The 54,783-nt window shown below is 73.4% G+C and carries 53 protein-coding genes and 1 other RNA gene (1 of these 54 only partly in view); 28 read left to right on the forward strand and 26 right to left on the reverse strand.

Translation table 11 applies throughout. The annotated features are described in order from the left end of the window. The first annotated feature begins 170 nt into the window (after nt 1-170). Genes ACZ66Z_RS23395 through ACZ66Z_RS23405 form a run of 3 tightly spaced genes read left to right on the forward strand, consistent with a single transcriptional unit; the run spans nt 171 to nt 3,093 of the window. On the forward strand, nt 171-1,025 hold the full coding sequence (locus ACZ66Z_RS23395) for a MaoC/PaaZ C-terminal domain-containing protein (RefSeq protein WP_469936902.1): 855 nt from the start codon (nt 171-173) through the stop codon (nt 1,023-1,025). Between the two features lie 36 nt (nt 1,026-1,061). Continuing rightward, entirely contained in the window at nt 1,062-2,138 is a 1,077-nt protein-coding gene (locus ACZ66Z_RS23400; RefSeq protein WP_469936904.1) for a Zn-dependent alcohol dehydrogenase, read from the forward strand. Between the two features lie 13 nt (nt 2,139-2,151). Then, nucleotides 2,152-3,093, forward strand: coding sequence for a 3-oxoacyl-ACP reductase (locus tag ACZ66Z_RS23405; RefSeq protein WP_469936906.1), 942 nt, complete (start codon nt 2,152-2,154; stop codon nt 3,091-3,093). A gap of 80 nt (nt 3,094-3,173) precedes the next feature. Here ACZ66Z_RS23405 and ACZ66Z_RS23410 read toward each other — a convergent pair whose 3' ends face one another. Beyond that, a complete protein-coding gene (locus ACZ66Z_RS23410; protein ID WP_469936908.1) occupies nt 3,174-3,308 on the reverse strand; it encodes a hypothetical protein in 135 nt (44 codons plus the stop codon). 47 nt (nt 3,309-3,355) lie between these two features. Continuing rightward, nucleotides 3,356-4,495 (reverse strand): hypothetical protein, encoded by a 1,140-nt coding sequence (locus ACZ66Z_RS23415; protein WP_469936910.1) that lies wholly within the window; start codon nt 4,493-4,495, stop codon nt 3,356-3,358. Nucleotides 4,496-4,726: 231 nt separating this feature from the next. On the opposite strand from ACZ66Z_RS23415, the gene ACZ66Z_RS23420 reads away from it, so the two are divergent. From ACZ66Z_RS23420 to ACZ66Z_RS23435, 4 genes are read left to right on the forward strand one after another with little or no spacing between them, the layout of a single operon-like run. After that, nucleotides 4,727-5,761 (forward strand): ABC transporter substrate-binding protein, encoded by a 1,035-nt coding sequence (locus ACZ66Z_RS23420; RefSeq protein ID WP_469936912.1) that lies wholly within the window; start codon nt 4,727-4,729, stop codon nt 5,759-5,761. Nucleotides 5,762-5,819: 58 nt separating this feature from the next. Then, on the forward strand, nt 5,820-6,638 hold the full coding sequence (locus ACZ66Z_RS23425; RefSeq protein WP_469936914.1) for a Nif3-like dinuclear metal center hexameric protein: 819 nt from the start codon (nt 5,820-5,822) through the stop codon (nt 6,636-6,638). Further along, nucleotides 6,635-7,378: a zinc ribbon domain-containing protein gene (locus ACZ66Z_RS23430; protein ID WP_469937009.1), complete on the forward strand. Its 744-nt coding sequence runs from the start codon at nt 6,635-6,637 to the stop codon at nt 7,376-7,378. Before ACZ66Z_RS23425 ends, ACZ66Z_RS23430 begins: the two co-directional genes overlap by 4 nt. Beyond that, entirely contained in the window at nt 7,378-8,958 is a 1,581-nt protein-coding gene (locus ACZ66Z_RS23435; protein ID WP_469936916.1) for a bifunctional RNase H/acid phosphatase, read from the forward strand. Before ACZ66Z_RS23430 ends, ACZ66Z_RS23435 begins: the two co-directional genes overlap by 1 nt. 70 nt (nt 8,959-9,028) lie before the next feature. Here the strand turns inward: ACZ66Z_RS23435 and eda are convergent, their stop codons facing one another. Then, nucleotides 9,029-9,676, reverse strand: coding sequence for a bifunctional 4-hydroxy-2-oxoglutarate aldolase/2-dehydro-3-deoxy-phosphogluconate aldolase (gene eda / locus ACZ66Z_RS23440; RefSeq protein WP_469936918.1), 648 nt, complete (start codon nt 9,674-9,676; stop codon nt 9,029-9,031). Between the two features lie 63 nt (nt 9,677-9,739). Next, entirely contained in the window at nt 9,740-10,507 is a 768-nt protein-coding gene (gene yaaA / locus ACZ66Z_RS23445) for a peroxide stress protein YaaA (RefSeq protein WP_469936920.1), read from the reverse strand. 159 nt (nt 10,508-10,666) lie between these two features. Between yaaA and ACZ66Z_RS23450 the strand changes: the two genes are divergently transcribed. Then, nucleotides 10,667-12,109: an RNB domain-containing ribonuclease gene (locus tag ACZ66Z_RS23450; protein WP_469936922.1), complete on the forward strand. Its 1,443-nt coding sequence runs from the start codon at nt 10,667-10,669 to the stop codon at nt 12,107-12,109. Here the strand turns inward: ACZ66Z_RS23450 and ACZ66Z_RS23455 are convergent. Then, complete coding sequence (locus ACZ66Z_RS23455) at nt 12,054-12,977, reverse strand: hypothetical protein (protein ID WP_469936924.1); 924 nt, start codon at nt 12,975-12,977, stop codon at nt 12,054-12,056. The genes ACZ66Z_RS23450 and ACZ66Z_RS23455 overlap by 56 nt on opposite strands. A 137-nt stretch (nt 12,978-13,114) precedes the next feature. Between ACZ66Z_RS23455 and rnpB the strand changes: the two genes are divergently transcribed. The 5 genes from rnpB (at nt 13,115) to ACZ66Z_RS23480 (ending at nt 16,505) form a co-directional block, all read left to right on the forward strand. Then, an RNA gene (gene rnpB, locus ACZ66Z_RS23460) (RNase P RNA component class A) lies at nt 13,115-13,513 on the forward strand. 120 nt (nt 13,514-13,633) lie between these two features. Next, a complete protein-coding gene (locus ACZ66Z_RS23465; protein ID WP_469936926.1) occupies nt 13,634-14,407 on the forward strand; it encodes a glycosyltransferase family 2 protein in 774 nt (257 codons plus the stop codon). A gap of 101 nt (nt 14,408-14,508) precedes the next feature. Continuing rightward, nucleotides 14,509-14,970 (forward strand): VOC family protein, encoded by a 462-nt coding sequence (locus tag ACZ66Z_RS23470; RefSeq protein WP_469936928.1) that lies wholly within the window; start codon nt 14,509-14,511, stop codon nt 14,968-14,970. 85 nt (nt 14,971-15,055) lie between these two features. Next, on the forward strand, nt 15,056-16,102 hold the full coding sequence (locus ACZ66Z_RS23475) for an excalibur calcium-binding domain-containing protein (RefSeq protein WP_469936930.1): 1,047 nt from the start codon (nt 15,056-15,058) through the stop codon (nt 16,100-16,102). A 79-nt stretch (nt 16,103-16,181) separates the two neighbouring features. After that, the gene (locus ACZ66Z_RS23480; RefSeq protein ID WP_469936932.1) at nt 16,182-16,505 is read left to right on the forward strand and encodes a nuclear transport factor 2-like protein; all 324 of its coding nucleotides are present in this window, start codon (nt 16,182-16,184) and stop codon (nt 16,503-16,505) included. Between the two features lie 52 nt (nt 16,506-16,557). Here ACZ66Z_RS23480 and ACZ66Z_RS23485 read toward each other — a convergent pair whose 3' ends face one another. Then, entirely contained in the window at nt 16,558-17,334 is a 777-nt protein-coding gene (locus ACZ66Z_RS23485; RefSeq protein ID WP_469936934.1) for an SDR family oxidoreductase, read from the reverse strand. Between the two features lie 102 nt (nt 17,335-17,436). On the opposite strand from ACZ66Z_RS23485, the gene ACZ66Z_RS23490 reads away from it, so the two are divergent. Continuing rightward, nucleotides 17,437-19,065, forward strand: a complete 1,629-nt coding sequence (locus ACZ66Z_RS23490) for an alkaline phosphatase D family protein (protein ID WP_469936936.1) — start codon at nt 17,437-17,439, stop codon at nt 19,063-19,065. Here the strand turns inward: ACZ66Z_RS23490 and ACZ66Z_RS23495 are convergent. Continuing rightward, nucleotides 19,052-20,059, reverse strand: coding sequence for a Gfo/Idh/MocA family protein (locus ACZ66Z_RS23495; protein WP_469936938.1), 1,008 nt, complete (start codon nt 20,057-20,059; stop codon nt 19,052-19,054). The two genes, ACZ66Z_RS23490 and ACZ66Z_RS23495, sit on opposite strands and share 14 nt — an antisense overlap. A 74-nt stretch (nt 20,060-20,133) precedes the next feature. Between ACZ66Z_RS23495 and ACZ66Z_RS23500 the strand changes: the two genes are divergently transcribed. Continuing rightward, nucleotides 20,134-21,420: a Bcr/CflA family multidrug efflux MFS transporter gene (locus tag ACZ66Z_RS23500; RefSeq protein ID WP_469937011.1), complete on the forward strand. Its 1,287-nt coding sequence runs from the start codon at nt 20,134-20,136 to the stop codon at nt 21,418-21,420. A gap of 9 nt (nt 21,421-21,429) precedes the next feature. Further along, complete coding sequence (locus tag ACZ66Z_RS23505) at nt 21,430-22,413, forward strand: small ribosomal subunit Rsm22 family protein (protein ID WP_469936940.1); 984 nt, start codon at nt 21,430-21,432, stop codon at nt 22,411-22,413. A 9-nt stretch (nt 22,414-22,422) separates the two neighbouring features. Here ACZ66Z_RS23505 and ddaH read toward each other — a convergent pair whose 3' ends face one another. Then, the gene (gene ddaH, locus ACZ66Z_RS23510) at nt 22,423-23,253 is read right to left on the reverse strand and encodes a dimethylargininase (RefSeq protein WP_469936942.1); all 831 of its coding nucleotides are present in this window, start codon (nt 23,251-23,253) and stop codon (nt 22,423-22,425) included. Nucleotides 23,254-23,406: 153 nt separating this feature from the next. On the opposite strand from ddaH, the gene ACZ66Z_RS23515 reads away from it, so the two are divergent. Together ACZ66Z_RS23515 and ACZ66Z_RS23520 are read left to right on the forward strand one after the other, a co-directional pair. Continuing rightward, a complete protein-coding gene (locus ACZ66Z_RS23515) occupies nt 23,407-24,039 on the forward strand; it encodes a TetR/AcrR family transcriptional regulator (RefSeq protein WP_469936944.1) in 633 nt (210 codons plus the stop codon). A 126-nt stretch (nt 24,040-24,165) separates the two neighbouring features. Continuing rightward, the gene (locus ACZ66Z_RS23520) at nt 24,166-24,945 is read left to right on the forward strand and encodes a bifunctional DNA primase/polymerase (RefSeq protein WP_469936946.1); all 780 of its coding nucleotides are present in this window, start codon (nt 24,166-24,168) and stop codon (nt 24,943-24,945) included. 111 nt (nt 24,946-25,056) lie between these two features. On the opposite strand, the gene ACZ66Z_RS23525 is transcribed toward ACZ66Z_RS23520, so the two are convergent. Genes ACZ66Z_RS23525 through efeO form a run of 4 tightly spaced genes read right to left on the reverse strand, consistent with a single transcriptional unit; the run spans nt 25,057 to nt 29,369 of the window. Next, nucleotides 25,057-26,082, reverse strand: a complete 1,026-nt coding sequence (locus ACZ66Z_RS23525) for an SCO2278 family lipoprotein (protein ID WP_469936948.1) — start codon at nt 26,080-26,082, stop codon at nt 25,057-25,059. Further along, on the reverse strand, nt 26,051-26,920 hold the full coding sequence (efeU, locus tag ACZ66Z_RS23530; protein ID WP_469936950.1) for an iron uptake transporter permease EfeU: 870 nt from the start codon (nt 26,918-26,920) through the stop codon (nt 26,051-26,053). The genes ACZ66Z_RS23525 and efeU overlap by 32 nt, the downstream gene beginning before the upstream one ends. Nucleotides 26,921-26,938: 18 nt before the next feature. Then, nucleotides 26,939-28,201, reverse strand: a complete 1,263-nt coding sequence (gene efeB, locus ACZ66Z_RS23535) for an iron uptake transporter deferrochelatase/peroxidase subunit (protein ID WP_469936952.1) — start codon at nt 28,199-28,201, stop codon at nt 26,939-26,941. A 13-nt stretch (nt 28,202-28,214) separates the two neighbouring features. After that, nucleotides 28,215-29,369, reverse strand: coding sequence for an iron uptake system protein EfeO (gene efeO / locus ACZ66Z_RS23540; RefSeq protein WP_469936953.1), 1,155 nt, complete (start codon nt 29,367-29,369; stop codon nt 28,215-28,217). A 266-nt stretch (nt 29,370-29,635) separates the two neighbouring features. Between efeO and ACZ66Z_RS23545 the strand changes: the two genes are divergently transcribed. Next, nucleotides 29,636-30,304 (forward strand): PhzF family phenazine biosynthesis protein, encoded by a 669-nt coding sequence (locus ACZ66Z_RS23545; RefSeq protein ID WP_469936954.1) that lies wholly within the window; start codon nt 29,636-29,638, stop codon nt 30,302-30,304. 65 nt (nt 30,305-30,369) lie between these two features. Here the strand turns inward: ACZ66Z_RS23545 and ACZ66Z_RS23550 are convergent, their stop codons facing one another. Then, nucleotides 30,370-31,020 carry a biliverdin-producing heme oxygenase gene (locus tag ACZ66Z_RS23550; RefSeq protein WP_469936955.1) on the reverse strand — a complete coding sequence of 217 codons (651 nt, stop codon included), beginning with the start codon at nt 31,018-31,020 and terminating at the stop codon, nt 30,370-30,372. 111 nt (nt 31,021-31,131) lie between these two features. Then, nucleotides 31,132-31,989, reverse strand: a complete 858-nt coding sequence (map, locus tag ACZ66Z_RS23555) for a type I methionyl aminopeptidase (RefSeq protein WP_469936957.1) — start codon at nt 31,987-31,989, stop codon at nt 31,132-31,134. Between the two features lie 61 nt (nt 31,990-32,050). Here map and ACZ66Z_RS23560 point away from each other — a divergent pair, with 61 nt between their 5' ends. Then, nucleotides 32,051-32,284 carry a hypothetical protein gene (locus ACZ66Z_RS23560; protein WP_469936959.1) on the forward strand — a complete coding sequence of 78 codons (234 nt, stop codon included), beginning with the start codon at nt 32,051-32,053 and terminating at the stop codon, nt 32,282-32,284. 30 nt (nt 32,285-32,314) lie between these two features. Here the strand turns inward: ACZ66Z_RS23560 and ACZ66Z_RS23565 are convergent, their stop codons facing one another. Both ACZ66Z_RS23565 and ACZ66Z_RS23570 read right to left on the reverse strand, forming a co-directional pair. Beyond that, a complete protein-coding gene (locus ACZ66Z_RS23565) occupies nt 32,315-33,619 on the reverse strand; it encodes an MFS transporter (RefSeq protein WP_469936961.1) in 1,305 nt (434 codons plus the stop codon). 134 nt (nt 33,620-33,753) lie between these two features. Further along, a complete protein-coding gene (locus ACZ66Z_RS23570; protein WP_469936963.1) occupies nt 33,754-34,359 on the reverse strand; it encodes a hypothetical protein in 606 nt (201 codons plus the stop codon). A 106-nt stretch (nt 34,360-34,465) separates the two neighbouring features. Here ACZ66Z_RS23570 and npdG point away from each other — a divergent pair, with 106 nt between their 5' ends. After that, nucleotides 34,466-35,164 (forward strand): NADPH-dependent F420 reductase, encoded by a 699-nt coding sequence (gene npdG / locus ACZ66Z_RS23575; protein ID WP_469936965.1) that lies wholly within the window; start codon nt 34,466-34,468, stop codon nt 35,162-35,164. Nucleotides 35,165-35,244: 80 nt separating this feature from the next. Beyond that, nucleotides 35,245-35,430, forward strand: a complete 186-nt coding sequence (locus ACZ66Z_RS23580; protein WP_469936967.1) for a hypothetical protein — start codon at nt 35,245-35,247, stop codon at nt 35,428-35,430. Between the two features lie 7 nt (nt 35,431-35,437). Here ACZ66Z_RS23580 and ACZ66Z_RS23585 read toward each other — a convergent pair whose 3' ends face one another. Next, a complete protein-coding gene (locus tag ACZ66Z_RS23585) occupies nt 35,438-36,232 on the reverse strand; it encodes a site-2 protease family protein (protein WP_469936969.1) in 795 nt (264 codons plus the stop codon). A 484-nt stretch (nt 36,233-36,716) separates the two neighbouring features. Between ACZ66Z_RS23585 and ACZ66Z_RS23590 the strand changes: the two genes are divergently transcribed. Continuing rightward, nucleotides 36,717-40,061 carry an AfsR/SARP family transcriptional regulator gene (locus ACZ66Z_RS23590; RefSeq protein ID WP_469936971.1) on the forward strand — a complete coding sequence of 1,115 codons (3,345 nt, stop codon included), beginning with the start codon at nt 36,717-36,719 and terminating at the stop codon, nt 40,059-40,061. A gap of 15 nt (nt 40,062-40,076) precedes the next feature. Here ACZ66Z_RS23590 and ACZ66Z_RS23595 read toward each other — a convergent pair whose 3' ends face one another. The 3 genes from ACZ66Z_RS23595 to panB form a co-directional block, all read right to left on the reverse strand. Then, complete coding sequence (locus ACZ66Z_RS23595; RefSeq protein WP_469936973.1) at nt 40,077-40,937, reverse strand: ABC transporter permease; 861 nt, start codon at nt 40,935-40,937, stop codon at nt 40,077-40,079. Then, nucleotides 40,934-41,944, reverse strand: a complete 1,011-nt coding sequence (locus ACZ66Z_RS23600; RefSeq protein WP_469936975.1) for an ATP-binding cassette domain-containing protein — start codon at nt 41,942-41,944, stop codon at nt 40,934-40,936. The genes ACZ66Z_RS23595 and ACZ66Z_RS23600 overlap by 4 nt, the downstream gene beginning before the upstream one ends. A gap of 99 nt (nt 41,945-42,043) precedes the next feature. Beyond that, nucleotides 42,044-42,907: a 3-methyl-2-oxobutanoate hydroxymethyltransferase gene (panB, locus tag ACZ66Z_RS23605; RefSeq protein WP_469936977.1), complete on the reverse strand. Its 864-nt coding sequence runs from the start codon at nt 42,905-42,907 to the stop codon at nt 42,044-42,046. A gap of 189 nt (nt 42,908-43,096) precedes the next feature. Between panB and ACZ66Z_RS23610 the strand changes: the two genes are divergently transcribed. The 4 genes from ACZ66Z_RS23610 (at nt 43,097) to ACZ66Z_RS23625 (ending at nt 48,001) form a co-directional block, all read left to right on the forward strand. Next, nucleotides 43,097-44,716, forward strand: a complete 1,620-nt coding sequence (locus tag ACZ66Z_RS23610) for an MFS transporter (protein WP_469936979.1) — start codon at nt 43,097-43,099, stop codon at nt 44,714-44,716. Between the two features lie 115 nt (nt 44,717-44,831). Beyond that, nucleotides 44,832-45,479: a TetR/AcrR family transcriptional regulator gene (locus ACZ66Z_RS23615; RefSeq protein ID WP_469936981.1), complete on the forward strand. Its 648-nt coding sequence runs from the start codon at nt 44,832-44,834 to the stop codon at nt 45,477-45,479. Between the two features lie 174 nt (nt 45,480-45,653). Further along, on the forward strand, nt 45,654-46,676 hold the full coding sequence (locus ACZ66Z_RS23620) for an endonuclease/exonuclease/phosphatase family protein (protein WP_469936983.1): 1,023 nt from the start codon (nt 45,654-45,656) through the stop codon (nt 46,674-46,676). A 92-nt stretch (nt 46,677-46,768) separates the two neighbouring features. Continuing rightward, entirely contained in the window at nt 46,769-48,001 is a 1,233-nt protein-coding gene (locus ACZ66Z_RS23625; RefSeq protein ID WP_469936985.1) for an MFS transporter, read from the forward strand. Here the strand turns inward: ACZ66Z_RS23625 and ACZ66Z_RS23630 are convergent. The 5 genes from ACZ66Z_RS23630 to ACZ66Z_RS23650 all read right to left on the reverse strand — a co-directional run bounded on the left by ACZ66Z_RS23630 (nt 47,967) and on the right by ACZ66Z_RS23650 (nt 52,158). Then, nucleotides 47,967-49,727 (reverse strand): NAD+ synthase, encoded by a 1,761-nt coding sequence (locus tag ACZ66Z_RS23630; RefSeq protein WP_469936987.1) that lies wholly within the window; start codon nt 49,725-49,727, stop codon nt 47,967-47,969. The two genes, ACZ66Z_RS23625 and ACZ66Z_RS23630, sit on opposite strands and share 35 nt — an antisense overlap. 152 nt (nt 49,728-49,879) lie before the next feature. After that, complete coding sequence (locus tag ACZ66Z_RS23635) at nt 49,880-50,299, reverse strand: CBS domain-containing protein (RefSeq protein WP_469936989.1); 420 nt, start codon at nt 50,297-50,299, stop codon at nt 49,880-49,882. A gap of 125 nt (nt 50,300-50,424) precedes the next feature. Beyond that, the gene (locus ACZ66Z_RS23640; protein WP_469936991.1) at nt 50,425-51,054 is read right to left on the reverse strand and encodes a DUF305 domain-containing protein; all 630 of its coding nucleotides are present in this window, start codon (nt 51,052-51,054) and stop codon (nt 50,425-50,427) included. Continuing rightward, nucleotides 51,051-51,728 (reverse strand): DUF3105 domain-containing protein, encoded by a 678-nt coding sequence (locus ACZ66Z_RS23645; protein WP_469936993.1) that lies wholly within the window; start codon nt 51,726-51,728, stop codon nt 51,051-51,053. The genes ACZ66Z_RS23640 and ACZ66Z_RS23645 overlap by 4 nt, the downstream gene beginning before the upstream one ends. A gap of 91 nt (nt 51,729-51,819) precedes the next feature. Beyond that, nucleotides 51,820-52,158 (reverse strand): hypothetical protein, encoded by a 339-nt coding sequence (locus ACZ66Z_RS23650; protein ID WP_469936995.1) that lies wholly within the window; start codon nt 52,156-52,158, stop codon nt 51,820-51,822. A gap of 293 nt (nt 52,159-52,451) precedes the next feature. On the opposite strand from ACZ66Z_RS23650, the gene ACZ66Z_RS23655 reads away from it, so the two are divergent. After that, on the forward strand, nt 52,452-53,813 hold the full coding sequence (locus ACZ66Z_RS23655) for a glutamine synthetase family protein (protein WP_190157267.1): 1,362 nt from the start codon (nt 52,452-52,454) through the stop codon (nt 53,811-53,813). A 75-nt stretch (nt 53,814-53,888) separates the two neighbouring features. Here the strand turns inward: ACZ66Z_RS23655 and ACZ66Z_RS23660 are convergent, their stop codons facing one another. Further along, nucleotides 53,889-54,783: the 3' portion of a tyrosine-type recombinase/integrase gene (locus ACZ66Z_RS23660; protein ID WP_469936997.1), read on the reverse strand. 371 nt of this gene lie beyond the right edge of the window; 895 of the gene's 1,266 nt are visible here — the last part of the coding sequence; the start codon falls outside the window, past its right edge; its stop codon occupies nt 53,889-53,891.

Genomic DNA, 54,783 nt, shown 5'->3' on the forward strand with positions numbered 1-54,783 from the left:
GGTGTCAGGAGGGTTCACAACTCCTGCCGGCTCGGCTATACATGGGGTCCACCGACCTAGAACGCGTTCTAGAACGGGCGCGTACGGGACGGTCCCCGCACGGCCTCGGTGCGGCCGACGGTGCGGACGGCCGCGCCGAGGTCTTCCACGGAACGAGGAGCAGCAGCCCGATGCCCATCGACCCCGCCAAGGCCGTCGCCGCCGAACCCCGCAGCGCCGAGATCGCCTGGGACCACAAGGACGTCCAGCTCTACCACCTGGGCCTCGGGGCGGGCGTCCCCGCGACCGACCCCGACGAGCTCCGCTACACCCTGGAGTCCCGCCTCCACGTCCTGCCCAGCTTCGCCACCGTCGCGGGCGCCGGCATGGGCGTCGTGGGCGGACTCTCCGCCCCCGGCATCGACATCGACCTCGCCGCCGTCCTGCACGGCGGACAGTCGATCACCCTCCACCGGCCCCTCCCCACCGGCGGTCGGGCCGTCTCCACCTCCCGCGTCGCCGCCGTGTACGACAAGGGCAAGGCCGCCGTGCTCGTCCTGCGCTCCGAGGCCGCCGACGAGGACGGGCCGCTCTGGACCAGCGACGCCTCGATCTTCGTACGCGGCGAGGGCGGCTGGGGCGGCGACCGGGGCCCCTCCGAGCGCCTCCCGGTCCCCGACCGCGCGCCCGACGCCGACGTCGAGCGGCCGATCCGCGAGGAGCAGGCCCTGCTCTACCGGCTCTCCGGGGACTGGAACCCGCTCCACGCCGACCCCGAGTTCGCCAAGCTCGCCGGCTTCGACCGGCCGATCCTGCACGGGCTCTGCTCGTACGGCATGGCCCTCAAGGCGGTGGTGGACACGCTGCTCGGCGGAGACGTCACCCGCGTCCGCTCGTACCGCACGCGCTTCGCCGGGGTCGTCTTCCCCGGCGAGACCCTGCGCATCCGGATGTGGGCCGACGACGGCCGCGTCCAGGTGACGGTGACGGCCGTGGAGCGCGACGACGCCCCGGTCCTCGCCGACACCCTCGTCGCACACTCCTGACCGCTCGACCACCCGACCGTCCGAGGGAGCCGCACCATGCGCGCAGCCGTACTGCACGAGATCGGCCAGGACAAACTCGAAGTCCTCGACGACGTCGAGGCGGTGGGCTTCGGCCCCGGCAAGGTGCGGATCCGGGTGAGGGCCACCGGGCTGTGCCACTCCGACGTCTCCGCGATGAGCGGCGTCCTGCCGCAACCCGCCCCCTTCGTCCCCGGCCACGAGGGCGCCGGCGAGATCCTCGACGTCGGCGACGGCGTCACGGGCCTGAGCGAGGGGCAGCGGGTGCTGCTGTGCTGGCTGCCCGCCTGCGGTGGCTGCCCGTCCTGCAGGCGCGGCCAGACCCAGCTGTGCCTGGCCGGCTTCATGAACGCCGGCACGCCCAACTTCCGGCGCCCCGGCGGAGACGTCTTCGGCTTCGCCGGCACCGGCACCTTCACCGAGGAGGTCGTCGTCGACGCGGGCTGCGCCGTCCCGATCCCCGACGACGTGCCCTTCGACATCGCCGCCCTCATCGGCTGCGGCGTCACCACCGGCCTCGGCGCCGCCATCAACACCGCCGGGGTGGAGGCCGGTTCGTCGGTCGCCGTCATCGGCTGCGGCGGCGTCGGCATCTCCGCGATCCAGGGCGCCAGACTCCAGGGCGCCGCCCAGATCGTCGCCGTCGACCCCGTCGAGTCCCGGCGCGAGGCCGCGCTGACGTTCGGCGCCACCGAGGCGGTCGCCCCCGAGGCGCTCGCCGACGCCCGGCAGCGGATCACCGGCGGCGAGGGCTTCGACTACGTCTTCGAGGTCGTCGGCAAGTCCGCCACCGCGCGCACCGCGTACGAGACGACCCGGCGCGGCGGCACCCTCTGCGTCGTCGGCGCGGGAGCCCTCGACGACTTCCTCCGGCTCAACATGTTCGAGCTGTTCTTCGACGAGAAGCGGATCCTGCCCTCGATGTACGGGGGCGGGGACGTGCTCCGCTCGTACGAGCGCGCCATCGCGCTCTGGCGGGCCGGCCGCATCGACCTGGAGTCGCTGATCACCCACCGGGTGCCCCTGGCGGGCATCAACGAGGCCCTGGAGCAGATGCGGACCGGCGCGGCCCTCCGCACCTGCATCGAGATCTGAGAGGACTGCGGTCATGTCACTGCCTCTTGAGGGGCTGAGCGCGATCGTCACCGGCGCCGGGCGCGGTCTGGGCCGCGCCGAGGCCCTGGAACTGGCCCGGCTCGGCGCCGCCGTCGTCGTCAACGACTACGGGCAGCCCGGCCGCGACGGCTCGGGCGAGGCCTCCGCCGCGCCCGCCGAGGAGGTCGCGGCGGAGATCCGCGCGGCGGGCGGCCGGGCGGTCGCGCACCTCGGCGACGTCTCCGACTTCGGGACGGCGCGGGCCCTGGTCGACCTGGCGGTGGCCGAGTTCGGGAAGCTGGACGTCCTGGTCAACAACGCGGGCATCCTGCGCGACCGGATGGTCTTCTCGATGAGCGAGGACGAGTGGGACTCGGTCATACGCGTCCACCTCAAGGGCCACTTCAACACCACCCACTTCGCGGCGGTGCACTGGCGGGGCCGCGCCAAGGCGGGCGGGGGCGGCGTCTACGGCCGCATCGTCAACACCTCCTCGGAGGCCTTCCTCGCGGGCTCGGCCGGCCAGCCGAACTACGCGGCGGCCAAGGGCGGCATCGTGGGCCTGACCACCTCGTCGGCGCTCGCGCTCGCCCGGTACGGGGTCACGGCGAACGCGATCTGCCCCCGGGCCAGGACGCGGATGACCGAGGACGTCTTCGCCGGCTTCGGGGAACCCGAGGAGGGTGGGCTCGACCCGCTGTCCCCGGACCACGTGGCCCCGCTCGTCGGCTACCTGGCGTCCCCGGCGGCGGCCGGGGTCAACGGACAGCTGCTCGTCGTGCACGGCGGAATGGTGGCGGTCGTGGACCGGCCGAAGGTCTCGGCCAAGTTCGACACGGCCAAGGAGGTGTTCACGTACGAGGAGCTGGACTCCCTCCTGACCCCGCACTACGCGTCCCGCCCGGCGGGCGAGACCTTCGCGGCGACGGAGGTGCTGGGTCTGAAGAGGGGCTGAGCCACGGGGGTGGCGGTGGGGAAGGGCGAAGGGCCCCGGGGTCGTCCCCGGGGCCCTCCGTCGTGCTTCCCGTACCGTTCCTACTGCGCGTGGGCGTCGGCCTCGCGGCGGTGCCGGCCGTGCGGCGAGGACGTGGAGTCCTCCGCCGGCGACGCCTGACCGCGGTGCTTCCCGGAGCCGTGCGACTCCGTACCCTGCGTACTTGCTTCGGACATGCTGGAACTCACCCCGTACGTCTTGCTCTTGCTGTGCGGCCGTGAGTCTAGCCAGCGGGCCTGCGGTCCGTCAGGGGAGCCTGCTGCAAGGGCACCGGGCGGCACACCCGGGGCTCCTCGACGACCACCGGGCCGGGCTCGGGCTCCGGCGGCACCTCCAGCCCGGCGAGCCCGCACGGCACCTCGGCCGTCGCGTACGGCAGCCGCAGCACGCCCTCGGCCGTCCACAGGCCCGCCCCGGCCAGCCAGCCCTGCGGCGCCGCCAGCTGGACCATCCGGCGGGACGCGGGCTGCCAGGTGCCCACCCAGCTGCCGCCCGCCGCGTCGATCCGCAGCGCCACCGCGCAGCCCTCCGGCATCAGCACCTGCCCCGGCTGCACCGCGAACGGCGTCACCGCCGCGTCGTCGAGCCGCAGGCACTCGGGGAACCGCACCGGCAGCAGGCTCCCGAGCACGCCCCAGCCGAGCCGGTCGTGCCCCGGCGCGTCGGAGCGGATCAGGAGCAGTCCGCTGTCCGGGTCCGCGAGCAGCAGCCGGTCGTCGCTCTCCTCGGTGATCTGGAGCAGCGGCGTCACCTCCCCGCCCCGCTCCAGGTCGACGGCGACCGCCTTCACCGGCCCGTCGTCGAGCCGCCGGTCGAGCGCGAGCATCCGGCCCGTGCGGTCGAGCCACACCCCGCCCGTGCAGCGGCCCTTCACCTCCGCCACCTGCTCCGGCCCGAAGGCCCCGCCCGCCACCAGCCACAGCGTCGTCGTGTCGGGGCCGACGCACATCGCGTACGCGCAGATGCCGTCCGGCGAGGGCGGGAGCAGCACCAGCCGCTCGGAGCCGGGCGCCTCCACCGCGCCGAGCCGGAGCTCGCCGGTGGCCGGCCCGGTGGGGTACAGCAGCGAGAACGTGTTCCGTCGCCCGTCGACGCGGCGGGCGACGAGGACCCGGCCGTCCGCGAGGGGCAGCAGCCGGGTGCCGGGCTCCTCCGGCTGGTCGAGGGGGAGCGGCACGGCGTACGGCTCGGGGCCGTCGAGGGTCCACCTCTCCACGTACAGGGCGTCGCCCCCGCCCGCGAGCCTGGCCGCGTACGCGCCGTTGGCCGTGATCGTGAACCCCGTCGGCCATCCGGCGTCCCCGCCCTGCTTCCCGGCGCGGTCGTCGTCCTCGGCCGTGGTCTCGATGGCACACGCTGTCATCGACTCGTCACCTCCAGCGACGAAGCTAGTTTTCGCACTTCCAGCCGAACAACACGAGCCCGCCCACTTCACACATAAGGGTGGCCGTCCGGCGGTTCGGCTGAGGGGGAGGGGGTGGTTGTGCTGGAGTGGCCCATGGCGAGTAAGGTAAGGCGAACCTAAGTGGAGGTTCTGCCTCCGCTGGGCCGTGCCCGCACGCCCCGCCAGGACGACCCCTACAGGAGCCTTCTCATGTCCCTCCGCCGCCGCGGCACCGCCGCCGCCGTCGCCCTCGCCGCCGCGCTCTCGCTCGCGGCCTGCGGAGGGGGCGACGGGTCCTCCGGCCCCGCCGGGAAGGAGGACGCGGCCAAGAAGAAGGACGTCGCCACCGGCGGCAAGGACTTCGGCGACGCCGCCGCCAGGACCGCGGCCATGGGCACCGACGCGAAGCCCGGCCGGTTCCCCCGCACCCTCACCCACGCCCTCGGGAAGACCGAGATCGAGGCCGCCCCCAAGCGGGTCGTCGTCCTCGACGTCGGCGAGCTCGACAACGTCGTCTCCCTCGGCGTCAAGCCCGTCGGCTACGCCCCCTCCGAAGGCGACGACGGCATCCCCGGCTACCTCGCGAAGGACGCCGGCACCCCGAAGTCCGTCGGCACCATCAACAACCTCAACCTGGAGGCCATCGCCAACCTCCAGCCCGACCTCATCCTCGGCAGCCAGCTGCGCGCCGCCGACAAGTACGACGAACTGTCGAAGATCGCGCCCACCGTGTTCTCCGTCCGCCCGGGCTTCACCTGGAAGGAGAACTACCTCCTCAACGCCGCCGCGCTCGACAGGACCGCCGAGGCGAAGACGAAGCTCGCCGCCTACGAGGCCAAGGCGAAGCGGCTGGGCGCGGACATCGGCCCGGACAGGCCGACCGTCTCCATGGTCCGCTACCTCCCCGGCAAGATCCGCCTCTACGCCAAGGCCTCCTTCATCGGCACGATCCTGGAGGACGTCGGCCTGCCCCGGCCGAAGAACCAGCGGATCGACGAGCTCGCGGCCGAGATCAGCCCCGAGCGGATCGACGAGGCCGACGCCGACTGGATCTTCACCGGCGTCTACGGCGACGCCGAGGCCACCGGGAAGGACGCCGCCCAGGCCAACCCGCTCTGGAAGAACCTCAGGGCCGTCAAGGCCGGCCGGGCCGAGGACGTCCCGGACGAGACCTGGTACCTCGGCCTCGGCGTCACGGCCGCCGACAGCGTCCTGGACGACCTGCGCGCGGACCTCGTCGAGTAAGGCGGGGTCGTCCACAGGTCAGAACGGCGGGGCGCGAGGGACAGGTAGCCTTTCCCTCGTGCCCCGTCTGTCTGAAGTCATCGCCGAGCTCGACGCCCTCTGGCCACCAGAGCGAGCCGAGTCCTGGGACGCCGTCGGCACCGTCTGCGGCGATCCCGACGCCGAGGTCACCCGCGTCCTCTTCGCCGTCGACCCCGTCCAGGAGATCGCCGACGAGGCCGTCGCCCTCGGTGCCGACCTGATCGTCACCCACCACCCGCTCTACCTGCGCGGTACGACGACGGTCGCGGCCGGCCACTTCAAGGGCCGCGTCGTGCACACCCTGATCAAGCGGGACATCGCCCTCCACGTCGCGCACACCAACGCCGACACCGCCGACCCCGGCGTCTCCGACGCCCTCGCCGGGGCGCTCGACCTCCGGGTCACCGGGCCCCTCGTCCCCGAGAACAACCTCGGCCGGATCTGCGAGCTCGACCGCCCCGAGACCCTCGCCGACTTCGCCGCCCGCGCGGCCGAGCGGCTGCCCGCCACCGCGCAGGGCATCCGGGTCGCCGGCGACCCCGCCATGACCGTGCGCCGCGTCGCCGTCAGCGGCGGCTCCGGCGACAGCCTCTTCGACGCCGTGCGCGCCGCGGGCGTCGACGCCTTCCTCACCGCCGACCTGCGCCACCACCCGGTCTCCGAGGCCACCCAGCACTCCCCGCTGGGTCTGGTCGACGCCGCCCACTGGGCCACCGAATGGCCCTGGTGCGAGCAGGCCGCCGCACAGCTCGACGAGATTTCCGACCGCCAGGGCTGGGACCTCCGCGTCCACGTCTCGAAGACGGTCACCGACCCCTGGTCCTCCCACCACACCTCTTCTGGAGCCCCCAACTGAACGCCGCGCCCGCCGACCAGATCCGCCTCCTCGACGTCCAGGCCCTGGACGTCCGCCTCCAGCAGCTCGCCCACAAGCGCCGCTCGCTGCCCGAGCACGCCGAGATCGAGGCGCTGACCAAGGACCTCACCCAGCTGCGCGACCTGCTCGTCGCCGCGCAGACCGAGGAGAGCGACTGCGGCCGCGAGCAGACCAAGGCCGAGCAGGACGTCGACCAGGTCCGCCAGCGCGCCGCCCGCGACCAGCAGCGGCTCGACTCCGGCGCCGTCTCCTCCCCGAAGGACCTGGAGAACCTCCAGCGCGAGATCGTCTCCCTCGCCAAGCGCCAGGGCGACCTGGAGGAGATCGTCCTGGAGGTCATGGAGCGCCGCGAGGCAGTCCAGGAGCGCCTCGCCGAGCTGACCGAGCGGGTCTCCGCCGTGCAGGCCAAGGTGGACGACGCCACCGCGCGCCGCGACGCCGCACAGGCCGAGCTGGACACCGAGTCCGCCTCCGTCACCAAGGAGCGCGAGCTCGTCGCGGGCGCCGTCCCGGCCGACCTGATCAAGCTGTACGAGAAGCTGCGCGAGCAGCAGGGCGGCGTCGGCGCGGCCCGGCTCTACCAGCGCAAGTGCGAGGGCTGCCACATCGAGCTCAACATCACCGAACTCAACGAGGTCCGCGCCGCCGCGGCGGACACGGTCGTCCGGTGCGAGAACTGCCGCCGGATCCTCGTCCGCACCTCGGAGTCCGGCCTGTAATGCGCGAACTCGTGGTCGAGGCGGACGGCGGCTCCCGGGGCAACCCGGGGCCCGCCGGCTACGGCGCGGTCGTCCTCGACCCGGCGACGGGGGAGACCCTCGCGGAGGCCGCCGAGTACATCGGCGTGGCCACGAACAACGTCGCCGAGTACAAGGGCCTGGTGGCGGGCCTGAAGGCGGCCCGGGAACTCTTCCCGGACGCCCTCGTCCACGTCCGCATGGACTCCAAGCTGGTCGTCGAGCAGATGTCCGGCCGCTGGAAGATCAAGCACCCGGACATGAAGCCGCTCGCGGCCGAGGCCGGACGGGTCTTCCCCGCGGGCCGCGTCCGCTACGAGTGGATCCCCCGCGAGCGGAACAAGCACGCGGACCGGCTCGCGAACGAGGCGATGGACGCGGGCAAGCGGGGCCGTCAGTGGGAGCCCTCCGCCTCCACGGCAGCCCTGGACGCCTCGGCCGCCCGCAACGCCACGACCCCGCCCCCCTCGGGCCCGCCCGGCGACGCGACGGCGGGCGCGGCCAGGGCCCGAGCGGCACTGGCGGGCGCCGCTTCCGGACCGGTGCGGCCTTCGGGCGGTGCGGGTGCGGGGGCGGATGCGGCCTCGGATGGCGCGGGTGCGGCCTCCGGCGGTACGGGCGCGGGTGCGGCCTCCGGCGGTACGGGCACCGGTTCGGGCGTCCGGCCGGGAGCCGTGGCGCGCCCGGCGACCCCGCACGCCGGACCGGAGACCGGTCCGGACGACGCCCTGTTCGCCGCCGAGGAGGCCTTCGCGGCCTCCGGCGGCGCGGAGGTCTCGGGAGACTTCGAGGCCGAGGCGGGTGCCCTGGCCCCGACGGGCCCCGCGGCCCGCCCCCACGCCCCGGCGGCACCGGCCGCGCCGTCCGGCACGGACGAGCGGGCCGACGCCCCCGCGCGGACCGACGCCCCCCGCCAGGGCTGGACCGGCCCCGACATGGGCGCGCCCGCGACGTTCGTGCTGTTGCGGCACGGGGAGACCGCGCTCACGCCCGAGAAGCGGTTCTCGGGGAGCGGGGGGAGCGACCCCGAGCTGTCGGCGGCCGGACTGCGGCAGGCCGCGGCCGTCGCCGAGGCGCTCGCCGCGCGCGGCACCGTCCAGGAGATCGTCAGCTCGCCGCTCGCCCGCTGCCGTCGGACCGCCGGCGTCGTCGCCGCCCGCCTCGGCCTCGACGTGCGGATCGAGCAGGGCCTGCGGGAGACCGACTTCGGCGCCTGGGAGGGCCTGACGTTCGGTGAGGTCCGGGAGCGGTACCCGGAGGACCTCGACGCCTGGCTGGCCTCGCCGAAGGCCGCGCCGACCGGCGGGGGCGAGAGCTTCGCGACCGTCGCCCGGCGCGTCGCCGCGACCCGGGACCGGCTGACCGCCGCGTACGCGGGCCGCACGGTCCTCCTCGTCACCCACGTCACGCCGATCAAGACCCTGGTCCGGCTCGCGCTCGGCGCCCCGCCGGAGTCGCTGTTCCGGATGGAGCTGTCGGCCGCCTCGATCTCGGCCGTGGCCTACTACGCCGACGGCAACGCCTCCGTGCGGCTCCTCAACGACACCTCGCACCTGAGGTAGCCGCGGGCCGCCGGCGACGGCGCCCGCACGATCGAGGGCCGGGCCCGCGTCCCGACCCGGCCCGCTCCGGTCACGCGCCGACCGGCGCCCGCAGCGCCGCCGCGCCGCGCGCGAGGGACTCCACGCGCCCCCAGTCACGGGCGGCGAGGGCGGCGGGCGGCAGCATCCACGTACCGCCGACGCAGCCGACGTTCGGCAGGGCCAGGTAGGCGGGGGCGGATCCGGGGGAGACGCCGCCCGTGGGACAGAAGCGGGCCCGGGGGAGCGGGCCCGCGAGGGACTTCAGATACGGGACGCCGCCCGCCGCCTCGGCCGGGAAGAACTTCATGTCCTCGACCCCGCGTTCGATGAGGGCCACGACCTCCGAGGCCGTCGAGACCCCCGGCAGGAACGGCACGCCGGAGTCCCGCATCGCGCCGAGCAGCCGCTCGGTCCACCCCGGGCTGACCAGGAACCGCGCCCCCGCGCCCACCGCGTCCGCGACCCCGGTCGCCGAGACGACGGTGCCCGCGCCGACCACCGCCTCCGGCACCTCGGCCGCGATCGCGCGGACGGCGTCGAGCGCGGCCGGAGTGCGCAGGGTGACCTCGATCAGCGGCAGCCCGCCGGCCACCAGGGCCCGCGCCAGGGGCACCGCGTCGGCGGCGTCCTCGATCACGACGACGGGGACGACGGGGACGTCACGGTCCCCCGGGGCAAGGCCGAACACGCTCGTCATGGGCGTCATCCTGCCCAGGGCGAGCGGCCCCCGCAACGATCGTTGCGGAGCATGCAACGACCGTCAGTGGATCTCGTCCACGAGCACGTCGAGCACCCCCGCCTTCCCGCCCTCCTCCACCACGTACCGCAGGTCCCGCAGCGCCTCCACCAGCTCCGTCGGCGAACCCGGCTCCGCGCCCGCCTCCAGGAGGCTCCGCACGATCCGGCCCTTCGTCGCCTTGTTGAAGTGGCTGACCACCTTCCGGGTCGGCGCGTGCAGCACCCGCACCGTCGCCGTCCGGGCCGCGACCTCGCCCTTCGGCTTCCACGCGGACGCGTACGCCGACGAACGCAGGTCCAGGACGAGGCCGTCCCCGGCCGCCTCCGGCAGCACCGGGGCCATCGCCCCCCGCCAGTGCGCGCCGAGCGCCCCGAGGCCGGGCAGCTTCACGCCCATCGAGCAGCGGTACGACGGGATCCGGTCCGTCACCCGCACCGCGCCCCACAGCCCCGAGAACACGAGCAGCGAGCTCCCGGCCCGCTCCCGGGCCGCCGCGTCCAGGGTCGCCAGACCCAGCGCGTCGTAGAGCACGCCCGTGTAGACCTCCCCGGCCGGACGCGCGCCCGCCGTCCGCAGCTCCGCGTTCTTCGCGACCTCGCCGCGCAGCCCCTCGCTCAGACCGAGCACCTCGCGCGCCTTCTCCTCGTCGGCGGCGCACAGCTCGACCAGCTCGTCCAGGACCGCCGCCCGCGCGTCCGCGAGCCCCGGCAGGGACAGCGACTCCGGCTTGAGCGGCGCCCCGCGCCCCGAGGAGGCCTTGCCTTCGGAGGGCGGCAACAGCACGAGCACGGTGGTTCTCCTTCGTCCGTACGGGGATGGGGGTGCGGCCCCGACGGTCCAGCGTACGAGGTCCCGGACCCCGCCCCCGCCCGCGTGACCGGCCCCCGGCCCCGTACGAATTCCTCCGTACGAGGTGCCGCGCCCCGCCCCAGCTCATACGCTCGGTCCATGCCCCGCCGCCACCTCCACGTGACCGGCGCAGCCGAGGCTCCGCTGCGGGCCGCCCTGCGCGCACTCCGTACCGAGCTCGCGATCCCCGAGGCCTTCCCGCCCGCCGTCCTCGCCGAGGCGGAAACCGCCGCCAAGAACCCCCGGCTCCCCCCGTACGACGCCACCGACCTGCCGTTCTTCACGATCGACCCGCCCTCCTCCACGGACCTCGACCAGGCCGTGCACCTGGCCCGCCGGGCCGACGGCGGCTACCGCGTGCACTACGCCATCGCCGACGTCGCCGCCTTCGTCACCCCCGGCGGTGCGATCGACGCCGAGGCCCACCGGCGCGTCCTCACCCTCTACTTCCCCGACGGCAAGGTCCCCCTCCACCCCGCCGTCCTCTCCGAGGGTGCCGCCAGCCTGCTCCCCGGCGAGCCCCGCCCCGCCCTGCTCTGGCGCATCGACCTCGACGCCGAGGGGCGGAGGGTCGCGACCGACGTCCGCCGCGCGCTGGTCCGCAGCCGCGCCAAACTCGACTACGCGGGCGTGCAGCGGCGGATCGACGACGGGACCGCCGAGGAGCCGCTCGCCCTCCTCCGGGACATCGGCCGGCTCCGCGAGTCCCTCGAAGCCGAACGCGGCGGCATCTCCCTCAACGTCCCCGAGCAGGAGATCGTCGAGCGGGACCACACCTACACCCTCGAATACCGGGCCCCGCTCCCCGCCGACGGCTGGAACGCCCAGATCTCCCTCCTCACCGGCATGGCCGCCGCCGACCTCATGACCGCCGCCGGCACCGGCGTCCTGCGCACCCTCCCCACCGCCCCCGACGGCGCCGTCGCCCGGCTGCGCCGCTCCGCCCGGGCCCTCGGCGTCGACTGGCCGCACCACGTCTCGTACGCGGACGTCGTCCGCTCGACCGACCCCACGAACCCGCGCCACGCCGCCTTCCTCCAGGAGTGCACCACCCTGCTGCGCGGCGCCGGCTACACGGTCTTCACCGACGGCCACGTCCCCACCCCGGCCGTGCACGCCGCCGTCGCCGACGAGTACACCCACGCCACCGCCCCGCTGCGCCGCCTCGTCGACCGGTACGCGGGCGAGCTGTGCGTGGCGGCCGTCGCCGGCGACGAGCCGCCCGAGTGGGTACGGGCCGCCCTGCCCGCCCTGCCCGACGAGATGGCCACCGGCGCCCGCCGGGCCAACGCCGTCGAACGCGAGAGCGTCGACATCGTCGAGGCGGCCCTCCTGAAGGAACGGATCGGCGAGGTCTTCGACGCGTACGTCATCGACGTGAAGGAACGCGAACCGGCCGTCGGCACCGTCCACCTGGAGGACCCGGCGGTCGTCGCCCGGATCGAGGGCGGCGGGACGGGGCTCCCCCTGGGGGAGCGGCTGCGCGTCAGGCTGTCGGAAGCGGACCCGGGGACGGCGAAGGTCCTGTTCGCGCCCGCGTGAGCGCCTCGTACAGGGCCCCGGGGTCGTCGGCGTGCAGCCGGATCAGCCGTACGGGACGGGGCGCGCCGAGCAGCCGGGGCGCGTCGACCGGCCCGGCCAGCTCGATCGTGACGGAGGTCTGGGAGCCGACGGCGAGGTTCAGCTCGCCCTCGGCCCGCTCGTGCGAGAAGCACAGCTCACGGCGGACGGCCGAGATCCGGTCGAGCGGGACGGCCACGTCGACGTGCGCGGCCTGCCGCAGCCGCAGGACGTTCCCGGCGAGCGTGTGCGGGCGGGTCACGGAGGCGGCGTGCAGCCCCAGGACGAGCAGCACGGTGTAGACGTCCAGGACGAGGAAGACCGCGTGGACGAGGGGCCACTCGTCGAGCAGGTACGACATGCCGACCGTCTCGACCAGGCACACGAACGCGAAGCCGTACATCAGCGCCGCCTGGTCCCGGGCGTGCGGGAACACCCCGTCCGCTCCCGCCGTTCCGTGCCGCCGCCGCGCGGCCCAGCGCCCCAGGCTCGCCATCAGGCGCAGCTCGTGCCCCACGAGCCGCACGACGGGGCCGGGCACCAGCTCGCCCAGGGCCTCCCGGGCGGACAGCCCGCGCCGCCGCAGCCGCGTCCAGACGAGGCCCTCGGCGACGAGCACCCCCAGGACGAGCAGCTCCCCGGCGAGCAGCACGCCCCCGGGCACCCGTACGCCCGCCAGAAGACAGACGAGGAGCACGAGCTCGACGGGCGGCGCGGCGCACGCGACCCCGCGCAGCAGCCGCAGCCCCCGACCGCGCGCGGGCACGCCGCCCGCCCGGCCGCGCGCCGTCGCGCGTCCGGCGCCGCCGACCACCGGCTCCGCCACCGGGCCGCCCCCCTCGTCCGGCACCTCCGGCCTCCGCGCACCCGTCATCGACCCCGCCCCCTCTTCCCCCTCGAACCGGCGTCCCCCTCGCCCCCTCCTTTCCCACCCCGCACCCCGTCGAGTCGCCGCGCATCGGCAGGTAGCATGGTCGGCACGGCAGACGAGCCGGGCGGGCGGCCGCGTGGAGATCCTCGGATCTTCCCGAGGAACGTCCGGGCTCCACAGAGCAGGGTGGTGGCTAACGGCCACCCGGGGTGACCCGCGGGACAGTGCCACAGAAAACAGACCGCCGGGGACCTCGGTCCCCGGTAAGGGTGAAACGGTGGTGTAAGAGACCACCAGCGCCTGAGGTGACTCAGGCGGCTAGGTAAACCCCACCCGGAGCAAGGTCAAGAGGGGACACCCCGGTGTCCCTGCGCGGATGTTCGAGGGCTGCTCGCCCGAGTCCGCGGGTAGACCGCACGAGGCCGGCGGCAACGCCGGTCCTAGATGGATGGCCGTCGCCCCGACGACCGCGAGGTCCCGGGGCACAGAACCCGGCGTACAGCCCGACTCGTCTGTCGGCCCACGTGGGGAGGGCCTCCGGCCGGGTTCCGCCCGGTCGGAGGCCCTTCCACGATTCCCGTGCCCGACCGGTGCTTGAATGGACCGTCGTCTTCCGCCTGACAAGGAGAAGTGCTGTGCCCCTGGTGTCCGTCGTGATGCCCGTGTACAACTCGGCGGCGACCCTCGGTGCGGCGGTCCGGTCGGTCCTCACGCAGACCCACACCGACCTGGAGCTGCTGGTCACCGACGACAAGTCCTCCGACGACTCCATGGACCTGCTCATGGAGTTCGCCCGGCAGGACGAGCGCGTCAAGCCGCGGTCGGCCCCGGAGCAGGGCGGTGCCGGCCGGGCACGGAACCTCGCCATCGAGCGGGCCCGGGGGGACTACGTCGCCTTCCTCGACAGCGACGACATGTGGCTTCCGGAGAAGACCGAGCGGCAGATCGCGTTCGCCGCGGCGGGTGACGCGCCCCTGACCTTCACCTCGTACTTCAAGATGGACAGCGATCACGAGGGCGAGAGCACCGACTTCGTCCCGAACGGGCGCGTGGTCCGCGCGCGGGAGCACGTGGACTACCGGGCGATGCTGGTCCGGGACCACATCGGCGCCCTGACCGCCATGTACGACCGCACGGTCCTCGGCACGCGGCTGATGCCGGAGATGCGGAAGCGACAGGACTACGCCCTGTGGCTCTCGATCATGCGCGACGGTGCCGACGCCCGGGGTCTGACCGAGCCGCTCGCGGTGTACAGGGCCCACCAGGCGGGATCACTGTCCTCGAACAAGCTGTCGCTGGTCCGGTACAACTGGGAGCTGTACCGCGAGCACGAGGGCCTGTCGGTCCCCCGGTCGACGCGGGCGCTGGCCGGCGCCACGTGGCAGTCCCTGCGCAACTCGCGGATCTAGGCGCCGCCCCGCCGTGCGCCCCGGGCTCGGCGCGGACGGGCGGGTGTCGGAGGGCTCCGATACGGTCGGCTGACGAACCGCTGCGAAGGGAGCACGTCCGCATGAGCAACCGTTTCCAGGTCACCTTCGACGCCCACGATCCCCGCACGCTGTCCTCCTTCTGGCGCGACGCGCTGAGGTACGTCCACCCCGGGCCGCCCGGGGTCGAACTGCCCGAGGGCGCCGACCCGTTGGCCGCCTGGGACGACTTCCTCGCGAGGATCGGCGTACCGGAGGCGGAGCGCGACTCCAGGTCCGCCATCGAGGATCCGGACGGGCAGGGCCCCCGCGTCTTCTTCCAGCGGGTGCCGGAGGACAAGGTCGCCAAGAACAGGGTGCACCTCGACGTCCGCGCCGCCCCCGGCCTCGTGGGGGACGAGCGCATGGCGGCCCTGGAGGCCGAGTGCGACCGGCTCGTCGGCCTCGGGGCGAAGCGGGTGCGACGCTTCGAGCCCGCCCCGCCGATGAGCGCCGGCCACATCGTGATGACCGACCCCGAGGGCAACGAGTTCTGCCTGGACTGAGCGTCCGGACCCTGGGTGCGAGCGGCGAAACCGCAGGTCATACCCTGTGGGGCGCTGAGACGTCATCGGGGAGGGGCAGGGTCGCGTGGGCGTGTCGCTGGACAAGGGTCCGGTCCGGGAGGAGCGGTGGTGGCGGCGGCCCGGGTTCGTCGTCCTCTGCCTGTTCCTCATGCCGCCGGCCGGCATGGTGCTGGCCTGGCGGACCCGCTGGTCGCCCGGCCGGAAGGTCCTCGCGACCGTCCTGTCCGCCGTCTGGTTCGTGGCGGTCGGCACCAGTGACCCGCCGGCGGACCGGCCCGCGGCGGCCGACGCCCGGCCACGGGTCACCGGCTTCCCGTCCTTCACCCCGTACGCCCCGCCCACGCCCACCCCGCGCCCGCTCGTGCGGCGGGTGGTCGCCGACTACACCGGGCAGAACCTGAAGGCGGCGAAGGACGCGGCGTACGGGGCGGGCTTCCGGGCGCGCTCGCACGACGCCACCGAGGACGACAGGATGCAGTTCGTCGACGGCAACTGGAAGGTGTGCTTCCAGGATCCGGCGGCCGGGGAGACCACCACGACCGAGGAGGGGCGGCGGAGCCGGATCGAGTTCGCCGTCGTCGACGGGGCCAGTCCCTGCCCGGCGCGGGACGGCGAGGCCGTCGTCTTCCCCGAGGTGCCGGACGTCGTCGGCAAGACCTTCGGAACCGGCTCCGCGATCCTCCGGAAGGCGGGCCTGACCGGGATCCGCGGCGACAGCGTTTACACGGACGTCGATCTGGCATCCGGTCACGACGACTGGCGGATCTGCTTCCAGGACCCGGAGGCGGGCGAGGACATCGAGGACCCGCGGCACACGTCCGTCCGGCTCTCCCTCGCACGCCCCGGCCTCTCCTGCCCGAGCGAGGACGACGCCCGGCTGCACCCGGACCCCGACCCGGACCGCCGCGGCAGCGGCAGTGGCAGCGGCTCGGGGGGCTCCGGCTCGGGTTCCGGCGGATCCGACGGCGGGTCCGACGGCGGCGGCCTCGCCTACTACAAGAACTGCGACGCCGTCCGCGCCGCCGGCAAGGCCCCCATCCACCGTGGCCAGCCCGGCTACCGCTCCGGCCTCGACCGGGACGGCGACGGCAAGGCCTGCGACTGGTCCTGACGGTCCGGAGGCCGCTGTCGGGGGGACCTCACGGCCGGGGCACCCGGAGGCGGGCGCCCCGCGGGTGTACGGGTGGGGCATGACCCTTCCCGTGAACAAGCTCAGCGACCCGGCCGTGCGCGCCTTCGTCACGGCTCTCAACGCCAACGACGAGGCCGCCCTCTTCGAGGCCCTGACCCCCGACGCGACCATGTCCGACGACGGCTCCGACCGCGACGTGCGGGAGTGGCTCGACAAGGAGGTGTTCGCCTCGCGCGGGCACATGGACGTCGAGAACGAGGCGGACGGCGGCCGCGCCCTCGTCGCCCGCTACCGCAACGACACCTGGGGCGAGATGCGCACCAGGTGGCGGTTCACCGTCGACGGCGACAAGGTCTCCCGGTTCGAGACCGGCCAGGCCTGACGACCCTCCGGCCGGGGGCCCCGCCCCCGGCCGACGTGCGGTGCGGGGGGTCTCAGCCCCGCCCGATGTACGGCATCGCCGTCGCCATCACCGTCGCGAACTGCACGTTCGCCTCCAGCGGCAGTCCCGCCATGTGCACCACCGTCGCCGCCACGTCCGCCGCGTCCATCACCGGCTCCACCGCCGACTCGCCGTTGGCCTGGAGGATGCCGGTCTGCATGCGGGCCGTCATCTCCGTCGCCGCGTTGCCGATGTCGAGCTGACCGCAGGCGATCCGGTACGGCCGTCCGTCGAGGGACAGGGACTTCGTCAGGCCCGTCATCGCGTGCTTCGTCGCCGTGTACGCGATCGAGTGCGGGCGCGGCACGTGCGCGGAGATCGAGCCGTTGTTGATGATCCGGCCCCCCTGCGGGTCCTGCTCCTTCATGGTCCGGAAGGCCGCCTGGGCGCAGAGGAACGCGCCCGTCAGGTTCACGTCGACGACCGCGCGCCAGGTCGCCGGGTCCAGGTCCTCGACGGGGACGCCGCCGCCCGCGAACGTACCGGCGTTGTTGAAGAGCAGGTCGACCCGGCCCCAGTGGTCCCGTACGGAAGCGAAGAGGGCCGTCACCTCCCCCTCGGAGGTCACGTCCGTCGGAACGGTCAGGAAGTCGCCCGTCGGGAGGGCCGCCGCCGTCTCCTCCAGGGCCCCGGCCCTGCGGCCCGCGAGGGCCACCGACCAGCCGGCCGCCGCGAGGGCCAGCGCCACGCTCCGCCCGATGCCCGAACCGGCACCCGTCACCACTGCGATGCTCATGGGCGCGCAGCGTACGCGAGACGCGTGCCCCATGAACTCATCCGTCCGACACGTGGATGTTCTGTACTCGACAATGAGAGGTCGTTCCCTCCCCTTCGAATGACGGGCGGACAGCATCCGTCTGGGGAGGGGCACATGACCCACGTACAGCATTCCGAGGAACTCCGCGCGGCCGCGCGCCACTTCGGGCGCCGCCGGTTCCTCACCGTCACCGGCGCGGCCGCCGCGCTCGCCTTCGCGACCCAGCTGCCCGCGGCCGGCGCCGCGGCCGCCGCCGAACTGGACGCCCGGCGCGTCACGGAGGACCCGTTCACCCTGGGCGTGGCCTCGGGCGACCCGCTGCCCGGCTCCGTGCTCCTGTGGACGCGGCTCGCGCCCCGCCCCTTCGAGCCCGACGGCGGGCTGCCCGCCGGCCGGGTCTCCGTGCACTGGGAGCTCGCCCGCGACGAGCGCTTCGCCCGGATCGTCCGGCGCGGCCTGGCGATCGCGCACCCCGAGTTCCGGCACGGCGTCCACGTGGAGGTCGAGCACCTCGACCCCGACCGCGTGTTCTTCTACCGCTTCCGGGTCGGCGACTGGGTCAGCCCGGTGGGCCGGACCCGCACCGCCCCCGCCCCCGGAGCCCGGAACACCGCCCTCAAGATCGCCGCCGTCTCCTGCCAGGCCTACCACGACGGGTACTTCACGGCCTACGGCCACCTCGCCCAGGAGGACGTCGACGTCGTCTTCCACCTCGGCGACTACCTGTACGAGTACGCGGTGAACTCCACCGGCGGCGCCCGCGCCCACACCGACCGCCGGCTGCCCGACCTGTTCGACCGGGAGACGCTCACGCTGGAGGACTACCGGCTCCGCTACGCGCTCTACAAGTCCGACCCCGACCTGCGCGCCGCGCACGCCGCCCACCCCTTCGTCGTCACCTGGGACGACCACGAGACCGAGAACAACTACGCGGGCGACACCCCCGAGAACGGCGTCCCGCCGGAGGAGTTCCTGCTCCGCCGCGCCGCCGCCTACCGCGCCTATTGGGAGCACCAGCCCCTGCGCCGCCCCCAGCTGCCCGAGGGCCCCGACATGAGGCTGTACCGACGGCTGCGCTTCGGGCGGCTCGCCCAGTTCGACATCCTCGACACCCGCCAGTACCGCTCCGACCAGGCGTACGGGGACGGCTGGCAGGTCCCGGGCCCCGAGTCCGAGGATCCGGCCCGCACCCTGACCGGCGCCGCCCAGGAGCGCTGGCTGCTCGACGGCTGGCGCGCCTCCGGGGCCCGCTGGAACGTGCTGCCGCAGCAGGTGGTGTTCTCCGAGCGCCGCGACCGCTCCACCGCCGACTTCAAGCTGTCCATGGACTCCTGGGACGGCTACCCGGCCTCCCGGCAGCGGATCCTCGCGGGGGCCGAGGCCGCCGGCGTCGAGAACCTGATGGTGCTGACCGGCGACGTCCACGTCGGCTACGGGCTCGACATCAAGGCCGACTTCCGCGACCCGGACTCCCGGACCCTCGGCACCGAGATCGTCGCCACCTCGATCACCAGCGGCAAGGACGGCGCCGACCGGCCCTCGAACTACGCCAAGCTCCTGCAGGCCAACCCGCACCTGCGGTTCTTCAACGGGCGCCGCGGCTACGTCACCGTCGAGCTCGGCGAGGAGAGCGCCCGCGCCGACTTCCGCACGGTCCCGTACGTGACCCGGCCGGGCGCCCCCGTCACCACCGCCGCCTCCTACGTCACGGAGGCGGGCGACCCGGGCCTCACGCCCGCGTAGCCACGAGCTCGGAGGGGTAGCGGACGCCGATGTGGTCCCGTACCGCGTCGAGCGTCCGCATCACCGCGAGCGAGCCGTCCAGGGGGACGAGCGGGGACTCCGTCTCGCCGGCGCGCAGGCAGCGCATCACCTCCGCCGCCTCGTGCCGCAGGGAGTGCGGATCGTCCTCGCCCGCGTACTCCTCCGGCTCCGCGCCGTTGCGCAGCAGCGTGAACCGCCCGGGGGAGAAGAAGGCGCGCGGGACGTCGATCCGGCCCTCCGTGCCCGTCACCGAGGCCGTCAGCGGGGTGTCCGCCTCCAGCGAGCAGGACAGCAGGGCCGAGGCGCCCGAGTCCCAGCCGAGCAGCATGCCCGTGTTCAGGTCGACGCCCTCCGGCGAGATCCGCGCGTGCGCGTGGACCGTGGACGGTTCGCCGAGCAGCAGCTGCGCGAACGACACCGGGTACACGCCCAGGTCGAGCAGCGCCCCGCCGCCCGTCGCCGGGTCCCGCAGCCGGTGGCCGGCGTCGAAGGGGCCCGCGATCCCGAAGTCGGCCTGGACGGTGCGGACCTCGCCGATCGCGCCGTCGCGCACGAGCCCGGCGATCCGCCGGACCAGCGGGTTGCAGTACATCCACATGGCCTCCATCAGGAAGAGGCCGCGGTCCCGGGAGAGCGTGACGAGTTCCTCCGCCTCGCGGGCGTTGAGCGTGAGGGCCTTCTCGCAGAGCACCGCCTTCCCCGCCTCCAGGGCGAGGCCGGCCGCCGCCCGGTGCGCGTGATGCGGGGTCGCCACGTACACCACGTCGACGTCCTCGTCGGCGAGGAGCCCGGCCCATTCCCCGTACGCCCGCGGAATCCCGAACCGGTCGGCGAAGGCCCTCGCCGACGCCTCCGCGCGGGACGCCACCGCGACGACCTCCGCGCCGTCGAGCGTCATCAGGTCCGTGGTGAACCGTTCCGCTATGCCGCCCGTCGCCAGGATTCCCCAGCGCACCGTCCCGTTCGCGTCCATCCCCACCCCACAGGTCTCGACCATGCCGATCGAGCTGAGAGCATAGACAAGGATTCAACGAAATGGAGCAGTCGATGCCGGAGAGCGGCCAGAAGACAACACAAGGGCACATAACCGAAGCCACCCCGGTCGTCACCGCCGCCCGGCGGACGGGGCTCCTCGTCACCCTCGTCCTGGGCGGACTCACCGCCCTCCCCCCGCTCTCCATGGACATGTACCTCCCGGCGCTCCCGGAGGTCACCGGCGCGCTGCGGGCCCCCGCCGCCACCGTGCAGCTCACCCTCACCGCCTGCCTCGCCGGCATGGCCCTCGGCCAGCTCGTCGTCGGCCCCATGAGCGACAAGTGGGGACGCCGGCGCCCGCTGCTCATCGGCATGGCCGTGTACGTCCTCGCCACCGCCGTCTGCGCCCTCGCGCCCACCGCCGAACTCCTCATCGGCTTCCGGCTCCTCCAGGGCCTCGCCGGCGCCGCCGGCATCGTCATCGCCCGCGCCGTCGTCCGCGACCTGTACGACGGCGTCGAGATGGCCCGCTTCTTCTCCACCCTGATGCTGATCTCCGGCGTCGCCCCGATCATCGCCCCCCTCATCGGCGGCCAGATCCTCCGGCTCACCGACTGGCGGGGCGTCTTCCACGTCCTCACCGCGATCGGCGTCCTGCTCACCCTCGTCGTCTGGCGCTTCCTCCACGAGACGCTGCCCCCCGAGCGCCGGCACGAGGGCGGGGTCGGACAGGCCCTGCGCACCATGCGGGGGCTCCTCGCCGACCGGGTCTTCACCGGCTACATGCTGACCGGCGGCCTCGCCTTCGCCGCCCTCTTCGCGTACATCAGCGCCTCCCCGTTCGTCGTCCAGGAGATCTACGGGGCCTCGCCGCAGACCTTCAGCCTGCTCTTCGGCCTCAACTCGGTCGGACTCGTCGCCGTCGGCCAGGTCAACGGCAAGCTCCTCGTCGGCCGCGTCAGCCTCGACAAGGCGCTCGGCTGCGGCCTCGGCCTCATCCTGCTCGCGGCCGTCGCCCTGACCCTCATGACCTGCGGCGTCCTCGGGGAGGTCGGCCTCGCCCCGATCGCCGCCGGACTCTTCGTCCTGATGTCCGCGATGGGCCTGGCCATGCCCAACACCAACGCCCAGGCCCTCATGCGCACCCCGCACGCCGCCGGCTCCGCCTCCGCCCTCCTCGGCACCTCCTCCTTCCTCGTCGGCGCCGTCGCCTCGCCGCTCGTCGGCATCGCGGGCGAGCACACCGCCGTCCCCATGGCGGTCGTCCAGCTCGGCTGCGCCGTCCTGGCCCTGGCCTGCTTCCTGGGCCTGTGCCGCCCCTGGCGCACGACGGAAGCCCGGACCGACGGGCCCGCCTAGACTGTCTCGGTGAACGCCTCAGCTCCCTCCTCCGACTCCCTGCGCGCCGCCCTCGCCGGGCTCCTCGCCGGGCTGCCGCCCAACCGGGCCGTGCAGGCCGTCGAGCGGCTGATCGCCAACTACCGGGGCACCACCCCGACGGACGCCCCCGTGCTGCGCGACCGCTCCGACGTCGCCGCGTACGCCGCGTACCGCATGCCGGCGACCTTCGAAGCGGTACGGGGCGTCCTCGACGCCCTCCGCGAGGCCGCGCCCGACTGGGCGCCGCGCACCCACACCGACGTCGGCGGCGGCACGGGCGCGGCGAGCTGGGCCGTCGCCGAGGCCTGGGCGGAGGAGCCGCCGCGCACCACCGTGCTCGACTGGGCGGAGCCCGCCCTCGCGCTCGGCCGCGAGCTGGCCGACGGCGTCCTGGACGCGGAGTGGCGGCGCGAGCGGATCGGCTCCGCCCTGAGCCTCGCCGACACGGACCTCGTCACCGTCTCGTACGTCCTCAAGGAGCTGACCGGGGCCGACCGGACGGCGCTCGTCGCCGAGGCGGCCCGCGTCGCGCGGGCCGTGGTGATCGTCGAGCCCGGCACGCCCGACGGCTACGAGCGGATCATCGCGGCCCGCACCCTGCTGATCGAGGCCGGCTTCACCGTCGCCGCGCCCTGTCCGCACAGCGGGGCCTGCCCGATCGTGCCCGGCACGGACTGGTGCCACTTCTCCGCCCGGGTGAGCCGCTCCTCGCTCCACCGGCAGGTGAAGGGCGGGTCGCTGCCGTACGAGGACGAGAAGTACGCGTACGTGGCGGCCGTGCGCGCCCCCGTGGCCCCCGCGGCCTCCCGCGTCATCCGCAGGCCGCAGATCCGCAAGGGCCTCGTCCTCCTCGAACTGTGCGGCCCCGACGGACTCGCCCGCGAGACCGTCACCAAGCGCCACGGGCCCCTGTACAAGCAGGCCCGGGACGCGGAGTGGGGCGACTCCTGGCCGCCGGAGGACGAGAACTAGGGACGGGCCCTAGGGGCGCAGCTCCTGGGTGCAGCACTTCACGCTGCCGCCGCCCTTGAGGAGCTCGCCCAGGTCCATGCCGACGGGCTCGAAGCCCCGGGCGCGGAGCGGCTCGAAGAGGCCCACCGCCGCCTGCGGCAGCAGCACGTGGCGGCCGTCGCTCACCGCGTTGAGCCCGAGGGCCGCCGCGTCCTCGCCCGTCGCGATCAGGGCGTCCGGGAAGAGCCGGGCGAGCACCGCGCGGCTGCCGGGGGAGAAGGCGTCCGGGTGGTACATGACCTCGTCCCGGGCGTCGTCCAGGACGCACAGCGCCGTGTCCAGGTGGTAGTAGCGCGGGTCCACCAGCTCCAGGCCGATCACCGGGCGGCCGAAGAACTCCTGCGCCTCGTCGTGGGAGAGCGGGCTGGAGCGGAAGCCGCGGCCGGCGAGGATCCAGGAGGCGGTGACGGCGAAGTCGCCCTCGCCCTCGTTCACGTGCTCCGGCACGCGCACGGCGTCGTCCGCCCAACCGTTCCTGCGGAACCAGGACACGTGGGCGTCGGCCTCGCGGGCCCGCTCCGGGTGGGCGAACTTCGCGCCGAGGACCCGGCCCCCGACGACCGTCGCGCCGTTCGCCGCGAAGACCATGTCCGGCAGCGCCGGGTCGGGCTCCAGGAGCTCCACGGTGTGGCCGAGCGAGCGGTAGCGGTCGCGCAGGTCCTCCCACTGGGCGAGGGCGAGCGGCAGGTCGACCGGTTTCGTGGGGTCCATCCAGGGGTTGATGGAGTACGTCACCGTGAAGTGCGTGGGTGGGCACATCAGATAACGGCGGGGCGAGGGCGTGCGCGGAGTGGGGCGCAAGGAGGGCTCCTCACGGACGGGCGGCCGAAGCGGCCGGTGATCGGTGGACCCCATGGTCCGCCCTCGACGGGCTCCGCGCTGTGGACCGTTCGGGTGGTTCGGACCCGTTCGAGCGGCGAGACGTATCGTCTCGCCCACTGCTAGATTGGGGCCATGTCCGAGACCCGCCCCGCCAAGGCCGCCCCCGACGCCTCCCGCCGCAGCGAGCGCTCCCGCCGCGCCATCTTCGACGCCGCCCTCGCCCTCGTCTCCGAGACCGGGTACGCGAAGACCACCATCGAGGGCATCGCCGCCCGCGCCGGCGTCGGCAAGCAGACCATCTACCGCTGGTGGCCCTCCAAGGCGGCCGTCCTCCTGGACGCCTTCCTCGACCTCGCCGCCCGGGCCAACGAAGCCCTCGGGGGCACCGCCGACAGTGAGATCCCCGACACCGGGGACCTCGCCGCCGACCTCAAGCTCGTGCTGCGCGCCACCGTCGACGAGATGACCGACCCCGCCTTCGACGGCCCCACCCGCGCCCTCGCCGCCGAGGGCGTCGTCGACCCCGAGCTCGGCGCCCGCTTCACCGAGGCCCTGCTCGAACCCCAGCTCCAGTACTACGTCCGCCGCATCGAGGCCGCCCGGGCCAAGGGCGACATCGACCCCGGGGTGGACCCCCGCGTCGCCGTCGAACTCCTCGTCGGACCGCTCCACCACCGCTGGATCCACCGCACCCTGCCGCTCACCCACGCCTACGCCGACACCCTCGTCGACCTCGCCCTGAGCGGCCTCGCGCCCCGCGCCTGACCCCCTCCCGGCCCCCGCTCCAGGAGCCCGGGGGGCACCCCGGTTCCGCACTCCGGTCACCCGGGGCGCAGGATGGTGGGACCATGGGCAGAGCCGAACGGGCGAGCATGAGGTGTGAGGGGATAGATGGGCGACGGCATCGGCCGCTACCGCGGCACGGAGAGCAGGCTCGCACAATGGCTGCGCAGGCGCCCCAAACGCACCGCGGCCGACGACGAGAGCGACCGCGAGAAGCTGCTCCTGGCCGCCGCCGCCGCCGGGCTGCCCCTCGCCCCCGCCGCGTACCCCGTGGGCTACAGCTGCTCCTGTGAGCGGATCGGCTGTCCCACCCCCGCCCGGCACCCCGTCTCCTTCGCCTGGCAGACGCAGTCGACCACCGACCGCGCGCAGATCGAGCGCTGGGCCCGCAACGAGCCCGAGGCGAACTTCGTCACCGCCACCGGCATGGTCCACGACGTCCTCGACGTCCCGCTGGCCGCCGGCCGCGCCGCCCTGGAGCGCCTCCTCGCCGAGGGCGTCGAGGTCGGCCCCGTCGCCGAGTCCGCCGACGTCGACACGGTCGGCGGGCGGATGCTCTTCTTCACCGCCACCCGCGGCACCCCCGAGGACGAGGACGAGTGGTGGCCGTGCGAGCTGGACTGCCACCCCGAGACGATGGACGAGCACCCGGGGCTGCGCTGGCACTGCCGCGGCAGCTACGTCCTCGTACCGCCGGCCCGGCTGCCCGGTGACGAGGACGCCCACCCGGTCGTCGCCTGGCTCCGCGGCCCCGAGCACCCGCTGCCCGACCCGCTGAACCTCCTGGAGACCCTCCAGGACGCCTGCGCCCGCCACGTGGCCGAGCGCGAGGCGGACGGGGACGGGGAGCACACGGCCCACGAGATCGCCTGGCCGCTGACCCGCTGACCCGCTGACCCGCTGACCCGCTGACCCGCTGAGCCGTCGGTCCGCCGGCCCGCTGAGCGGTCGCCCGCCGACCCGCCGGGCCGTCGGCCCCCGCACAGGAGGGGAGGAGGGCTACGAGCCCTCCGCGCCCACCACGCCCTGGAGCCGGCTCGCGACCGTGACCCCGTTCCGGTCCGTGCCCGCCGGCTTCACCAGGGCCGCCTGGCTCGACACCCACTCCCGGGTGACCGTGTTCTCGATCTCGCCGGTCAGCAGCGCCTTGGTGTCGGCGCCGACCTTCGGCCGGTAGCCCTTCGCCGTCGTCTGCCTCTCGAAGTACCGCGTCGCGAAGAAGACCAGCGCGCCGCCGTCCCGGGTCCGCAGCCCGAGCGGCGCGAAGTCCCCCTGGTCCGTGACCCGGTCGAGGTACTGGGTGGCCATGCCCGGCCGCTTGGCGGCCTTCTGCCGCTGCGCCCGCCACTGCGTGGTGTGCGCGCCCGGCGCGAACGGCCCCGGCGCCCCGTCCTTCAGGAACGACACGTACTCCCTGCCGAGGTCCTCGGGCGCCACCGCGAGCGCGTCGCTGTCCGCCGCGACCGGCACCGCGTACCCCTCCTCCTCGGCGAACTCGGGCACGTCGGCCCGGGGGAGGATCGTGAGGTAGGCGACCTCCCACAGCTGGTCCGGCCCGTTGCGCACGAAGACCAGGAGCCAGCGCTGGTCGCCGGAGGCCCGGTTGGACGCGGTGTCCGCCACGAACCAGCGCGGCCAGCCCGCCTTCCGGGGCAGCACGAACCGCGCGTCGGTCAGCGCGAGGGGCTTGTGGTCCGGGTTGCCGCCCGGGGTGTTGATCGACCGGGCGCGCAGGCCCGCCTGGTTGACCTCCCCGAGCGGGCCGGTGACCCGGCCCGCGTCCAGGGCCGGGTCGTAGGCCTTGTCGGCCTTGTTGTAGGCCGTCGTGAAGTCCGCGAGGGCCTGCGCCGCCTCGGCCCTCGTGGCCGGCGGCAGCAGCGCCAGCTCGCCGTGGACGGTCACGCAGCCGCCCGCCGTCAGCGACAGGACGGTCGCCGCCGCCGTCGCCGCGAGGAACCTCGCCGGCCGGCGGTCCATGGAGGGCGACCGCCGCTCAAGCGCTCGCCTCAGCCTCAGCCTTCTCATCGGTCGCCTTCTGCTTCTTCACCCGCACGGACGGACCCGACCCTATCGGGGCCAGGAACAGCGCGAGGGTCGGGATCAGATACAGCGCCCACACCGTGACCTGAAGGACCGTCGGGTCCGGCTGGAAGTTGAGGACGCCCTTGAGGAGCGTGCCGTACCAGCTGTCCGGCGGGATCGTCGTCGAGATGTCGAAGGCCTTGTCCGCGAGGCCGCCGATGAAGCGGGCCTCCTGGAGGTCGTGCACGCCGTACGCGAGCACGCCCGCCGCCACCACGACCAGCATCCCGCCGGTCCAGGTGAAGAACTTCGCCAGGTTGATCCTCAGCGCGCCCCGGTAGAACAGCCAGCCGAGGAGGACGGCCGTGAGCAGGCCGAGGACGACGCCGGCCAGCGGCGCGTACGAACCGTCGGAGGAGGCCCGTACCGACGCCCACACGAAGAGCGCCGTCTCCAGGCCCTCGCGGCCCACCGCCAGGAAGGCGGTGGCGACCAGCGCGCCGGTGCCCATCTGGAGGGCCGCGTCCAGCTTGCCGTGCAGCTCGGCCTTCAGGTGCCGGGCGGTGCGCCGCATCCAGAAGACCATCCAGGTCACCAGGCCGACGGCGAGGACCGACAACGAGCCGCCGAGCGCCTCCTGCGCCTCGAAGGTCAGCTCCTGGGAGCCGAACTCCAGCCCGGCGCCGAAGGCCAGGGCGACGCCGACGGCCACGCCGATGCCGATCCAGATCGGCTTCAGCGCGTCCCGGCGCCCGGTCTTCACCAGGTACGCGATGAGGATGCAGACGACCAGACTGGCTTCCAGGCCCTCGCGCAGGCCGATCAGATAGTTACCGAACACGTCGGTCTCCCTCCTCGATCACGAGAACAGCGCCCGGCCCCACCAGTCGTCCTTGTCCCGGACGCCCGGCGGGATCGCGAACAGCGCCGAACCCACGTGCTGGATGTATTCGTTGAGGGCGTCGGTCGCCAGCGAGGTCTGCACCGGGACGAAGCCGGTACGGACGTCCTTCTGGTACGCCAGGAAGAACAGGCCCGCCTCCAGTCGGCCGAGGCCGTCCGTGCCGTCCGTGAAGGAGTAGCCGCGGCGCAGCAGCGTCGCCCCGTGGTTGCTGTCCGGGTGGGCCAGCCGGACGTGCGAGTCCGGCTTCATCGCCTTCAGGAACGGCTCGTCGTGCTCCTTGGCCTTGCCGACCGGGGCGCCCTCGCGCTTGTCGCGGCCGAAGACGTCCTCCTGCTCGGCGAGCGGGGTGCGGTCCCAGGTCTCGACGTTCATCCGGATGCGCCGGGCGACCAGGTACGAGCCGCCGTCCATCCAGGCGGCGGCGCCCTCGGCGTCCTTGCCGGAGACCCACACGTGCTTCGCGAGCCGCTCGGTCTCGGTGCCCGCGATGTTGCGGGTGCCGTCCTTGAAGCCGAAGAGGTTGCGCGGGGTCTGGGCGTCCGGGGTCGTCGAGGACGTCTTGCCGAAGCCCAGCTGCGACCAGCGCACCGCGACCTTGCCGAAGCCGATCCGCGCGAGGTTGCGGATGGCGTGCACGGCGACCTGCGGGTCGTCCGCGCAGGCCTGCACGCAGATGTCGCCGCCGCTGCGCGCCGGATCCAGGTTGTCGCCCGGGAACCTGGGCAGCTCCACCAGGGCCGCGGGACGCCTGTCCTTCAGCCCGAAGCGCCCGTCGAACAGGGAGGGACCGAAGCCGATCGTGAGGGTGAGGCGGGAGGGCCTGAGGCCCAGGGCCTCGCCCGTGTCGTCCGGCGGGGCCTCCGGCAGGCCGCCGTAGGCGCCCTCGCCGACCTCGGCGCCGGTGGTCATCCGCTCGGCGGCCCGCGTCCAGTCCTTGAGGAGCTGGACCAGCTCGTCGCGGTCCTTCGTCTTCACGTCGAAGGAGGCGAAGTGCAGCCGGTCCTGCACGGGGGTGGCGATGCCGGCCTGGTGCGGGCCGTGGAAGGGCACGGCCCCGCCGCCGTCGGCGACCGGCGCGGTGGCGTCGCCGTCCCGGGTCAGGGCGACGGCGCCGCCGGCCGCGGCGGCACCGAGCGCGAGCCCGGCCCCGCCCCAGCCGATCACCTTGCGACGGGAGGGCGCGGCGGCCCGGTCCGTGGCGGTGGTCTCGTCGGTCATGGTGGGCCCCCTGCTACTTCACGACCGCGGCGGCGAGCTTGGAGAGCGGCTCGGCCAGCGCGTTGACGCCGTCGGAGAGCTCCTTGCGCTCGGTCTTGCCGACCTTGTCGTACGAGGTGAAGACGTAGGCGTTCTTGTCCGTGCGGTACTCGTCGAGCAGCGTGTTCAGCGCGGCGAACTGCTTGTCGAGTTCGGCGACGAGCTTGGGGTCGTTCTTCGCGGCGACCGGCTTGAGCAGCTCGAAGGACTTCTGCGCGCCCTCGACGTTCGCCTTGAAGTCGACGAGGTCGGTGTGGGAGTAGCGCTCCTCCTCGCCGGTGACCTTGCCGCTGGCGACCTCGTCCAGGAGCTCCTTGGCGCCGTTGGCCATGGAGGTCGGGGTGATGTCGGCCTTGCCGACGCGCTTCTGCCAGTCCGCGAGGTCCTCGTCGAGGAGGTCGGCGAGCTGCTTCTCGCGGTCGCCGACCTTCTTGTCCTGCCAGAGGGCCTTCTCCAGGCGGTGCCAGCCGGTCCAGTCCTTCGCCGGGTCCTGGCCGTCCTCCAGGCCGTCCTCGCGGACGTCGACCTTGGGGTCGATGTCGCCGAAGGACTCGGCGACCGGCTCGGTGCGCTCCCAGCCGATGCGGGACTCGGCGTAGGCCTTCTTCGCGGCCTCGACGTCACCGGCGCGGACGGCGTCGGTGAAGGCCTTCACCTTGGGGAGGGTCGCGTCGGCCTGCGCCTGGACGTACTGGCGGTAGGAGGCGACGGCGGCGTCCATCTCCGGGGAGCGCTTGGCGGCGGTCTTGCCGCCGGTGGCCTTGACCGACTGGCGGATGCCGTCGCCCTTCATGCCGGGCTTGCAGGCGATGGCGTAGTCGCCGGCCTTGATCTCGGCGGTGACGGTGGCCTTGGTGCCGGGGCCGATGTTCTCGCGCTCGGTGACGATCCGGTCGTCCGGGAAGAGGACGTAGACCTCGGTGATCTTGGAGCCGCGGTTCTCGACGGCCAGCTTCACGTGCCCGGCCGGGAACTCCTTCTTCGAGACCTCGCAGGAGTCGTCCTTGGCGACGACGGTGATCGCGTCGTCGCCCGCCTTGGAGTCGCTTTTCTCGGCGCAGCCCGTGACGGCGGTCAGAGCCGCCGCGGTCGCGGCGGCGGTGACGACGGAGAGGCGGACGGCTCGCATGAGGACTCCAGGAACGCGGGGACGGACTGAGGCGGACCTAACTTAACCGAGGCTTACCTGAGCAAGCCCCGCACGTCCAGTGATTCAGCTCTCAGACCGGGCGTATCGGACACGGCGGGGTCACGGGGCCTTCATGAAGCCCTCATGGATTGGTCAAGGGAGGGTCAAGGAGGGTGGATTGTCCTGGTTCCGGTTACGCCCCGGTAGGGCGGTGGGGAAACGGCGACGCGCCTCTGCGGACGCCCGACCGGTGGTTGAATTCGGTCATGAACACGACCGCCACTGACATCGACGTCCTCCGGGTCTTCTGTGCGGGCGACGGCCGGCACGGCAACCGCCTCGGGGTCGTGCGGGACGCCCGCACCCATCCCGACGAGTCCTCCCGACAGGCGCTCGCCAAGGAGCTCGGCTTCAGCGAGACGGTCTTCGTGGACGACCCGGAGCGCGGGATCGTCGACATCTACACGCCGGGCCTGCGGCTGCCCTTCGCCGGACACCCGCTCGTCGGCGCCGCCTGGCTGCTCGACCTGGAGGTCGTCCACCCGCCCGTCGGCGAGGTGTGGGTGCGCGGCGACGGCGAGTTCACCTGGATCGAGGCGCGCGCCGAGTGGGCGCCGCCCCGCACCCTGCGCCGGTACGGCTCCGTCGCCGAGGTAGACGCCCTGGAGGTGCCCGAACCGGGGGAGTGGATCTACGCCTGGGCCTGGGAGGAGGAGGCCGCGGGCCGGATCCGGGCGCGCGGCTTCCCGGGGCGCGGGGACGGCATCGACGAGGACGAGGCGACCGGCGCGGCCGCCCTGCTCCTCACGGCGGAGCTGGGGCGGGCCCTGAACATCACGCAGGGCCGCGGCTCCCAGCTCCTCACCGCCCCCGGTCCCGACGGCATCGTGGAGCTGGGCGGCCGGGTCCTCCTGGAGGGGGCGCTCACGCTCTAGGCGACTCCGGGGCCCGGGCCGCACCACGCGGCTCCCGGGCCGCACCACGCGGCTCCCGGGCCGCCTCACGCGCTGAGGGAGTACTCCCCGCCCAGCTCCCGGAAGACCGCGGTGTTGAAGTCGAAGGCGCGCTTGCACTCGTCGACGATCCGCTGCTTCTCCAGGTCGTCGGCGTCCACCCCGTCGAGCAGCTCCCGGTACGCCCGCTTGAACGCCGCCGGGTTGGGGATCTCCTCGAAGACGTAGAAGCGGACGCCGTCGCCCTTGCGGTCGAAGCCCCACGTCCGCTCCGCCCTGTCGCGGATGATCTGACCGCCCGACAGGTCGCCCAGGTAGCGCGTGTAGTGGTGGGCCACATAGCCGGCGGGCCAGTCGCGGGCGCACTCGGCGACCCGTCCGGCGTACGCGGCGGTGGCGGGCAGCGGGGAGACGCCGGCGCGCCAGCCGGGCCCGCGCAGATGGGCGAGGTCCCGCTCCAGGGCTGCCGTGCGGAAGAGCTCGGCCCGCACGAAGGGCCCGGCGACCGGGTCCTCGCGGAGCGCCTCCGCGCCCTCCTCCAGGGCCCGGTACACGAACCAGAGCTGCTCGGTGTAGCGCGCGTACGCGTCGACGCCCAGCCGTCCGCCCAGCAGGGCGCCCATGAAGGACGACGTCTCCGCCTCCGTGTGCCGCTCGTGCGAAGCCGTACGGATCAGTGTGGAGAAGGGCGTGTCCAAGGCGTGCCTCCGGGACCGATGGGACGGGAACCAGCGACGGCGCCGACGGATCGGCCGTCCGGTCGACCGGTTCCCGACGTCCTGTCGGTAAGACGCTACCCGTTCCGGTCCTCAGGGCAACGTGAGGATCTCCGCCCCGCTCTCGGTGACCACCAGCGTGTGCTCGAACTGCGCGGTCCGCTTCCGGTCCTTGGTCACCACGGTCCAGCCGTCGTCCCACATGTCGTAGTCGTGCGTCCCGAGCGTCAGCATCGGCTCGATCGTGAACGTCATGCCGGTCTTGATCTCGGTGGTGTGGTGGGGCGAGTCGTAGTGCGGCACGATCAGGCCGGAGTGGAACGACGAGTTGATGCCGTGCCCGGTGAAGTCGCGCACGACCCCGTAGCCGAAGCGCTTGGCGTACGACTCGATGACCCGCCCGATGATGTTGATCTGGCGGCCCGGCTTCACCGCCTTGATCGCCCGGGCGAGGGACTCCCGGGTGCGCTCCACGAGCAGCCGCGACTCCTCGTCGACGTCGCCGCAGAGGTACGTGGCGTTGTTGTCGCCGTGGACGCCGTTGATGTACGCGGTGACGTCCAGGTTCACGATGTCGCCGTCCCGCAGGACGGTGGAGTCCGGGATCCCGTGGCAGATGACCTCGTTGACCGAGGCGCACAGCGACTTCGGGAAGCCGCGGTAGCCCAGCGTGGACGGATAGGCGCCGTGGTCGCACATGTACTCGTGCGCGACCCGGTCGAGCTCGTCGGTGGTGACGCCCGGGGCGATGTGCTGGGCGGCCTCCTCCATCGCCTGCGCGGCGATGCGGCCGGCGATCCGCATCCGCTCGATGGTGTCGGAATCCTGCACCTCGGGCCCGGTGTACGGGGCCGGTGCGGGCTTCCCGACGTACTCGGGGCGGCGGATGGAGCCCGGAACGGAGCGATGGGGGGAGAGTTCCCCCGGTACGAGAAGCGACTGGCCAGACATGCCAGCGAGTCTAACGACCGGGTCTGGGGCAGCATGGTCCCGAAGGAAGGAGCCGAAGACGATGGCCCTGTTCAAGAAGCGCACCACGGGCAAACCGGGCGAGTGGTACTACTGCCTGGAACACAAGAAGGTCGAGGAGGGCCCCGAGTGCCCGGCGAAGAACCGCTTCGGCCCGTACACCAGCCGTGAGGAGGCCTCCCACGCCATGGAGACCGCCCACGACCGGAACCTGGAGTGGGAGACCGACCCCCGCTGGCACGACGGCGCCGGGAAGGACCGGACGCCGGAGGAGTAGCACCCCCGCGGAGGAGGCGGCCGGGACCCGTCAGACGGTCCCGGCCGCCTCCTCCCGGAGGGCCTCCCGCTGGGCCTTCCGGCGCAGCGCGTCCTCGTCCGTCGCGGAGTCGTACGCGAGGAGCTTCGGCAGCGCCAGGCAGAGCAGCCCCACCGAGGCCACGCACGCCGCGCCGCCCGTCCAGACGGCCGCCCGGGTGCCGGTCCAGCCGGCCGCCGCGCCCGCCCGCACCTGGCCCAGCTGCGGGCCCACGCTGTAGGAGAGCACCTCGATGCCGGCGAGCCGGCCGCGCAGCTCCTCCGGGATCGTCTGGTTCCAGATGGTGGAGCGGCCCAGACCGCTCAGCATGTCGCCGGCGCCCGCGAAGGCCAGGCAGAGCAGCACCGGCCAGACGCTCCCGAACCAGCCGGCCGCCGCGATCGCCAGACCCCAGCCGGCCGCGCCCCCGGCCACGAGCAGCCCGTGCCGCCGCACCTTCGAGGTCCAGCCGCTGGTCAGGCCGAGGACCAGCGAGCCGACCGAACCCGCCGCGTACATCAGGCCCAGCGACCAGTCCGCGTCCAGCTCGTCCGCGAGGAACGGGAAGATCGTGTTCGGGAAGGCGAAGAACATCGCCGCCAGGTCGATCACGTACGTGCCGAGCAGCACCGGCCGCGACCAGGCGTACCGCGCGCCCTCCGCGATACCCCGCAGCGAGGGCTTCTCCGCGTCGTGCGCGGCCGGCGCGGGGGAGAGCCGGCGGCACATCAGGACCGAGACCGCGAAACAGCCGACGGTCACCCCGTACGCGGGCGCGTGACCCGCGTACGCCACCACCAGGCCCGCGACCGCCGGGCCCGCGATCGAGCCGATCTGCCAGCGCAGCGAGTTCAGCGCGGCCGCCGCCGTCTGCTGCTCGTGCGGCACGATCCGGGCGAGCAGCGAGTCGAGCGCCGGTCGCTGGAGCCCCGCGAGCGCCGACACCCCGGCCGCCACCACGTACAGCGGCCAGAGCAGCGGCTCCCGGAGCAGCGCGTTGAGCAGCAGGAGCACGGCGATCAGCCCGAGCCCCGCCTCCGTCCAGAGGATCACCTTGCGCCGGTCGACCGCGTCCGCGAGCGCCCCGCCGTACAGGCCGAACACCACCAGCGGCACCAGCTCGACCGCGCCCATCGCGCCGACCGCCAGCGGCGAGCCCGTCAGCTCCTTGATCTGCAGCGGCAGGGCGATCATCGCCGTCGCGCTGCCGAAGTACGTGACGAGCCCCTGCACCCACAGGAGCCGGAAGTCGCGGGACGAACGCCAGGGCGCCGTGTCGGGCAGCAGGGCGGTGAGCTTGGCGAAGGGGGAGGACACGAGAGGCCATGCTCCGTCCGCCGGACGCCGGGGACAACCGAATTACGACGACCGGAGGAGCCCCGGGGGTCCGCCGACGGGGTGGGGTGCGGGTTCCCGGGCCTGTCGCGAGGCGGGGTGCGGGGGCCCGGGGCCTACCAGCGGGGCGGTGGTGGGGCCGTCAGGCGGTCCGCGAGGGCCGAGAGCCGGTCGCGGAAGCGGCGGCCGCCACGCGGTGCCGCCGGAAGGCTGTTCTCCCCGGCCGCCGCGCTCACCAGGTGCTGCACCGTGTCCAGGTCCACCTCCGCCCCCTCCGCCACCGTCAGCGCCTCGTGCGCGAGCCCCCGGACCTCCTCGTCGCCCCCGTCCAGCGACAGCACCGTCGCTCCCGCCCGCCGGGCGTCGTGCACCCGCTGGAGCAGCCCCGCGTCCGGCCGCCCCGGCGCCACCATCAGCAGCGTCGCCCCGCGCCCCGCAGCCTCCAGACGCCCCAGCCCGACCGCCAGGTGCGCCGGCGCACCCGGCCGCACCCGGTGCCGCACGAGCGTCGGCGCCAGCTCCGGCAGCCCCGACCAGACGGACTCGTCGACCAGATGCGCCGCCAGGTGCCAGGGCTCGTACTCCTCCGTGCCCACCAGGAGCAGCCCGCCCCGGTGCGGCACCACCGACGACCGGAGCGCGCCCGCGAACCGGCGGGCCGCCGCCGGCCACTCCGTCCCGGCGAGCACTTCCCGCAGCAACGCGACCCGTACGGCATCCATGGGGCCGCATCCTGCCCCAGCCCGGCCCCCCGTGCGGCCCGGTCGCGGCGGTTCCACCCGTACGGGAGAGGTCCCGCGACCCCGACCGGTCGGTAATGTCGGGGCCATGACTACGAGTGACAGCAAGCCCGCCCCCAAGGACCCGTGGGACCTCCCCGACGTCTCCGGTCTCGTCGTCGGCGTCCTCGGCGGCACCGGCGACCAGGGCCGCGGCCTCGCCTACCGGCTCGCCAGGGCCGGCCAGAAGGTGATCATCGGCTCCCGCGCCGCCGAACGCGCGCAGGACGTGGCGGCGGAGATCGGCCACGGCGTCGAGGGCGCCGACAACGCCGAGACCGCCCGCCGCAGCGACGTCGTCATCGTCGCCGTGCCGTGGGACGGCCACGCCAAGACCCTGGAGTCGCTGCGCGAGGAGCTCCGCGGCAAGCTCGTCGTGGACTGCGTCAACCCCCTCGGCTTCGACAAGAAGGGCGCCTACGCCCTCAAGCCCGAGGAGGGCTCCGCCGCCGAGCAGGCCGCCGCGCTCCTCCCGGACTCCCGGGTCGCCGCCGCCTTCCACCACCTCTCCGCCGTCCTCCTCAAGGACACCTCCATCGAGGAGATCGACACGGACGTCATGGTCCTCGGCGAGGAGCGCGCCGACGTCGAGATCGTCCAGGCCCTCGCCGGCCGCATCGCCGGCATGCGCGGCGTCTTCGCCGGACGGCTGCGCAACGCCCACCAGGTCGAGTCGCTCGTCGCCAACCTGATCTCCGTCAACCGCCGCTACAAGGCCCACGCGGGGCTGCGGGTCACCGACGTCTGAGCCGGAGACCGGACCCTTCGGGGCATGGGGGACACTGGACGGGCACCATCAGCCGTATCCGCCCGACAGGAGCCGACCCCATGCCCCGCCTCGCCCTCTACGCCCTCGTGGTCTGCGCCCTCGCCGTCACCGCGGCCGTCGTCTCCTTCGTCCAGGGCAGCTTCCTCGGCGTCGTCTGGGTCCTCCTCGCCGGCCTCTCGTCCAACATGGCCTGGTACTACCTCCGCCGTGCGAAGGCCGAGAAGGCCGCGGCGACCCGGGGCTGACCGGGGTCTAGGCCCGGCAGAACTCCGGGGCCTCCTCCCAGAACCGGAACAGCTGCGACCCGCAGTACCGGCTGAGCTCCGGCACCCCGAGCGCACGCATCAGGGCGTCGATCGCGTCGAAGAAGGCGTCGTTGACCGCCGGCACGAACAGCAGCGCGATCACGACGAAGAAGCCGTACGGCGCGTACGGCTCGATCTGCCGCTTCACCCTGTACGACAGCCAGGGCTCCACCACGCCGTACCCGTCGAGCCCCGGCACCGGCAGGAGGTTCAGGAGCGCGGCCGTGACCTGGAGGAACGCCAGGAACGCCAGCGCGAATCGGAAGACGGGCGGCACGCCGTCGAGCGCGCCCAGCCAGAACGGCGCCGTGCAGACGAGCGCGAAGAGCACATTGGCCAGGGGGCCCGCCGCCGAGACCAGGCTGTGCTTCCAGCGGCCCCTGATCCGGCCCTGCTCGATGAAGACCGCGCCGCCCGGCAGACCGATCCCGCCCATGATCACGAACAGCACCGGCAGGACGACGCTCAGCACGGCGTGCGTGTACGCGAGCGGGTTCAGGGTCAGATAGCCCTTCGCGCCCACCGTGATGTCCCCGCCGTGCAGGGCGGTCCGGGCGTGCGCGTACTCGTGCAGACAGAGCGACACGACCCACGCCGAGGTCACGAAGAGGAACACCGCGAGGCCGGGCGAGGCGGCGAAACCCGTCCACACCGCCCACCCGGTGACGGCCGTGACGGCGAGGATCGCCAGGAAGACGGGGCTGATCCGCCGCTCGTGGTGCCGGGTGGTGGCCGTGGTCATCGCGGGGGCTCCCAGGGGACGAAGGACTGCTGCCGGTGAAACGTACCGGTCCCTGACGGGAGTTCCACCCCCGCCCACCGAGACGGCGCCCACCCCGCTGCGGGCTGGGCCCGCCGGCCCCCGTTGTGGGCTGCGCCCACCCACCCCCCGTTGTGGGCAACTGTTCCGCTGGGGCGGAACGGGTGGGCACAACGGAACGGCGCCCCTTGCCGGCGCCCGAGGCTCCCGTTGCCCTGACCCGCACCACGGTGTGTGCCGCACTTCGTGGTGCGGGTCCAGGCGCGGAACGCGGAGGCGCCGCTGGAGGGCGCCGTCCCGTGTGCCCACCCGTCCCGCCCAGCGGGACGATTGCCCACACGGGCAGGGGGTGGGGGGCACCACCCCGCGAGGCGCGCGCCCGCCCGGTGGGGCGCTGAAACGCACCGCCCCGCCGGGTGCGGTCCCCGCGGGGGAGTGGGGGGTGGGTTCGCGGAGAATGGGGTCCGTGCGTTACTCCGTCCTCGGTCCGACCCTCGCCCGCACGCCCGACGGCACCGACGTGCCCATCGGCGGCCCCCGGGTCCGTGCGCTGCTCACCGTCCTCGCCCTGCGGGCCGGCCGGATCGTCGCCGTGCCCGACCTCGTCGACGAGGTGTGGCACGGCGACGAGCCGCCCGCCGACGCACCCGCCGCGCTCCAGGCCCTCGTCGGGCGGCTCCGCAGGGCCCTCGGCCGGGACCGGGTGGTCTCCGCCGGGGGCGGCTACCGGCTCGACGCCCGGCCAGAGGACGTGGACGCCCGCCGCTTCGAGGGCCTCGCCGCCGAGGGCCTGGCCGCGCTCGGCGCGGCCGACCCCGCACGCGCCGCCGCCCTCCTCGACGAGGCCCTCGGGCTCTGGCGCGGGCCGGCCCTCGCCGACCTGCCGGACCGGGACGCGGAGGCCGCCCGCTGGGAGGCCCGTCGGCTCGACGCCCGCCGGGCGAGGCTCGACGCCGCCCTCGCGCTCGACGGCGCCGCGGCCGCCCTCCCCGAACTCACCGCCCTCTGCGCCGCCCACCCCCTCGACGAACCCCTCCAGGCCCTCCGGATCCGCGCCCTGCGGGACACCGGCCGGGCGGCCGAGGCCCTCGCCGCGTACGAGTCGGTCCGCCGTGCCCTCGCCACCGGTCTGGGCACGGACCCGTCGCCCGCCCTGCGCGCCCTCCACGCCGAGCTGCTGGCCCCGGAACCCGCGCGTGTCCCCCTCCGGGGCAACCTGCGCGCGCGGCTCACCAGCTTCGTCGGCCGCGACGAGGAGATCGCCCTGGTCAGGGACGACCTGCGCGGCGCGCGGCTCGTGACGCTGCTCGGCCCCGGAGGCGCCGGGAAGACCCGGCTCTCGCAGGAGGCGGCCGAGCGGGGGAACGAGGACTGGCCGGACGGCGTCTGGGTGGTGGAACTCGCCCCCGTGCGGGACCCCGAGGCCGTGCCCGAGGCGGTCCTCGCGGCCGTCGGCGCCCGCGAGACCGTGCTCCGCGGCGCGGGAGCCGAGGAGTTGCGGGGCGGCGGCGACCCGCTCGCCCGGCTCGTCGAGCACTGCGCCGGACGCCGGATGCTGCTCCTCCTGGACAACTGCGAGCACCTCGTCGGCGCCGTCGCCGAACTGGCCGAGGCGCTGCTCGCGCGCTGCCCCGAGCTCCGGGTGCTCGCGACGAGCCGCGAGCCGCTCGGGGTCCCGGGGGAGACGCTCCGCCCCCTCGGCCCGTTGCCGACCGGGATGGCCCTGCGGCTGCTCGGGGAGCGCGGCGCCGCGGTCCGCCCGGGCTTCCGCGTCGAGGACGACCCGGCCGCCGCGGACGAGGTCGTGCGGCGCCTCGACGGCCTGCCGCTGGCCATCGAACTGGCGGCGGCCCGGTTGCGGATGCTGTCCCTGCGTCAGATCGCGGACCGGCTCGACGACCGCTTCCGGCTGCTGACGTCGGGCGCCCGGACGGTGCTGCCCCGGCAGCAGACCCTGCGGGCGGTCGTCGACTGGTCCTGGGACCTCCTGGACGGGGCCGAACGGGCCGTCCTGCGCAGGCTCTCGGTCTTCACGGGCGGCTGCGACCTGGAGGCGGCGGAGGCCGTCTGCGCGGGCGAACCCCACGCCGCCGAGCCCCATGCCGCCGAACCCCACGCCGCTGACCCCCACGCGTACGAGCCCCCCGTCCTCGACCTCCTCGGCGCCCTCGTCGACAAGTCGCTCGTCGTCGCCGCGCCCGGTGAGGCCGGCATGCGGTTCCGGCTCCTGGAGACCGTCGCCGAGTACGCCGGGGAGCGGCTCGACGAGGCGGGGGAGCGAACCGGCACCGAGCGCCGGCACCTCACGCACTACCGCGAGCTCGCCCGCCGTACCGACCCGGAGCTGCGCGGTTCCGGGCAGGCCGGGGCCATCGCCCGGTTCGGCACCGAGTACGGGAACATCCGCACCGCCCTGCGCCGGGCCGTCGACGCCCGGGAGGAGGACGAGGCGCTGGTCCTCGTCCACTCCCTGCTCTGGTACTGGCAGATGCGCGACCTGCGCGCCGACGCCCTGTACTGGGCGGAGTCCGCCGCCGCGCTCGGCCCCGACCCGTTCGGGACGCCCGCCGCCCCCGTCGTACCGCTGCACGAGCCGTGCACCGCCGCGCCTCCGCCGCTCTCCGAGGAGCAGCGCTGGGAGGCCCGGCGCGGGGTGCGGCTGATCGAGCTGATCAACATGGACTACGAGACGGGCCGCTGGATGACCCCCGCCGGTGTCGAGCGGCTGCGGCGGATCAACGCGATCTATCCGCCGGGGCTTCCGCAGACGTGCCGGCTGCCCGGCTCCTTCACGGTCTTCGCGGTCCTCCTCATGGGCGAACCGGGCCGCATGGGCGAGGCCCTGGAGGCGCACGTCGACGCCTGCCGCCGCCACGGCGACGAGTGGGAGCTCGCGCACGCCCTCCAGCTGCGCGCCAACATGCTGGCCAACCGGGGCGACCTGGCCGAGCGGGCGAGCGCCGACGCGGAGGAGAGCCTGGAGATCTTCGTCCGCCTCGGGGACGCCTGGGGCGCGGCCGAGGCGCTGTCCTCGCGCGCCGAGGCCCGGGAGCGGCGGCTCGAGTTCGAGGGCGCGGCACAGGACTTCGCCGACGCCATCGCGTACGCGGAGCGGATCGGCGCCCAGTCCCAGATGGCCCTGCTGCGCGCCCGCTACGCCGACATGCTGATCGAGACCGGCCGCGGCGAGGAGGGGGAGCGGATCCTGCGCCAGGTGGTGGAGGGCGAGCACGGACGCGGCCACGAGCCGATGCTGGCCGGGCGGATCTTCCTGGGGCTGCTGCTAGGCCGGACCGGCCGGACGGCCGAGGCGCGCGAGCAACTGGAGGGACTGCTGGAGGAGTTCCGCTCGGACAGCCTGTTCGGCTCCGAGACGTTCTCCATCTTCGAGGGCTTCGCGCTCGGCAGCCTGGCCTGGGTGCACAACCTGGAGGAGCGGTACGACACGGCGTTCGGGCTGTCCCGGCAGGCGTACGAGCGCTCCCTCGGCGGCCTGTCGCTGATGGTCGCCCCGCAGATGCCGGCGATCCACCTGATCACCGCGGCCTGGGCGCTCGCCGGGTTCGGCGGCCCCCGTGCCCGTACCGCCGCGGTCCTGCTCGGCGGGTACGAGGGGCTGCTGCCGCCGGGGCACCTGCCGCCGCCGATGGAGCGGGAGAACCTGGCGCGGGCGACGGAGCTGTGCCGGTCGGCGCTCGGGGACGGGGAGTTCGAGGCGGCGTACGCGGAGGGCGGCGGCCTCTCCAAGGAGGAGGCCGCCGCCCTGCTCGGTCGCGCCGCCGACGCGATCAGTGAGCGCGCCGAGTCATGATCCCCCGGTCGGGACTCAGGTCTTCTTGCGGAACTTGGCGACCGCGAGCGGTGCCGTCACGACGGTGATCAGCGCCGCCCAGCCGAGGACCATCCACACCGAGTGGGCGACCGGGCCGCCGTTGATCAGGGCGCGGGCGGCGTCGGCGAGGTTGGACAGCGGGTTGTAGTCGGTGAAGGCCTCCAGCCAGCCGGGCATCGAGGTCGGCGGGGCGAAGATCGACGAGCCGAACTGGAGCGGCATCAGGACCAGCATGGCCACGCCCTGGACGGCCTGGGCCGTCTTCATGGTGAGGCCGAGCAGGATGAAGATCCACATGAGGGAGGCCCCGAACACCATCGACAGGCCGATCGCGGCGAAGAGGTGCAGGACCGAGGTGTGGATCTCCAGGCCGAGCAGGAAGCCCATGCCGAGCAGGATCGAGGTGGCGATGAGCATGCGGCCCACCTCGACGACGATCTTCGCGACGAGGACCGAGGAACGGGCGATCGGCATCGTCCGGAACCGGTCCATGACCCCCTTCTTGAAGTCGTCGTTGATGCCGACTCCGACGGCCATGGCGATGTTCATGCCCATCATCGCCATCAGGCCGGGCGTCACGTAGTTCACGTACGCGTCGTTGTTGCCCTTGCCGGCGATGGCGCCGCCGAAGACGTACACGAACAGCAGGATGAAGATGATCGGCATCAGGACGGCGTCGAACATCGACTCCGGGTCCTGCTTGATCTGGAGGGCGTTGCGCCGGGCCAGGGCGCCGATGTGGCGGAGGTTGGCCCGCAGGCCGATCCGGCCCTCCGCGACGGGGGCGGTGCGCGGCGCGGCCGGGCCCGGACCGCGGGTGCCGGCGGGGGACTCGGTGACAGTGGTCGTGCTCACGCGGCGACCTCCTCGGTGATCGCGTCGGAAAGCTCGGAGTCGGCGGTCTTCTGACCGGTGATCGCGAGGAACACCTCGTCCAGGCTGGGCAGGTGGGTGCCGATGTGGGCGATGCCGAAGCCGCGCGCGCCGAGCAGGCCCACGACGGCGGTCAGCTGCTCGTCGGCGAGGATCGGCACGTACAGCACGCCCTCGTCGGGCACGACGGTCGAGCCGGCGACCCCGTCGAGGCCGGTCTCGCGGAGCGCGGCGGCCATGACGGACAACTGGCCCGGGTCCACGGGACGGACCTTCAGGGTCCGGCCGCCGACCTTGGCCTTGAGCTCGTCGACCCCGCCCTTGGCGATGACCCGGCCCCGGTCGATGACGGTCAGCTCGCTCGCGAGCTGCTCCGCCTCCTCCATGTACTGGGTGGTGAGCAGGACGGTCGCACCCTCGGAGACCATGCGCTGCACCTCGTCCCACACCTCGTTGCGGGTGCGCGGGTCGAGGCCGGTGGTGGGCTCGTCCAGGTAGAGGACGGCGGGCTGCCCGATCATCGAGGCGGCGAGGTCGAGACGGCGCCGCATGCCGCCGGAGTAGTTCATGGCCGGGCGCTTGGCGGCGTCGGTGAGGGAGAACCGCTCCAGCATCTCGTCGGCGCGGCGGCGGGCGTCGGCGCGGGAGAGGTCGAGCAGCCGCCCGATCATGTAGAGGTTCTCCCGGCCGGACAGCTTCTCGTCGACCGAGGCGTACTGGCCGGTGAGGCCGATGGTGCGGCGCAGCTGACGGGGGTGCCGCACCACGTCGTAGCCGGCGACGGTGGCGGTCCCGGCGTCCGGGACGAGGAGGGTGGACAGGCAGCGGACGAGGGTGGTCTTCCCGGCGCCGTTGGGGCCGAGGACCCCGAGGACCGTGCCCTCCCGGACGTCCAGGTCGACCCCGTCGAGGGCCTTCGTCTCGCCGAAGTGCTTCACGAGGCCCCGGACCTCGACGGCGTTGGTGTGTGATCGCGTCATGTCCACCATGGAACACGGCGCCGCCGACAACCCCCCGACAGACGACCGACAGCCCGCCGACGGGGATGTCGGCGGGCTGTCGGGGGTGGCCGCAGTGGCGCTGCGGGCCTAGTGGAAGGTGTGCTCCTCGGCGGGGAACGCCCCGCCGCCGACGTCCTCGGCGAAGGCGCGGGCGGCGTCGCCGAGCGTCTCGCGGAGGTTGGCGTACTGCTTGGTGAAGCGCGGCACCTTGCCGCCGGTCAGGCCGGCCATGTCGGTCCAGACGAGGACCTGCGCGTCGGTGCCGGCGCCGGCGCCGATGCCGATGGTCGGGATGTGCAGGGAGCGGGTGACCTCGGCGGCCAGTTCGGCCGGTACGAGCTCCAGGACGACGGCGAAGGCGCCCGCGTCCTGTGCCGCCTTGGCGTCGCTGAGGAGCCGGTGGGCGGCCTCGTCGGAGCGGCCCTGCACCCGGTAGCCCATGGTGTTGACGGACTGCGGGGTGAGTCCCAGGTGGGACATGACGGGGATGCCGGCCTGGACGAGCAGCTCGGTCTGCGGCAGCGAGCGCTCGCCGCCCTCCAGCTTGATGGCGCCGACGCCCGCGTCCTTGACGAGGCGGGTGGCGTTGCGCAGCGCCTGGACGGGTCCTTCCTGGTACGAACCGAACGGCAGGTCGCCGACGACGAGGGCGCGCCTGGTGCCCCGGACGACGGCGGCGGACAGGAACGTCATCTCGTCCATCGTGACGGGCACGGTGGTGTCGTAGCCGAGGTGACAGTTGCCCATCGAGTCGCCGACGAGGATCACCGGGATGCCGGCCTCGTCGAAGACCGACGCGGTCATCGCGTCGTAGGCGGTGAGCATGGGCCACTTCTCGCCGCGGGCCTTGGCGGCGGCGATGTCGTGGACGGTGATGCGGCGCGTGCCCTTCCCGCCGTACAGCGCCTTGCTGCTGTCGGTGGGCTCTTTCCGGGCAGCCTGAAGCGTCATGGTGAACGGCTCCTCTTGTCATCTCGAGGCGCCCTGTGGCGTCCCCGGACCACGTCCATGGTGGCACTTCGCCGGGCGGCCGGGGAAGTGGGCCGGAGTGGTGCTGTTCACACCGCCGCAACGTAAAGCCTCTGCCATCTTTTTCGATACGAGACGGTCTCGTATCGAAATTGCCCTAAGGTGGTGATCATGTCACAGCCGTCCACCGCACCCACCCCGCCCGCCGGGCCCCGCGTCCCCGAGGCCGTCCACCGACGGCGCTGGGCCGTCCTCGGCGTCCTCATGCTCAGCCTGCTGATCGTCGTCCTCGACAACTCGATCCTGAACGTCGCGGTGAGGACGATCGCCGCCCCCGCGCCCACCGGCATCGGCGCCACCCAGAGCGAGCTGGAGTGGTCCATCAACTCCTACACGCTGGTCTTCGCCGGACTCCTCTTCACCTCCGGCCTCCTCGGCGACCGCCTCGGCCGCAAGAAGGTGCTGCTCTTCGGCATCACCGTCTTCGGCATCGGCTCCGCCCTCGCCGCGCTCTCCGGCACCCCGGGCGAACTCATCGCCTACCGGGCCGTCATGGGCCTCGGCGCCGCCTTCGTCATGCCCGCGACGCTCGCCGTCCTCATGAACGTCTTCGAGCGCGACGAGCAGCCCAAGGCCATCGGCATCTGGGCCGGCAGCGTCGGCCTCGCCATCGCCGTCGGCCCCATCACCGGCGGCATCCTCCTCGAACACTTCTGGTGGGGATCGATCTTCCTCGTCAACGTGCCCGTGGTGCTCCTCGCCCTCGTCCTGATGCTGTGGCTCGTGCCCGACTCCCGGGACCCCCGGCCCGGCCGCGTCGACATACCCGGCGTGCTGCTCTCCGTCGTCGGACTCGTCCTCCTCGTGTACGGGATCATCCGCGGCGGCGAGCTGGCGAGCTTCACCGACGCGACCGTCCTCGCCCCCGTCCTCGGCGGCCTCGCGGTCCTCGTCGTCTTCGTCCTCCACGAGCGGCGCAGCACCCACCCGGCCATCGACATGTCGTACTTCAAGAAGCCCGCGTTCTCGGCGGCCGTCGCCGCGATCGCGCTCGTCTTCTTCGCCCTCATGGGCGTGACCTTCTTCTCCGCCTTCTACCTGCAGAGCGTGCGCGGCTACACCGCGCTGGAGTCCGGGCTGCTCATCCTGCCGCTCGCCGTCGCGCAGATGGTCTTCGCGCCCCGCGCGCGGCTCGTCGTCGAACGCTTCGGCGCCCGGGCGGTCTGCACCGGCGGCATGCTGCTCGTCGCCCTCGGTCTCGCGGCCTTCGCCTTCTTCGAGGCCGACACCCCCGTCTGGGTCCTGGAAGTCGTCTTCTTCCTCCAGGGCGCGGGCATGGCGCACATCATGCCGCCGGTCACGGTCGCGATCATGCAGGCGCTGCCCCGCGAGAAGGCGGGCTCCGGCTCCGCCATCAACAACACCTTCCGGCAGGTCGGCGGCGCGCTGGGCGTGGCCGTCCTCGGCTCGGTGCTCTCCTCCACGTACCGGGGCGAGATCGAGGGGCACCTGGGCGCCGTCCCGGCGGCCCTGCGCGACACGGCGGGCGAGTCCATCGAGGCCACGCTCGCGGTCGCGGCGAAGCTCGGCCCGGCGGGCGAGGGCCTGGTCGGCCCCGCGTACACGGCCTTCCTGGACGCCATGCACGTCACGGCGATCGCCTCGGCGGCGATCGGCCTGGTCGGCGCGGCGGTCGTGGCCGCGTTCCTGCCGGGCCGCCCGGGCCCCGGCGGTACGGAGACGGACGCGGCCGCCGACGGGACCCGGGCGACGGCCCCGGCCGGCCGCTAGGGCCCCGCGCCCGTGGGGCGGTCGTCCCGTCGGGGTGATCGCCCACGACGGCGGGGCGGGGCGCGGGGGAGAATCGGGGGGCGACAGGCAGTACCCGACGAGAGACGGAGCGCACGTGTCCCTGCAGGACAGCGGGAACCCCGGACCCCAGAACGACGAGTCGGCGCCCCCGCCGGAGACGTCCCGGCGGGGACGGCCGCGGTCCGAGGCGGTCGAACAGGCCATCTTCGACGCGGTCGTCGGCCTCCTGGAGGAGGGCGTCCCGCTCACCGAGCTGTCCATCGAGCGGATCGCCCGCACCGCCGGAGTCGGCAAGGCCACCATCTACCGCCGCTGGCCCGGCAAGGAGGAGCTCTTCGTCGAGCTCCTCCGCTCCGTGGAACCGGAGGACCCGGCGCTCACCGGCACCTCGGTCCGGGACGACCTCGTCATGCTCCTGGAGACGCTGCGGCGGCGCGGCCTCGCCAAACGGTCCTCCGCCCTGCTCCACAACGTCTTCTCGCAGATGCAGGCCTATCCCAAGCTGTGGGAGGCCTACCAGAACACCGTCATCGAACCGCGCCGCCGCCTCGGGCTCGACGCGGTCCGGCGCGGCATGGAGCTGGGCGAGATCCGCGACGACCTCGACGTCGAGTTCGTCAACGACCTCTTCACCGGCCCGCTGCTCCTCCGCACCGTCATCCGGCCCGGCTCCCCCCTGGAGCCCGGCCTCGCCGAGCGGGTCGTCGACGCCGTCATGGAGGGCCTGCGCCCGCGCCGTTGACCGAACCGTACGAATGTGCGCGTTCTGTCACAGCCTTCCCGCCCGCGCCACCTGCAGGAACCCGCCACGCGCCGCTGTCGTCCCTGGGTGAGTACGACGGACCCGTCATCGCCTAGTGTCGACGTCGGGTCACGGAGCGGGACGGCACGGCAGCAAGGCAGTGAGGACAGTGCGATGGCGCGGGTGGACATGACGGAGACCGACCACGGCGGCGCGGGGAGCGAGCGTCCCCGTTCCCGGTTCCGGGCCGCACTCGACGGGCTCCGCCGCGACCGCGGGATCTGGCGCCGGGGCATCCTGCTCGCCGTGACCGCCGTGGCGCTCACGCTGCTCATGGTGTTCCACTCCGACATCCCCAACCGGATCGGCAACCTGGGCAGCCTCACCGAGACCTTCCTGCCCTGGCTCGGCGTCTTCGTGCCGCTGCTGCTGGTGCTCGCCCTCGTGCGCCGTTCCGCGACCGCTCTGATCGCCGTGCTCCTGCCGGCCGCGGTGTGGCTCAACCTCTTCGGCGGCCTCGTCGCGGACAAGTCGGCCCCGGGCGGCGACCTGACCGTCGCCACCCACAACGTGAACGCCGACAACCCCGACCCCGAGGGCACGGCCCGGCTGCTCGCCGCCTCCGGCGCCGACGTGCTCGCCCTGGAGGAGCTGAAGGGCGACATGGTCCCGGTCTACGAGAAGGGGCTCGCCGAGACCTACCCGTACCACTCCGTCCAGGGCACGGTCGGCCTCTGGAGCAAGCTGCCGCTGCGGGCCGCGCAGCCCGTCGACATCCACATGGGCTGGACCCGCGCCATGCGCGCCTCGGTCGTCACGCCGAAGGGCGAGGTGGCCGTGTACGTCGCCCACCTCCCGTCCGTCCGGGTCAAGCTGAACGCCGGGTTCACCGCCAACCAGCGCGACACCAGCGCCAACGCCCTCGGCGAGGCCATCGCCGACGACCGGCACGAGCGGATCGTCCTCCTCGGCGACCTCAACGGCACCATGAACGACCGCGCCCTCAACGCCGTCACCTCGCAGCTGCGCTCCACCCAGGGCGCGGCGGGCGACGGCTTCGGCTTCAGCTGGCCGGCCTCGTTCCCGATGGCCCGGATCGACCAGATCATGGTCAAGGGCGTGGAGCCGACGTCCTCCTGGGCGCTGCCGGAGACCGACAGCGACCACCTTCCGGTCGCCGCCCGCGTGGCGTTCTGAAACCCGGCCTTCACACCCCGGACGCCGGGGGGAGGGAAACACCTGGGAGACTTTGTTCCGTCGAAGAACTAACTTCCGGAAAGGCTCCCCCCATGCCCCTGGCGCTGCTCGCGCTCGCCGTCTCCGCCTTCGGCATCGGCACCACCGAATTCGTGATGATGGGCCTGCTCCCGCAGGTCGCCGACGACCTCGGCACCTCCGTCCCCACCGCCGGACACCTCGTCTCGGCGTACGCGATCGGAGTGGTCGTCGGCGCCCCGCTCCTCACCGCCCTCGGCTCCCGCGTCCCGCGCAAGCGGATGCTGCTCCTGCTGATGGCGCTCTTCACGGTCGGCAACCTCGCCACCGCGCTCGCCCCCGGCTTCGGCTGGCTCGTCGCCGGCCGGGTCCTCGCCGGGCTCCCGCACGGCGCGTTCTTCGGCCTCGGCGCGGTCGTCGCCGCCCGGCTCGTGCACGAGGACCGGCAGGCGCGGGCGGTCGCCACGATGTTCCTCGGTCTCACCGTCGCCAACGTCCTCGGCGTGCCGACCGCGACCCTGCTCGGCCAGCACCTCGGCTGGCGGGCCACCTTCCTCGTGGTCTCCGCGATCGGCCTGCTCGCCATGGCCGCGCTCGCCCGCCTCGTCCCGCACGTCCCCGTGGACGGGCGGCAGGGCCTCGGCCGCGAGGTGCGCGCGCTCGGCAGGCCGCAGGTGCTGCTCGGGCTGCTCACGGCCGTCTTCGGCTTCGCGGGCGTCTTCGCCGTCTACGCGTACCTCGCCTCGATGACGACCGAGGTCATGGGCTTCGGCGACTCCACCGTCACGGTCGTCCTCGCCCTCTTCGGCCTCGGCATGACCGGCGGGGCGCTCGCCGCCGGGCCGCTGACCGACCGGGCGCTGCGCCCCACGCTGTACGGCTCGCTCGCGGCCCTCGTCCTCGCCCTCGCCGCCTTCCGCCTCACCGTCCACGTGCCCTGGCTGGCGCTGGTCACGGTCGTCGTGCTCGGCGCGGTCGGCTTCATGACGACCACCCCGCTCCAGATGCTGGTCATGCGCAAGGCGAAGGACGCCCCGACGCTCGCCTCCGCCTCCAACCACTCCGCCTTCAACCTCGCCAACGCGGGCGGCGCCTGGGCCGGCGGCGCCGCCGTCGCCGCGGGCTGGGGCTGGGCCTCCCCGGCCCTCGTCGGCGCGGCCCTCACCGCCGTCGGCCTGGCGATCGCGGTGCCGGCGGGCCTCCTGGACCGCCCCGGCACGGGGAAGGGGGCCTCCCGCGTCGTCGCGGGAAGCCCCCTCGGGGACGAGCGGCTCACCGGAGCGGCGTCTCCCGCCAGCGGTTCGTGATCGGGAGCCGGCGGTCCTTGCCGAAGCCCTTCGCCGAGATCTTGGTGCCCGGCGGGTACTGGCGCCGCTTGTACTCCGCCGCGTCCACCATCCGCAGCGTCCGCGTCACCAGCTCCTCGTCGAACCCGGCCGCCACGACGGCGTCTCGGCCCCGGTCCTGGTCCACGTACAGCGAGAGGACCGCGTCCAGGACGTCGTAGTCCGGCAGCGAGTCCGTGTCGACCTGGCCCGGGCGCAGCTCGGCGCTGGGCGGCTTGGTGATCGATCCCTCAGGGATCGGCGGGGTCTGGCCGCGGTCCTCGGCCGCCCGGTTCCGCCAGCGGGCGAGCCGGAAGACGGTCGACTTGTAGACGTCCTTGATGGGGCCGAACGCACCGACGGAGTCGCCGTACAGCGTCGAATAGCCCACCGCCAGCTCCGACTTGTTGCCGGGCGCGAGGACGAGGTGCCCCTCCTGGTTGGAGAGCGCCATCAGCATCGTGCCGCGCAGCCGCGACTGGAGGTTCTCCTCGGCGAGGCCGGTGAGCCCGAGCGCGCCCATGTACGCGTCGAACATCGGCTCGATCGACAGGGTGCGGAAGTGCAGCCCGGTCCGGCGGGCCAGCTCGACCGCGTCGCCGCGCGAGTGGTCGGAGGAGTACTTCGAGGGCATCGACACCCCGTACACGTGGTCCGCGCCCAGCGCGTCGCAGGCGATCGCCGCGACGAGCGCCGAGTCGATGCCGCCGGAGAGCCCGACGAGCACCGAGCGGAAACCGTTCTTCGCGACGTACGCCCGCAGGCCGATCACCAACGCCGAGTAGATCTCCTCGTCGTCGTCGAGCCGGTGCGCGTACCCGCCCGTCAGCTCCGGCTCGTACGCCGGCAACGGCTCCTCCGACAGCACCACCCGGTCGATCCGCAGCCCGTCGTCCACCAGGCCCTCGGGCGCGTCCGCCTCCGCCGCCGGCAGCTCCAGGTCGAGGATCATGCTGCCCTCCACGAACTGCGGTGCGCGCGCGACGACTTCGCCGGCCGCGTCCACGACGATCGAGTCGCCGTCGAAGACCAGCTCGTCCTGACCGCCCGTCATGGCCAGGTACGCGGTGACGCACCCCGCCTCCCGGGCCCGCTTGCGGACCAGTTCGAGCCGGGTGTCGTCCTTGTCCCGCTCGTACGGCGAGGCGTTGACCGACAGCAGCAGCCCCGCCCGGGCGCTGCGCGCCGCCGGGACCCGGCCCCCCTCCTGCCAGAGGTCCTCGCAGATCGCGAGGGCCACGTCGACGCCGTGGACGCGGACGACCGGCAGGGTGTCGCCCTGCACGAAGTAGCGGTACTCGTCGAAGACGCCGTAGTTCGGCAGGTGGTGCTTGGCGAAGCGCAGCACCACCTCGCCCCCGTGCAGCACGGCCGCGGCGTTCTCCGGCGATCCGGCCGGACGGCCGAGCCGCGGCTCGGCCCGGTCGGAGCGGTCGAGGTAGCCGACGACGACCGGCACCTCCCCGAACCCCTCGTCCGCGAGGCGCCGGGCGAGACCCCGCAGGGCCGTCCGGGACGCCTCGACGAAGGAGGAGCGCAGGGCGAGGTCCTCGACGGGATATCCGGTCAGCGCCATCTCGGGGAACGCGACGAGATGCGCGCCCTGTCCGGCGGCGTGCCGGGTCCAGTGCACGATCGCCTCGGCGTTCCCGGCGAGGTCTCCGACGGTCGAGTCGATCTGATTCAGGGCGAGGCGTAGTTGAGGCACCCGGCCAGTGTAATCGTCAGACCGACGCTATGTCCTGGGGACGGGGACCGCCCGGACGCGCGGGGGTCCGGGCGGCGCTCGAAACGGGCCGGAACGGCGGGGAAGGGTCGGGTACGGATCGGAGAGCGGGTCGGGTACGGATCGGAGGACGGTCAGGAAGCGGCGTAGACGCTCGAGACGAACGCCTTGATCTGCTCGTCCGACAGGTGCTGGGCCAGATCGGCCTCGCTGATCATGCCGACGAGCCGCTTGTCCTCGATGACCGGCAGCCGCCGGATCTGGTGGCTCTGCATCTCCTCCAGGACGGCGCCCACGTCCGCGTCCGACTCGACCCAGCGCGGGGTGCCCTTCGCCATGTCGCCACAGGTGATCCTGGACGGGTCGTGGCCCTCGGCCACACAGCCGACGACGATGTCGCGGTCCGTGATGATGCCGCAGAGCCGTTCGTTCTCGTCGGCGATGGGCAGCGAGCCCACGTTGTGGTCGCGCATCATCTGCGCGGCACGGTCGAGCGTCTCGTGTGCCGGGATCCACTGGGCCCCGGAGTGCATGATGTCCTTCGCCGTGGTCATGGGGTGCGTACCTTTCGTCGAACGTCGTCGTCGTACGAAGTCCCCGAGCCCCCTCCATTGTCCGTGGACGGCGCGGCCCCCGCGACCGCAGCGGGTCGCGGGGGCCGCGTGCCGGTCCGGCGGGGTCAGGCCCCGCGCTTCCTCAGCATGTCCGCCATCAGCGCCATCTCGGACGTCTGCGCGTCGACCATGCCCTGCGCGAGGTTCCGCTCGATCTCCACACCGCACTTCTGGACGCAGCCCTCGGCCATGTGGACCCCGCCCCTGTGGTGCGCGGTCATGAGCTTCAGGTACAGGACCTCGGCCTCCCGGCCACTGGCCTTCCGCAACTCGTCCAGCTGCGCGTCGGTCGCCATGCCCGGCATCAGGGCCCCGTCCAGCGCGTCCGCGTCGGCCGAGACGCCCATGCCCATCCAGGTCATCGGCTCGACGCCGGACTCGTTCTTCGGCAGCCCCCACAGGTCGAGCCAGCCGAGCATCATGCCCCGCTGGTTGGCCTGGGTGTTGGCGATGTCGTACGCGAGCCGCCGCACCTCCTCGTCCTTCGTCCGGTCCCGGACGATGAACGACATCTCGACGGCCTGCTGGTGATGGACGGACATGTCCCGGGCGAAACCGGCGTCCGCGGACGAGGAGGCCGGTGTGGCCGGGGCCTCGTCGCGGTCGGCGGAGGCGACGGTGACCGCGCCCCCGGCGAACAGCAGCGCCAGGGCGACGGCGGCGACCGCCGCCCCCTGCGTACGGCCCAGCCTCACTGGCCCATCCCCGTGCCGCCCTGGCCGTCCGCGCCGACCCCGCCCGTGCAGGCCGCGCCCGGCTCCGGGGTCTGCGGCCCCTGCACGTACTTCGTGAAGAAGGCGTCGACGCGGGGGTCGTCGGCGCCGTCCACGGTCACCTGCTTGCCCCAGGCGGAGAGCATGATCGCCCCGGTCTGGTCGTCCACGGGGCTCATCAGCGAGTACTTGGTCTTGCCGACCTTGTCGGCCAGCTTCTTCACGTCGGCCTGGGAGGCCTTCTTGTTGTACGTCACCCAGACGGCCCCGTGCTCCAGGGAGTGCACGGCGTTCACGTCGGCGACCTTCTTCGTGTAGACCACGCCGTCGCAGTTCTGCCAGACCGGGTTGTGGTCGCCGCCGACCGGCGGCTTCATGTCGTACTTGACGGCCGTCTCGACGTGGTTGCGGCCGAGCTTCTTCGGGTCCCAGGACTTCTCGGCCGCGATGGGGGCCTTCGCGGCGGCGTCCTTGGCGTCCTGCTCGTCGGACTTCTTCATCAGCACGAAGGTGCCGAAGCCGACGAGGCCGAGCACGACGACGGCGGAGACGCCGATGGTGACGAAGCGGTTGCGGCGCTCACGGGCCTGCTCGGCGCGGCGCATCTCCTCTATTCGGGCGCGGCGGTCGGCGGTGGCGGAGCGGTTGGCGGCCATGGTGATGTCGTCCTTCTTCGGGAGTGGGGTGGAGTTCGGGGGTGGACGCGCGGGGACGGGGCCCGCCTCGGGGGCGGGGCGCCCGCCGCCGCTACGTCCGGAGAACTTGAAGGACGTGCAGGTCCGGTGCGCGAGGCCGGGCGCCCGGGCGGCGCGACGGCCCGTCGCCGGGGGGCGGCGCGAGACGCGGCGATCCGCCCTCCGCGTGGAGCGGGGCGTCGAGCGGGGGCGCGCTGAGCACGGCGGGGGAGAGCGAGGGGAAGAGGGAGCAGCCGCCGCGGTCGTACGGGCAGACGTACTCGCCGGTGGCGGCGACGGCCGTCACCGTCCGCGGGCCCGCCCCGTGCGGGGCGCCGTGCCGCTCCGGCACCGTCCCCTGGCAGAGGAAGAGCGCGGCGAGGAGCGTCGCCACGGCACTCGCCAGTGCCATGGGACGCGCGTGTCGGGACAGGCGTACGAGCCGTGTGGCCCCCATGGGCGCAGATCGTAGTGGGCGAGAGGCCCCCGTGGGCCGAACGGGGTACCACTCGGTACCGGCGGGCGGGCGCCGGACGGGCGGGGAAGCACCCGGATCCGGCCGTTCTCCCGTTACCCGAGTCACATCCGAGCAGGCAGTATGGGTGTGCAACGTGCGCGAAACCATGTGGTGGGATGCTCAGGTGCCCCCCGATGTACCGGAGGCGGTGGGAGCAGGCGGCCTGACCAGCGAGGATGGGTGTGGAAATGGACAAGCAGCAGGAATTCGTGCTCCGTACGCTCGAGGAGCGCGACATCCGCTTCGTACGTCTGTGGTTCACCGACGTGCTCGGCTTCCTCAAGTCGGTGGCCGTGGCGCCCGCCGAGCTGGAGCAGGCCTTCGACGAGGGCATCGGCTTCGACGGCTCCGCGATCGAGGGCTTCGCCCGCGTCTATGAGTCGGACATGATCGCCAAGCCGGACCCGGGCACCTTCCAGATCCTGCCGTGGCGCGCCGAGGCGCCGGGCACCGCCCGGATGTTCTGCGACATCCTGATGCCGGACGGCTCGCCCTCCTTCGCCGACCCGCGCTACGTCCTGAAGCGGGCCCTGGCCAAGACCTCCGACCTCGGCTTCACCTTCTACACCCACCCCGAGATCGAGTTCTTCCTCCTGAAGGACAAGCCGCTCGACGGCTCCCGGCCCACCCCCGCCGACAACTCGGGCTACTTCGACCACACCCCGCAGAACGTCGGCATGGACTTCCGCCGCCAGGCCATCACCATGCTCGAATCGATGGGCATCTCGGTGGAGTTCTCCCACCACGAGGGCGCGCCCGGCCAGCAGGAGATCGACCTCCGCTACGCCGACGCCCTGTCCACGGCGGACAACATCATGACCTTCCGCCTGGTCATGAAGCAGGTGGCCCTGGAGCAGGGCGTGCAGGCCACGTTCATGCCGAAGCCGTTCTCGGACTACCCCGGCTCGGGCATGCACACCCACCTGTCGCTCTTCGAGGGCGACCGGAACGCCTTCTACGAGTCGGGCGCCGAGTACCAGCTGTCCAAGGTCGGCCGCTCCTTCATCGCGGGCCTCCTGCGCCACGCGGGAGAGATCTCCGCCGTCACCAACCAGTGGGTCAACTCGTACAAGCGCATCTGGGGCGGCTCCTCCCGCACCGCCGGCTCGGGCGGCGAGGCCCCCTCGTACATCTGCTGGGGCCACAACAACCGCTCCGCGCTCATCCGCGTCCCCATGTACAAGCCGGGCAAGACGGGTTCGTCCCGCGTCGAGGTCCGCTCCATCGACTCGGGCGCCAACCCGTACCTGACCTACGCGGTCCTCCTCGCCGCCGGCCTCAAGGGCATCGAGGAGGGGTACGAACTCCCGGCCGGCGCCGACGACGACGTCTGGGCCCTCTCCGACTCGGAGCGCCGCGCGATGGGCATCGAGCCGCTCCCGCAGAACCTGGGAGAGGCGATCGCCCTGATGGAGAAGAGCGAACTGGTCGCCGAGACGCTGGGCGAGCACGTCTTCGACTTCTTCCTGCGCAACAAGAAGCAGGAGTGGGAGGAGTACCGCTCCGAGGTCACCGCCTTCGAGCTGCGGAAGAACCTGCCGGTGCTGTAAGCACAGGTCAGAGCGGGTAGAACCCGGAATTGACGATCAGGGCCGACGGTCGCGAACCATCGGCCCTGAGTCGTCTCACTCGGCCTGGGCCGTCTCTGGGCCGTCGGACGTGGAAACGGCGCCCTCGTAGAGCCCATCCACGGCCCGGCGGGTCCGCCCGTCGCTGCTCGGCATGAGGTGCGTGTAGACCCGGAGCGTGAAGCCGGGGTCGCCGTGGCCCAGGTACGTGCTGAGCGCCTTGATGTTCTCGCCGGCGTCCAGGAGGACGGAAGCGTAGAAGTGCCTCAGCGCGTGCATCCCGTGCTCTCGGGCCGCCTGGTGGCGCTCGCCCTCCTTGGGCTCCGGAATGACGCCGGCCTGGACAAGCGCGAGCTTCCACACGCGGGTGTTGAAGTCGGTACGCCGCACGGCGCCGCCACCCTTGAGGGAGAAGAACAGACGCTTCGTGACGAGCGACCCATCGGGCTTCAGCCAGGGTAGGGAGACGTCGACTGGAGGGAATTCCTCGGCGTGCTGGCGGAGAATGCGAGCGACCTGGCGGGGGAGCGGGACGTCCCGTTCCTTTCCGCGCTTCGGCGGGCCGAATACCAGGTGACCGTTGACGACCTTCACCTGGTTGGCCACGTGAAGCCAGCCGGTGTCGAACCGGACGTGCTCCTCGGCGAGACCGAAGATCTCCCCTTGGCGGAGCCCGCACCCGCCGCCGAGGTCGACCATCGTCTGGTACTGCTTCGGTAGTGCGGACCGCACCGCGAACAGTCGCGCGGCGGTCCACGGCTTCACGCGAGGCGGGACGGGCGCCGGCGGTCGGACGGAACGGGACTTGCACGGGTTCTTGGCGAGCAGGTCGTCATCGACGGCCGCGGCGAGAACGGCAGAGACGCTGGCGAAGATGACGCGCCGGTAGGAGGACACAGGCAGCGCGTTCTCCAGGTCCGCGAGCCACTCGCGGATGTGCTCGGGGCGGAAC

The organism is Streptomyces sp. NPDC107498 (assembly GCF_055582805.1).

Excerpts from the sequence above, each read along its gene's own strand:
- ACZ66Z_RS23395 (WP_469936902.1), top strand. The coding sequence starts at position 171 with ATGCCCATCGACCCCGCCAAGGCCGTCGCCGCCGAACCCCGCAGCGCC.
- ACZ66Z_RS23400 (WP_469936904.1), top strand. The coding sequence starts at position 1,062 with ATGCGCGCAGCCGTACTGCACGAGATCGGCCAGGACAAACTCGAAGTC.
- ACZ66Z_RS23405 (WP_469936906.1), top strand. The coding sequence starts at position 2,152 with ATGTCACTGCCTCTTGAGGGGCTGAGCGCGATCGTCACCGGCGCCGGG.
- ACZ66Z_RS23410 (WP_469936908.1), bottom strand. The coding sequence starts at position 3,308 with ATGTCCGAAGCAAGTACGCAGGGTACGGAGTCGCACGGCTCCGGGAAG.
- ACZ66Z_RS23415 (WP_469936910.1), bottom strand. The coding sequence starts at position 4,495 with ATGACAGCGTGTGCCATCGAGACCACGGCCGAGGACGACGACCGCGCC.
- ACZ66Z_RS23420 (WP_469936912.1), top strand. The coding sequence starts at position 4,727 with ATGTCCCTCCGCCGCCGCGGCACCGCCGCCGCCGTCGCCCTCGCCGCC.
- ACZ66Z_RS23435 (WP_469936916.1), top strand. The coding sequence starts at position 7,378 with ATGCGCGAACTCGTGGTCGAGGCGGACGGCGGCTCCCGGGGCAACCCG.
- eda (WP_469936918.1), bottom strand. The coding sequence starts at position 9,676 with ATGACGAGCGTGTTCGGCCTTGCCCCGGGGGACCGTGACGTCCCCGTC.
- ACZ66Z_RS23450 (WP_469936922.1), top strand. The coding sequence starts at position 10,667 with ATGCCCCGCCGCCACCTCCACGTGACCGGCGCAGCCGAGGCTCCGCTG.
- ACZ66Z_RS23470 (WP_469936928.1), top strand. The coding sequence starts at position 14,509 with ATGAGCAACCGTTTCCAGGTCACCTTCGACGCCCACGATCCCCGCACG.
- ACZ66Z_RS23480 (WP_469936932.1), top strand. The coding sequence starts at position 16,182 with ATGACCCTTCCCGTGAACAAGCTCAGCGACCCGGCCGTGCGCGCCTTC.
- ACZ66Z_RS23485 (WP_469936934.1), bottom strand. The coding sequence starts at position 17,334 with ATGGGGCACGCGTCTCGCGTACGCTGCGCGCCCATGAGCATCGCAGTG.
- ACZ66Z_RS23490 (WP_469936936.1), top strand. The coding sequence starts at position 17,437 with ATGACCCACGTACAGCATTCCGAGGAACTCCGCGCGGCCGCGCGCCAC.
- ACZ66Z_RS23495 (WP_469936938.1), bottom strand. The coding sequence starts at position 20,059 with ATGGACGCGAACGGGACGGTGCGCTGGGGAATCCTGGCGACGGGCGGC.
- ACZ66Z_RS23500 (WP_469937011.1), top strand. The coding sequence starts at position 20,134 with ATGCCGGAGAGCGGCCAGAAGACAACACAAGGGCACATAACCGAAGCC.
- ACZ66Z_RS23515 (WP_469936944.1), top strand. The coding sequence starts at position 23,407 with ATGTCCGAGACCCGCCCCGCCAAGGCCGCCCCCGACGCCTCCCGCCGC.
- ACZ66Z_RS23520 (WP_469936946.1), top strand. The coding sequence starts at position 24,166 with ATGGGCGACGGCATCGGCCGCTACCGCGGCACGGAGAGCAGGCTCGCA.
- ACZ66Z_RS23525 (WP_469936948.1), bottom strand. The coding sequence starts at position 26,082 with ATGAGAAGGCTGAGGCTGAGGCGAGCGCTTGAGCGGCGGTCGCCCTCC.
- efeB (WP_469936952.1), bottom strand. The coding sequence starts at position 28,201 with ATGACCGACGAGACCACCGCCACGGACCGGGCCGCCGCGCCCTCCCGT.
- efeO (WP_469936953.1), bottom strand. The coding sequence starts at position 29,369 with ATGCGAGCCGTCCGCCTCTCCGTCGTCACCGCCGCCGCGACCGCGGCG.
- ACZ66Z_RS23545 (WP_469936954.1), top strand. The coding sequence starts at position 29,636 with ATGAACACGACCGCCACTGACATCGACGTCCTCCGGGTCTTCTGTGCG.
- map (WP_469936957.1), bottom strand. The coding sequence starts at position 31,989 with ATGTCTGGCCAGTCGCTTCTCGTACCGGGGGAACTCTCCCCCCATCGC.
- ACZ66Z_RS23560 (WP_469936959.1), top strand. The coding sequence starts at position 32,051 with ATGGCCCTGTTCAAGAAGCGCACCACGGGCAAACCGGGCGAGTGGTAC.
- ACZ66Z_RS23570 (WP_469936963.1), bottom strand. The coding sequence starts at position 34,359 with ATGGATGCCGTACGGGTCGCGTTGCTGCGGGAAGTGCTCGCCGGGACG.
- npdG (WP_469936965.1), top strand. The coding sequence starts at position 34,466 with ATGACTACGAGTGACAGCAAGCCCGCCCCCAAGGACCCGTGGGACCTC.
- ACZ66Z_RS23580 (WP_469936967.1), top strand. The coding sequence starts at position 35,245 with ATGCCCCGCCTCGCCCTCTACGCCCTCGTGGTCTGCGCCCTCGCCGTC.
- ACZ66Z_RS23585 (WP_469936969.1), bottom strand. The coding sequence starts at position 36,232 with ATGACCACGGCCACCACCCGGCACCACGAGCGGCGGATCAGCCCCGTC.
- ACZ66Z_RS23600 (WP_469936975.1), bottom strand. The coding sequence starts at position 41,944 with ATGGTGGACATGACGCGATCACACACCAACGCCGTCGAGGTCCGGGGC.
- panB (WP_469936977.1), bottom strand. The coding sequence starts at position 42,907 with ATGACGCTTCAGGCTGCCCGGAAAGAGCCCACCGACAGCAGCAAGGCG.
- ACZ66Z_RS23610 (WP_469936979.1), top strand. The coding sequence starts at position 43,097 with ATGTCACAGCCGTCCACCGCACCCACCCCGCCCGCCGGGCCCCGCGTC.
- ACZ66Z_RS23620 (WP_469936983.1), top strand. The coding sequence starts at position 45,654 with ATGGCGCGGGTGGACATGACGGAGACCGACCACGGCGGCGCGGGGAGC.
- ACZ66Z_RS23625 (WP_469936985.1), top strand. The coding sequence starts at position 46,769 with ATGCCCCTGGCGCTGCTCGCGCTCGCCGTCTCCGCCTTCGGCATCGGC.
- ACZ66Z_RS23635 (WP_469936989.1), bottom strand. The coding sequence starts at position 50,299 with ATGACCACGGCGAAGGACATCATGCACTCCGGGGCCCAGTGGATCCCG.
- ACZ66Z_RS23645 (WP_469936993.1), bottom strand. The coding sequence starts at position 51,728 with ATGGCCGCCAACCGCTCCGCCACCGCCGACCGCCGCGCCCGAATAGAG.
- ACZ66Z_RS23650 (WP_469936995.1), bottom strand. The coding sequence starts at position 52,158 with ATGGCACTGGCGAGTGCCGTGGCGACGCTCCTCGCCGCGCTCTTCCTC.
- ACZ66Z_RS23655 (WP_190157267.1), top strand. The coding sequence starts at position 52,452 with ATGGACAAGCAGCAGGAATTCGTGCTCCGTACGCTCGAGGAGCGCGAC.